The following is a 56,034-nucleotide window of genomic DNA, read 5'->3' as shown; positions in this document are numbered from 1 at the left end:
GTCGGTCGCGCCCGCCTGAGCCAGCAGGCGGAATTCGAGATTGCCGGTTTCGCCCAGCAGAGCCTTCAGCTGCTGCGGATCCTGCAGGCCGGGAACCTGGACCAGGACGCGGTCGGCGCCCTGGCGCTGGATGCTCGGCTCCGTGGTACCCGTGGCGTCGATACGGCGACGGACGACTTCGATGGATTGGTCGACGGCGCGGCGCACGCGCTCGTTGATGCCCGCATCCGTATAGGTGAGCGTGATCACCCCGTCCGGCGTGGTGTTGATCTGGACCGAGTTGCCGCCGGACTGGCCGAGCATGGCATTGCCGATGGGCTGCGACAGCTCGCGCAGGCGCGGCATGAGCCGCTCGCGGTCGGCCGCATCGGGCACGCGGATCTGCACGCCCCGCTGAACGGTCTGAATGCCGTTCTGCGACGACACGCGGGTGTCGCGCAGGATGCGGCGGACGTCGTCGCGCAGGAGTGTGATCTGGCCGCGCAAGAGATCCTGCTGGTCGACCTCCAAAAGGACATGGGAACCGCCCTGCAGGTCGAGGCCCAGCACGATGGCGCGGGACGGAACGAGCCAGGACGGAATCCAGCTCGGAATGGCATTCAGGTAGGCCTGACGCTGCTCGCGATTCATCGTGCTCGGAACCGCAAGAAGCAGGCCGATCACAATGATCGCCACGGTGGCGATGATCTTCGACCTCGAGAAGCGCAGCATCGTCAGCTCAACCTTTCTCACACGCATGGCCGCATCGGTTCTGCGGCGAACCGGCCCTTGTCGGAGACATCGAGGGCCGGCTTCTTTTCACATCAGGCCTTGACCGGCTCGCTCTTGGAGCGGACCTCGGAGATCATGGCGCGAGCCACCTTCACCTTCACGCCGTCGGCGATCTCGACTTCGATGTCGTTCGAATCTTCGAGAACCTTCGTCACCTTGCCGATGATTCCGCCCGAGGTGACCACCGTGTCGCCGCGACGCACATTCTTGATCATCTCCTGATGGACCTTCACCCGGCGCTGCTGGGGCCGAATGATCAGGAACCACATGATGACGAATATGAGGATGAACGGAACGAATTGAAGGATCATCTCCGTTCCGCCCCCGGCGGGGGCCCCTTGTGCGAAGGCAGGTGAAATGAACAAGCGGCTCTCCATGGATAAAGGCGCGTGGCAGGCCCGTTTCGGGCCCACCCGCGCCAGACGGGATTACAAAGCGTGGCGGACTATACCCATCGACTCGCCGAAATCAATGAAGTTCAAGGCGTTTCCCAAGGCTCCTTGCGCGGCCGGAGCCCTCTCCTCCATGGACCGGGCGGCCATTTTCGCGCTAAGCACGGCATCCTCACCGTTTCTTGAAGCCGGAATTTCATGCCCGCCGATCTGATCTCCACCGAATCCCTGGCGCTTTTGACGCGGATCGCCGACGCCCTGGAGCGCCTCGCCCCTACAGGCATGGCTCATGCCGATTTCACCGAGGCCGATGCCTTCGTCTGGCAGGCGGCCGGGCGCAGGCTTTCGCCTGTCCCCAAGGTCAACAGGGTCGAGATGAGCCTCCTGCGCGGCATCGATCGGGTCCGCGATCAGCTGGCGGAGAACACGCAACGCTTCGCCCGGGGCCTGCCGGCCAACAACGCCCTCCTCTGGGGCGCCCGGGGCATGGGCAAGTCTTCCCTGGTCAAGGCGGTCCATGCGGAAAGCAACCACGCCAAGCTGGCTGACGCGCTTCCCCTCAAGCTGATCGAGATCCACCGGGAGGATATCGAGACCCTGCCGGACCTCATGGGCCTGCTGCGTTCGGACCCGCACCGCTTCATCGTCTTCTGCGACGATCTCTCCTTCGACGCGGATGACACCTCCTACAAGTCGCTCAAGGCGGTGCTGGAAGGCGGGATCGAGGGACGACCCGACAACGTGATCTTCTACGCCACCTCGAACCGGCGCCACCTGCTGCCGCGCGACATGATGGAGAACGAGCGCTCTACCGCCATCAATCCGGGCGAGGCCGTGGAAGAGAAGGTTTCCCTCTCCGACCGCTTCGGCCTCTGGCTCGGCTTCCACAAATGCAGCCAGGACGAATATCTCGACATGGTCTTCGCCTATGTCGACCATCTCGGCCTGCAGGCGGACCGCGACACGATCCGCGCCGAGGCACTGGAATGGGCGACGACCCGCGGAGCCCGTTCCGGGCGCACGGCCTGGCAGTTCATCCAGGACCTGGCCGGGCGGCTGGGCAAGACGATCTGAAACAGATCTAAAACGACAAAGGGACGGTGGCTGAGCTCCACCGTCCCCTCATTCGACCGGCCCCGACGGACGCGACCGGCCCAAATCCTTGGTCTGATCAGCCGCCGAGATGCTTCATCGGGTCGACGGGCTGCGCGCCCTTGCGGATCTCGAAGTGGAGCTGCGGCGAGGTCACGTTGCCGGTCTGGCCGGAGGTGGCGATCACCTGGCCGCGCTTCACCTGCTCGCCGCGCTTGACGTTGAGCGAGCCGTTATGGGCATAGGCCGAGACATAGCCGTTCTCGTGCTTGATTAAGACGAGGTTGCCGTAGCCCTTCACCTCGCTGCCAGCATAGGTCACGGTGCCGGCTTCGGCGGCCTTGACCGGCGTACCTTCGGGGACCGCGATGTTGATGCCTTCATTGCCGCCATTGGCGCCGAAGCCGGCGATGACGCGGCCGCGGGCCGGCCAGCGGAAATCGCCCGACAGGCTGGCGGTCTGCTCCGGCTCCGGCACGGGAGCCTTGGCGGCCTCGGGCTGAGGCGCCGGGGCGACCGGCTGAACGGCGGGCTTCACCTGCTCGGGCTGGGTGAGAGCCGCGACCTTGGGCTGCTCCACCACCGGCTTCGGAGCGGAAACCAGGGGCTTCGGAGCGGAGACCAGCGGCTCGTCGGTGGCGGCCGCGACCTGCATCGGGGCGGACCGGGTGTGCGCCGGAGCGGGCGCCTGGGCCGTCGTGGTCATGCCGGGACGAACGCGTTTGGCCGGCTCGGCGGCGGCGACCGGCGTGGTCGCGGCCGGCACCTTCGACGTGTCGACGAGACGGAACTGGGGGCGGCTCGCAGGCTGGGCCGGCGCGGCCTGGGCGACCGGCATGGCTCGCGACTGAACCGGGGCGGGAGCGGAGGCGATGCGGGTAGGCTGCGACAGGGGCTGGGACTGCACAGGAGGCAGAGCCTGCGCCTGAACTGTCGATGTCGGCATCGGCGCAGCCGAATAGGACGGAGCGGGCTGAGGCGCCATGGAGGCCGTGTTGTCCATGCGCTCGCTAGCCGCAAAGGGATTCGAGAACGGGTTCTCGGCGAACCGCGCACTATCGGTACTGCAGGCTGCCGCCGCACTGCCGATCAGCCCTACCAGAGCGATCCGCGACACCGCACCCCAATGCCCAGAACACACACGCAACCGCATCACTCAACCCCAACCGAACGCAACTCGATGGAGCCATTAAAAGCCTGTTCAGGTTAAGCAACGGTTGACGCTAGGCGGATTGTCGTAACCCTGTCCGAAAATATTTCAATTGGGTCAGAGTGTGGCCGCAATCCCGGTGACGAGGGGCGAAAGGCGCAAGGCCGCGCCGACCGTTTGCGCCAGTTCACCCTCGGCGTTGCGCTCGATCCGCACGAGGTGCGGCACGCCCTCGATGGTGACCGCCCCGACCAGACGGCTCCCCGGTCCGAGCAGGCTCGTCACGGTCTCCGGAATTTCGGCGCAAGCCCCGTTGAGCAGGATGCGGTCGAACCGGTCGCGCACTCGCTGGGCCAGGCCATCGCCCACTTCCAGGCGGACCTTCCCCGCATCAATGATCTTGAGATGCTGCGCGGCGCTTTCCGCCAGCGTGTTGAACCGCTCGACGCTCGTGACCTCAGCGCCGAGCCTTGCCAGCAAAGCGGTCACGTAACCGCTTCCGGTGCCGACCTCCAGAACGCGCTGCCCCGGCTGGACGCCCAGCGACAGCAGCATGGCGGCCACCGTTGCGGGGCCTGTCATCGTCTGCCCGCAGGGCAGCGGGAGCGCCACATCCGTGCGGGCGAGGTCGGTGAAGCGCCGCGGCGCGAAGATCTCGCGCGGCACCAGCTCCATAGCGCGCAGAAGCGCCGTGTCGCGAATACCCTTGGCACGCAGGGACAGGATGAAGGACGCGGCGCCGATTGCCTCCTGCTCATCGCGGAGGTCCGCTTCCGGCATGAAAGGCATGTCCTGGCTCATCGCGCCCGCCCGTTCATCCGCCGAAGGCCTGCGCGTAACGCGTCAGAGTTGGCTCGTCCGTCATGTCGATGCGGAGCGGCGTGACGGCGATGCGCCGGTTCGCGATGGCCCACAGGTCCGTGCCGTTACCGGGCGTGAAGGGACGGCGCTCGAAGGCAATCCAGAAATAGGGATTGCCCCGCCCGTCCTGGCGCTCGTCGAGACGGAGCAGCTCCTGCGTGCGCTGCCCCTGGTTGACGAGAGCCGTCCCCTCGACATCCCCTGGCTCGCAATCGGGAAAATTGACGTTGACCAGGATACCCTTGTCGACGCCTGCCTCGAGGATCCTGCGCACCACCTTGGGGCCATGATGCTCGGCGCATTGCCAGCGCGGCGCGTTGCGCGTGCCCGGCCCGTAGGCCTGCGAGAGCGCGATGGACGGGATGCCGAGGATCGTGCCCTCAATGGCGCCGGCCACGGTTCCGGAATAGGTCACGTCCTCGGCCACGTTCTGGCCCCTGTTGACCCCGGAGAGCACGAGATCCGGTCGCGCATCCCGCATGAGGTGTCGCACGCCCATAATCACGCAATCGGTCGGCGTGCCTTTCACGGCGAAGTGCCGGCTCGACACCTCGCGCAGGCGCAAGGGATCATTGAGCGAGAGCGAATGGGCCACGCCGCTCTGATCGGTCTCGGGCGCGACGACCCAGACATCATCCGACAGGTTGCGGGCGATGGCCTCCAGGGCCTTCAGGCCCGGGGCATGGATGCCGTCGTCGTTGGTGCAGAGAATGCGCATGTCAGGCCTGACGTTCGATGCGGGTGATCCCGCCCATATAGGGCTGGAGCGCCGACGGGACCGTGACGCTGCCGTCCTCGTTCTGGTAGTTCTCCAGAACAGCCACGAGCGTCCGCCCGACCGCGAGGCCGGAGCCGTTGAGCGTATGCACGAAACGAGGCTGCTTCTCGCCGGTCGCGCGGTAGCGGGCATTCATACGCCGCGCCTGGAAATCGGAGCAGACCGAGCAGCTCGAAATCTCGCGGTACATCCCCTGCCCCGGCAACCAGACCTCGATGTCGTAGGTCTTGGTCGAGGAGAAGCCCATGTCGCCCGTGCAGAGCGTCATGGTGCGGAACGGCAGCTCGAGTTTCCTCAGCACGTTCTCGGCGCTGGTGAGCATGCGCTCGTGCTCATCTGCGGAGGTCTCGGGCGTCGTGATCGAGACGAGCTCGCATTTCACGAACTGGTGCTGGCGGATCATGCCGCGCGTGTCGCGTCCGGCGGACCCCGCCTCGGCGCGGAAGCTCGGGGTGAGCGCGGTGAAGCGCAGGGGCAGTTCGTCCTCGGAGAGGATCTGCTCGCGCACGAGATTGGTGAGCGTGACCTCGGCCGTCGGGATCATGCCGTAGCGCGTATCCTTGACCAGCTTCGCGATCGCATCGCTCGGCTGACCTTCGAGCGCGGCGGCCATGATCTGCTCGAGCGAGTTGCCGGGAAAGGCCCAGAACTGGTCGTCCTCGAACTTCGGGAGCTGCGCCGTTCCGAACATGGCGTCGTCCCGCACCAGCAGCGGCGGGTTCACTTCCGTGTAGCCGTGCTCGTTGGTGTGGAGATCGATCATGAACTGGCCGAGGGCGCGCTCCAGGCGCGCCAGGCCGCCCTTCAGGACGACGAAGCGCGAGCCGGAGAGCTTGGCGGCCGTTTCGAAATCCATCAGGCCGAGAGCCTCGCCGATCTCGAAATGCTGCTTGGCGCTGTTCAGGGTCGGGGGCGTGCCGAAGCGGTGGCGTTCCACGTTGCCGTGCTCGTCGGCCCCGACCGGCACATCCTCCTTCGGGATGTTGGGAATGGCGGCAAGAGACGCGAACAGCGCCTTCTCGGCGGCGCGCTCGCCCTCCTCCAGTTCCGGCATCGTCTCCTTGATGCGGGCGACCTCGGCCATCAGTTCCTGGGCCCGGGCCTCGTCCTTCTTGGCCTTGGCCTGGCCGATTTCCTTGGACAGGGCATTGCGGCGCTCAGTGGCCGCTTGCAGGGCGGAAACCGCGGCCTTCCGGGAATCGTCGAGGGCGATCAGCTGCGCGGACAGGGGCTCCATGCCCCGGTTCCGGAGGCCTTGGTCGAAAGCCGCGGGATTCTCGCGGATGGAACGGATGTCGTGCATGGGATGAGGACCTGCTTCGTCGAGCGGCCCTGTCATTTTCGACGTGGCCGCCCCTTCAACTTATGCCGAGGATGGCGGCCGATGTGGAGTCCTTTCGGCCTCTACTCCTCCGCCGCGCGCGCGGCCTCGGCTTCCGCACGCTTCTTCTCGACCATGGTCACAGAGAAGATGGATGCCTCGTAAAGAAGCAAGGTGGGGATCGCAAGGGCGAACTGGCTGATCACGTCCGGCGGTGTAAGAACCGCGGCGAGGACGAAGACGAAAACGATCGCATAGCGACGCTTGTCCTTCAGGAACTGTGCGTCGATGATCCCGGCGCGGGCCAGCAGGGTCAGGATGACCGGCAGCTGGAAGCAGATGCCGAAGGCGAAGATCAGCGTCATGATCAGCGACAGGTACTCGCTAACCTTCGGCAGGAACTCGATGGCCGGCGCATTGTCCGTCGCCAGTTGCTGCATGCCCACAGAGAAGCGCATGAGGAGCGGCATGGCGATGAAGTAGACGCACGCCGCGCCTATGATGAAAAGGACCGGCGTCGCGATGAGATAGGGCACGAAGGCCCGGCGCTCGTTCTTGTAGAGGCCCGGCGCGACGAACTTGTAGATCTGCATGGCGATGACCGGAAAAGCCAGGAAGCCCGCGCCGAAGGCCGCGACCTGGATCTGCGTGAACAGATATTCCAGGCCATGCGTATAGACGAGGTGTGCCTTCTCCGGCGAGCCGACCGCGAGGACGTAGGGCCAGACAAGCGCGTTGTAGATGTACTTCGCGGCGGCGAAGCAGAGGAAAAACATGATTACGAACGCAGCCAGCGCCTTGATCAGGCGTGAGCGCAGTTCGGTCAGGTGTTCGATCAGAGGCGCGCGCGAAGCTTCGACCTCATCGTCTTCAGCGGCGGTGGTCATCCAGCTTTTGCGTCCGATTTTTCTGGTTTTTCTGAAAGTTGCTCGGCGAGGGCAGCCTGCTGGGCCTCGTACTCCGCCTCCCGCCGCAGGGATTCGGCGATTTCCGTGGCCGGATCGACGCTCGGCGGAGGCGGCAGATCGATCAGGGGATCATTGGGAGCGGGCTCGCGCCCTTCCACCACAGCCTGGACCGAGGCATCGGAGGCGTCCTTTGCAGGCGCCGCCGGCTCAGAACTGGCCTGTTCGGAGGTCACGGCCGGGACATCCAGCCCAGTCTCGGTCTCGGGAACCTTCGCTGCACCCGTCACGGGCGTTTCGATCGAGGTCTTGAGCTCGTCCCTGATCGTCTGGATCGGGTTGAAGCTCGCATTGCCCAAGGAGGAGACGGAATCGTTCATCCCCTGGAGCTGCTTCTTGACGTCGTCGAGCTCGGCCTCGCGCATGGCCTCGTTGAACTGCCCCTGGAACTCCGCCGCCATGCGGCGAAGCTTCCCCGTCACCTGCCCGACCGTCCGCAGCGCCTTCGGCAGATCCTTCGGGCCGATCACGATCAGCGCGACGGCGCCGATCACCATGACCTCACCCCAGCTCATGTCTAACATGACGTGGCCTCGAACCTGCCTCTTAGGTACTCACGCGTACTGACACGCCGCTCCGGAGCGGCGGCGCACGAAGCTTAGCCGACCTTGTGGTCCGTCGTCGCGGTGCTCGTGGGAGCGCCCGCCTGATGGTCGAGGGTGCGAACCGGCTCGGACGGCTGCACCGGCTTTGCCGGCGCATCGTCCTCGGACATGCCCTTCTTGAAGGCTTTGATGCCCTTCGCGACGTCACCCATCATGTCGGAGATCTTGCCGCGTCCGAACAGAAGGACGACGATCAGACCGACGACGATCCAGTGCCAAATACTCGTGCCACCCATGGCAATTCCTCCTGCGCCCCGCGAGGCGCGGCTTCTCGATATGAACTCGCCGCCAACCTATGCGTCGGAGGCGGCGAAAACAAGGACATCCTTAGTAGCGATCTCGATGCCCACGTCCTGTCCCTCGGTCACGCCAACGGGATCGTGAACGCGGGCCTGCAAGGGGCGGTCAACCCCCTGCACATCAATGTGCACCAGATCGACCTCGCCGAGAAAGCGACGAGACACCACACGTCCCGGCAAGCAGAAGCCCGCCGGCTTGAGCTTCAGGCCTTGCGGCCGTACGCAGACGATGGCCGGGCCATCCGCCAGATGCGGCGCCGGGAAGATTCCGACCGGACAGGAAACCTGGCCGTTGCGGACCACGCCTTCGAGCTCGTTGAAGTCGCAGAAGAAGCGGGCGGCGAACAGGTTCGCCGGGCGGCGATAGATCTCCTCCGCCTCGCCTTGCTGGATGATTTTGCCGGACCGCATGAGCACGATCCTGTCGGCGATCCGCATCGCCTCCTCCGGATCGTGCGTGACGACGATGGTCGTAGCGCCGGTTTCTCTCAGGATTGCGACAGTCTCGTCGCGGATCGCGTCGCGCATACGCCGGTCGAGGTTCGAGAACGGCTCGTCCATGAGCAGGACGCCGGGCCTTGGCGCAATCGAACGGGCCAGCGCCACGCGCTGCTGCTCGCCGCCCGACAGGGTATGGGGATACTCGTTGGCGTAATGCTCGAGACCGACGCGTGACAAGGCGCGCCGCGCTGCGATGCCGGCTTCGGAGGCCGACAGATCCTTGAGGCCGAACATGATGTTCTGGAGGATCGTCATGTGCGGGAACAGGGCGTAGTCCTGGAACATCAGCCCGATGCCCCGCCGCTCCGGCTCCAGGAAGGTCTTCAGTCCGCTCGCTTCCCGCCCATCCATCAGCACCCGGCCGGAGGTCGGCATTTCGACCCCCGCGGCGATGCGCAGCAGGGTGGTCTTTCCGCAGCCGGAATGGCCAAGCAGGCAGACGATCTCGCCCGGCTCGATAGTCAGCGACACCCCGTCGAGCGCGCGCTGGCTGTCATAGGCCTGGACGATGTTCTCGAAGGTCAGCTGGGCCGGGATCGAAGCCCCAGCCGTTCCGCGCTGGCCCCAGCGGGGCAGACGAAACAGGTCGCGAGCGGACCCGACGGGTCTTGCGGTCATTCCTCGCCCACCTCGGTCTGGTGCATGTCGAGCGGCTGGAGCAGATCGTCGTCCAGCGGATCCTCGTCCTCGCGCAGGGCATCCGCATCGGAGGGTGTCGGCACCGAGAGGTCCGAAGGCACGCGGCCTTCGATGAACCCTGCCCCCTTGAGTTCCTCGAGGCCCGGTAGATCCTCGATGGCGTCGAGGCCGAAATGCTCCAGGAAGCCCGGCGTCGTGCCGTAGGTCACGGGGCGGCCGGGTGCCTTCCGGCGTCCCCTCAGGCGGATCCAGCCCGTTTCCAAGAGAGTATCGACAGTGCCCTTGGAGGTGGCGACGCCCCGGATCTCCTCAATCTCGGCGCGGGTCACCGGCTGGTGATAGGCAATGATCGCCAGGGTCTCCATGGCGGCGCGGGACAGCTTGCGCTGCTCGACCACGTCGCGGGCGAGCACAAAGGACAGATCGCCGGCCGTGCGGAAGGTCCATTTTCCAGCTACCCGAACGAGATTCACCCCCCGAGGGGCGTAGAGTTCGGTCAGGTCCTGGAGGATCTTCTCCACATCCGCGCCTTCCGGCAGGCGCCCGCTCAGCTCCTCGGCGCTCAGGGGCGCGGGCGCGGCGAACAGAAGCGCTTCGGCGATCCGCATGGCCTCGCGGTGATCGGGCACATAGCTGACGTCCGGACCCTCGGATTCCCTAATCTCAGTCGCATCGTCCTGTTTGTCGGGCTGCATCTTGCTCAAACTCCTGCCTCGGCCGGGTCGGCGACGGGCTTGACCCAAACCGGGGCGAAGGCCTCGTCCTGCCGGACGGTCAGCTTGCCCTCTCGCACCATTTCCAGGGTCGCGGACAGAGCCGAAGCCAGGATCGTCGGTCGCATGGCAGGCTCGACCATGTATTCCATCAGATAGGTGTCGAGTGTCACCCAATCGTTCAAGTGGCCAACCAGACGCTCCAGGGCTTCCCTGGCATCGACGAGCGACCAGACGTTCCGCTTGTGCAGGGACACCCGAGCATTGAATTGGATCTGCCGCTGCTGGGCATAGGCCTTGAGAAGGTCGTACAGGCTCGCCTCGTAGCGGGAATCCCGGAGGACGATCACGGGTTCGGGCGCGCCGCGGGCAAAGACGTCGCGGCCCAGCCAGGAGCGCTCGCCCATCTTCTTGGCGGCCTCGCGGATGGCCTCCAGGCGCCGCAGGCGCAGGGCAAGCGCCGTCGCGAGCTCCTCGGCGCTCGGCTCCTCGCCCTTCGGCGGCTCGGGCAGCAGGAGGCGGGACTTGAGATAGGCGAGCCAGGCCGCCATCACCAGGTAATCCGCCGCCAGCTCGAGACGCATCCGGCGCGCGGCCTCGATGAAGGCGATGTATTGCTCGGCAAGGGCCAGAATCGAGATTCGGTGGAGGTCCACCTTCTGACGCCGGGCGAGTTCCAGCAGGAGGTCGAGGGGCCCTTCGAACCCGTCCACGTCGACGAACAGGGCAGGCTCGCTCTCGGCCCGCTCCGTGCGCTCGACATCCTCGAAGGGTAAAGGGTTTGCCATCGACCGTACTCAACTCATGGGGTTTTAGCATTGGACCCAAAAGTGGAACGCACTTTTGGGATCAATCCAATGCTCATCTTAACTTGCGCATCGTTGAGTGCGGAAAACCGGATCCACTTTTCCGCACGATGCGCTAGGAGCTTCATGGGCTTTAGGCGATCATCGCAAGCGCAGAATCGAGCCTGGACCGGGCATCCACAGGATCCAGAGGCTCCGGATCATGGGTGATGCGAGCTAACGCAGCGTTAGCACGACGCAGGGCGACGCCTTCCAGGATGGGGGTCGCCTCGGCGACGGCGGTCATCTCCTCCATGCTGCCATTGCAGTGAAGCGCCATGTCGCATCCTGCCGAGAAGGCGGCCTCGGTCCGGTCGCGGAACGAGCCGGACAGGGCGCGCATCGACAGGTCGTCGGTCATCACCAGGCCGTCATAGCCGATATGGCCGCGGATGATCTCCCGCATGACCACTGGGGACGTCGTCGCGGGCCGGTCCGGGTCCAGGGCCGTGTAGACCACGTGCGCCGTCATGGCGAGGGGCATGTCCGTGAGCATGCGGAAAGGCGCGAAATCGTGCCGCTCCAGCTCCTCGCGGGAGGCATCGACCACGGGCAGGGCCAGGTGACTGTCGGCCCCGGCCCGGCCATGGCCCGGCATATGCTTGACCACGGGCAGCACACCGCCTGCCAGAAGGCCCTCGGCGGCGGCGCGGCCCAGGATCGCGACCTGGTTCGGCGTCTGGCCGTAGGCCCGGTCCCCGATCACGTCGTGGGCTCCCGGCGAGGGAACGTCCAGGACCGGCAGGCAATCGACCGTGATGCCGACCGAGCGGAGATCGTGGGCGATCAGCCGGGCTCCGAGCCGGGCGATCTCCCGCCGGACGAGCGGATCGTTCGCATGGAGACGGCCATAGGCGCGGCCGGATGGATATTTGGGCCAATGCGGCGGCCCCAGGCGCTGGACTCGGCCGCCCTCCTGGTCGATCAGAATCGGGGCATCGGTCCGGCCGACCGCATCCCTTAGGGCGGCGCAGAGCGCCCTCACCTGCTCGGGACTGTCCACGTTGCGGCGGAACAGGATGAATCCCCAGGGATCCGCCTCCTTGAAGAAAGCGGCCTCGTCGGGGGTGAGCTCAGTGCCGGAGCAACCAGCAATAAAGGCGCGGGTTTTCATACCCGCGCCTTAAGTCTCCTGGTCGACAGGGTCAAGAAATCTCGACCGCCAAGCTGTCTCAGTTCTTGGCGACGAAGCACTGGCCGCCCTGGCCCTGCAGCTTGGAGCAGAGGGAGGAGGCTTCGTCCTTGGACAGGGGGCCGACCCGGACGCGATAGATGGTGTTGCCGTTCACTTCCGCCTTGCGGATGAGGGACGGCATCCCTTCGAGATCGGGGTACTTGCGCTGGAACGATGCGAAGGCCGTCTGGGCGCCGGCTTCGGAATTGGCGAGGCCGAGCTGCACGGCGAAGCCGCCGCTGGGCGTCGTGTCCGCCGCGGCCGCCGCCGGAGCGACCGGCTGAACCGACGCAACCTGCGTCGGTGCGGGCGTGGCTGCCGCAGGCGCTGGTTTCGGGGTCGGCGCGGGCGTGGCGGGAGCCGCGACGGGAGTGCTCGCAACCGCGCGGGGTTGAGCCGATGCCGTCTGGACGGGGGCGGCCTGAGCCTGGGGCGGCAGCGTCATGGCCTGGGGGGCCGCCGGCGGGGTGGCCTGATGCTCCGAACCCGCGACGGTGCCGTCAGGACGGATCGTGACCGTGCGAACCTTCTTCGGCTCCCCGAGGTTCAGGCTGGCTGTCTGGTGGGGCTTGACCGTGCTGGTGGGAACCGTACCGCCCGTGGCGTCGGCCACGGCGCCGCCGTTCATGCGCACGGCTTGCTGAAGATCGACCGGCTGCTCCTCGCGGTTGACGATCTTGGTCGCCGCGTTCTGGTTGGCGCGCTCGTAGATTTGCTTGTTCTGGTTCGGGATCTCGACTCCGCCCGGGTTCTGCGGCTGGACCTTCGTGGGTTCGTTGTTCGCTTTCACGAGGGGCGGCTCGCCCCCGGTGACCGCCGACGATCCAGAAGCGAGATAAGCTCCGCCGCCGCCGAGGACGACCGCGCCCACAACCGCCGCCATGGCCATCATGCCCTTGCGGGACCGGCCCTTCTGAACCGGGACGTAATCCTGCTGCTGATCGTAATCCTGATCGACGTAGGGTCCGGCCTGATCGGCGTAGTAGTCCTGCGCATAGGCCTCGTTGCCGTAGGCATCCTGCTCCTGGTGGGCAGGCTGACGTGCATAGGCGGGCTCAGGGGCGCGGACGTGGCTTTGCGGGTACCCACCGAGATCGTACGCCGGCGCGGCGTGACCTCCCTGTGGGGCACGGACCGGTACCTCGCGGGCTGCTTGCGGCACGGTGTCGCGGACAGCGAAAAGATCGTCGATGGAGGAGCCTTGCTGGCGCGGACGATTGGTGCCGTCATTGGCCAAGAGGGCTTGGAAAGGGTCGTCTTGCCCCACAATCCGGGCCAATTCCGCCAGCGGATCGTTCCGCCCGGCGCTGGCCGACTGGGATTGCGGGGTGCCCGCCTGCGCGAGTTGCCGTTCGATCTCGTTGAGGTCGACGGCAAAACGGGGCTTCACTGATTCGCTCATGCGCCGGATCTCCAGTTACGCGACAGGAGCACCGTTGCTCCGCCTGCATGACGTAACGAGACCCGACGCGAACGCTTCGTAAGCGGTTGATCCGCCTCAAGAAACACTATCGCATTTCATCGGGTGCCGTGACGCCCAGGATTGCGAGACCAGATGCGAGCACGCCCTTGAGGGCATGCACGAGAGCGAGTCTCGCTTGTGTTGAATCTTTATCAGTTAGATTAACAAAGCGTAATTGCGGCAAGTCTTTGCCCTTATTCCATAAGCTGTGGAACGCACTTGCCAGATCGTAAAGGTAAAATGCGATCCTGTGAGGCTCATGAGCTTCGGCCGCGGCCTCGATCGTCCGGGGGAACTGGGCGATGCGATGGATGATGTCCATCTCCGCTTCGTCACTCAAAATCGACAGATTCGCCTTCGCAAGCTGCGCCGCCGAGAAATCGGCGCCCGGGAAAGCCTCCGCCGCCTGACGGAACACCGAGGCGCAGCGGGCATGGGCGTACTGGACGTAGAAGACCGGGTTGTCCTTCGACTGTTCGACCACCTTGGCGAGGTCGAAATCCAGGGTCGCGTCGTTCTTGCGGAAGATCATCATGAAGCGGGCGGCGTCCCGGCCCACCTCGTCGACAACCTCGCGCAAGGTCACGAAGTCGCCCGAGCGCTTCGACATCTTCACCGGCTCGCCGCCGCGCAGCAGCTTCACGAGCTGGCAGAGCTTCACATCCAGGTCGGCCTTATTGTCCGACACGGCCTTCACGGCCGCCTGCATGCGCTTTACGTAGCCGCCGTGGTCCGCGCCCCAAACGTCGATCATGGAGGCGAAGCCCCGCTCGAACTTGGAGCGGTGATAGGCGATGTCGGAGGCGAAATAGGTGTAGGAGCCGTCCGATTTCAGCAGCGGGCGATCCACCTCGTCGCCGAAGGACGTGGCGCGGAACAGAAGCTGCTCCCGGTCCTCCCAATCCTCGTCCTTCTGGCCCTTGGGCGGCGGCAGGCGGCCCATATAGACGAGGTCACGGCCGCGCAGTTCCGTGATGAGCTCCCTGACCTGGTCCACCGGGCCCGACTGGAGGGACTTTTCGGAGAAAAACACGTCGTGATGGATGTTGAGGGCCGCGAGATCGTCGCGGATCATGTCCATCATGGCGTTGATGGAGGTCTCGCGCACGAGCGGCAGCCACTCGGATTCCGGCTTGTCGAGCAGGCTCGAGCCGTATTCACTGGCCATGCGCTCGCCAACCGGCTTCAGGTAATCGCCGGGATAGAGCCCCTCCGGAATCTCGCCGATATCCTGGCCCAAGGCTTCCTTGTAGCGGAGATAGGCCGAGCGGGCGAGGACATCGACCTGAGCGCCGGCATCGTTGATGTAGTATTCGCGGGTCACCTTGTAGCCGGCGAAGTCCAGCAGCCCGGCCAGGGCGTCGCCGAAGACCGCGCCACGGCAATGGCCCACATGCATCGGACCGGTCGGGTTGGCCGAGACATACTCGACATTGACCGGCGCGCCCGCCCCTTGCCCGCTGCGGCCGAAGCTCTGGCTGTCGACGACAGCGGCGCGTAGAACCTCGTGCAGCACCGAGGGCTCAAGCCGGATATTGATGAAGCCGGGACCGGCGATTTCCACGTGGGTGACGCGCGGATCGTCCTTGAGGTCGGCAACGAGAAGCTCGGCCATGGCATGCGGGTTCATGCGCGCCTCCTTGGCCAGCACCATGGCGGCGTTCGTGGCGAGATCGCCATGGGAGGGATCGCGCGGCGGCTCGACCACGACGCGGCTGACATTCAGCCCCGATGGAATCTTGCCCTCTTCGGCCAACCGGCCGAGCGCATCCGCAACCCGTTTCTCAAACAGCCCGAAAATGTTCATGGTACTTTATCTCAATGGGCAACTGGCCCTGGTCACAGCAGATAATACGCTTCGCAAGCCCTCATCCTGAGGAGGCCTTTAGGCCGTCTCGAAGGACGAGGGCGTCTCCCGTGCTCTCTGGATCCTCCTTCGAGACGCCGCTCCGCGGCTCCTCAGGACGAGGGCAGAGTTGTTGGACGCCAGAAGAACGTAGCCGCGCCTAACGCAAGTCCGGCGTCACGTCAAACAGGCGCCGGTGTTCGAGGATCGCATATCGGTCCGTCATGCCGGCGATGTAATCGGCCACACGGCGGGCGAGCCGGGGCTCGTCGTCCTTCGGCAGGTCGGCCTGCCATTCCTCCGGCATCAGCTCCGGCTCGGCCTTGAAGCGCCTGAAAAGGTCCCGCAGGACGGCGTCCGCCTGGGCTCGGACGCGCATCACGTCCGGGTGCCGGTACATGTGGGCGTAGAGGAAACGCTTGATGGAGGCATCGGCCTCCTGCATGCCTCTCGAGAAGCAGACCATGGTGTCGCCTGCCTGCCGGATGTCCTCCGCACTGCGAGGCGACAGCGCGGCGATCCGGCGTTCGCCCTCAACGACCACGTCCTCGACGAAGCGCGTGATGACGCGCCGGGTCAGCTCGTGAATGCGCCGGGAGAGATCGAGGGTTGGATAGCGCGCGTCGATCTCGGTCAGGAGGCCATCGAGAAACGGAACCTCGCGCAATTCCTCGATCCGGAACAGCCCGGCCCGCAACCCGTCGTCGATGTCGTGCGCGTCATAGGCGATGTCGTCCGCGATGGCGGCCGCCTGCGCCTCTCCGCCCGCATGGGTGGCGAGTTCCAGGTCCTGCAGGGTGTTGTATTCGAGAATCGCCAGCGGGACGCCCCGCGCGGCATAGCGCAGGGTCGGCTGCCCGTCGGAATCGAGGAGCGGACCGTTGTGTTTGACCAGTCCCTCCAGGGTTTCCCAGGTGAGGTTGAGCCCGTCATATTCCGCGTAGCGGCGCTCCAGCCGGGTCACCACTCGCAGGGCCTGGGCGTTGTGGTCGAAGCCGCCGAACCCGGCCATGCACTCGTCGAGGGTGTCCTCGCCGGTATGGCCGAAGGGCGTATGGCCCAGGTCGTGGGACAGCGCCAGCGCCTCGGCCAGGTCCTCGTCGAGACCGAGGGAACGGGCGAGCGCCCGGGCGATCTGGCTCACCTCGATGGTGTGGGTCAGCCGGGTCCGGAAATGGTCGCCCTCGTGATAGACGAAGACCTGCGTCTTGTGCTTCAGGCGCCGGAAGGCCGAGGAATGAATGATCCGGTCCCGGTCGCGCTGGAATTCGCTTCGGGTCGGCGAGACTGCCTCCGGGAACAGCCGGCCTCTGCTTCCCCAGGGGTCGCAGGCATAAGGGGCTCGCCATCTCTCGCCAAAGGGCCGCACAATCATCCCCGGGTTGAAGCCTTGTCAGGGCGCACTTACCTTGCTCTTAACATCTTATGCAAGAATTGCGTCCTCGCGAGGACTGGAAGTGCCCATGACCGGTATCACCCTGACTGACCGCGCCGCCCGCCGCATCAACGAGATCATGTCGTCCGAGCCCGCCGGGTCTCACCTGAGAATCAGCGTCAACGGAGGCGGCTGCTCCGGGTTCCAGTATGCCTTCGACGTGGATCGGACCCGGCAGGACGATGACCTCGTGATCGAACGGGACGGGGCGACGGTGGTCGTGGACGAGGTGTCGATCCAGTACATGGACGGCTCGGTCATCGACTTCGTGGACGACCTGATCGGCCAGTCCTTCAAGATCGAGAACCCCCATGCCACAGCCTCCTGCGGCTGCGGCACCTCGTTCTCATTGTAAAATCGTTACATAACGCCTTATCCTGTCTGCGCATTTCAATCTGAGATGGCCAGTGCCGGATTCGCTTGGCCAGGGGGACAGTATGGGACTTCGTTATCGTGCAGGCGTTTGCGCACTCGCTTTGATGGCCGGCTCTGCGGCTTTGCAGTTAGAACCTACGGTGATCCGGGATCTGGTGGTCGGCAATGACGGACATCGAATCGCGGTAGGGGCCGTCAAGGTCCCGCTCTGGAGCGCGGCTTTCGCACAGGGCACGGAGAGCTTTGCGCTCGAGAACGTGAGCTTCTCCTTCGGCGGAGCCCGGTATGAAGCCAAGCGCATCGAAGTTTCCGGCGCCGCCTCCACAAAGGCGGACATCGAGGCGCTGTTTTCAGGCAGCTCATCCGAACCGTTGGCGGACCGTCTGGCACGGGTCCGCGCCAAGCAGATCCTGATCCCTGAGGTCAAGCTGACTCAACAGGCCCATGGGGGCACCGTGACGGTCACGTATTCGAACGTGACCTTAGGCGACATCGTGAACGGCAAGATTGCCTCGACCACGGTCGAGGCCATGGCCATGGACGAGAAAGGGCCCGAGGTTGATCTCGTCGGCAGTTTCGGACGCGCCTCGATCAGCGATTTCGATCTGCCCGCGTTCGCCCGCCTCTACGAAACCAGGGCCGCCTCCACGTCCGACCCCATGGCGTTGATCCACGGCCCATTCTCCATCGAGAAAACCGAATTGCGCGCCGCCAAGGAACAGATCGGTTTCAAGATCGCACGGATCAGCGGCCGTGACTTCATGGCACGGCCAACCCTCGATTCCTGGACCGGCACCTCGGCTCTGCTGGAGAGGCTCGGAGATAAAACCGATCTTTCCGACGCAGAGCAAAAGCAGCTGATGACGTCGATTGCCGACTTGCTCGGCGCTTTCAACATCGCATCCGCGGAAGCGACCGGAATCGAGTTCACGGTTCCCAAGAAGGACAAGAGCAAACAACCTTCCGTGGCCGGCCGCATAGAGCGGATCGCCTATACGGGGGCGAACGGCTCGGATGCCGCCAATGTCCGCATGGATGGGTTCGCGGTCAGCGACCAGGACATGCACATCAAATTCGGCGGCATAAGCCTGACGGACTTCTCCTTCGAACAGACGCTGAATGGCCTGAGGGCCCTTCAAGATAAGTCTCTCGACAATCTCGACCAGGCCGATATGCGGACCTTGATTCCGACCTTGGGGACACTGCGTATTTCCGATGTCGATATCGATGGTCCGAGCGAGGATGAAGAAGGCGGCAAGCCTGGACGCATCGTCGTAACCGCGAAGGGTCTCGAGCTGACGGCCGATAAACCTGTGAATGGCATTCCGACGAATATCAGGTACGAAACGCGCGATATCGCGATGACTCTCCCCTCGGGCGGCTCGGACAAGCTTATCGCCGATCTCCTGGGACCCGGCTTCCAAAAGCTGACTTCATCCTTCCTTCTTGAAGCAACCTGGAGCGAGAGCACGAATGAGATCCTTCTCAAGCAGGTTTCTGGCGAGACGAAAGGACTGGGCCGTTTTTCCCTGACGGGCGTGATCGGCGGTGCCAACAAGGATCTCTTTAGCACGGACGAAGCCACGGCCGCCGCTGCACTGATCGGCCTGAAGGCCAAATCTGCAAATCTCGTGGTCGAGGACAACGGAGTGTTCGATCGCTACCTCGCCGAAACCGCCAGGAAGCAGAAGACCAAGACGGAATCCCTGCGCAAGCTCTACGCGGATGCCGTGCCGCTGGTGCTCTCCGCCATGATCGGCAATTCAGAGCAAACCTCGACCTTGGCGAGGGCGATCGCAAGCTTCATCGCAAAGCCTGGGAAGCTCACGATCGAGGCGACGCCGAAAAATCCTTCCGGGTTCGGCTTCATGGATGTGGCACTGGCTCCGAAACCTGCCGATGCGATTCAGAAGCTGAATATTAAGGCAACAGTAGAGTAAGAGCCGCTGTCACGCTCTGGTCGGGCCAAGCCTGACCAGAGCGATGAGAAAGGTGCTTCGCCACTCCTGACAACATCACCGGCACAAAGCCGGTGATGAGACGGGGCTGCACTGACAGGCGGATCAATTCAGCGTCGGCTGATCCTCTTCCGCCGCCTGGGCCTCCACGACCGCGATGGCCGTCAGGTTGACGATGCCGCGCGCCGTCACGGACGGGGTCAGGATGTGGGCGGGCTTGGCCGGGCCGATCAGGATCGGGCCGACGGGGAGCGAATCCGCCAGCACCTTCGTGAACTGGAACGCGATGTTGGCGGCGTCGAGGTTGGGCATGATCAGCACGTTGGCCTCGCCCTTCAGGCGCGAGTTGGGGTTGATCCGATCGCGGATCATCTGGGACAGGGCCGCGTCCGCCTGCATCTCGCCGTCGACTTCGAGATCCGGCGCGCGCTCGTTGATGCAGGCCAGGGCCTGGCGCATTTTCAGCGCCGAGCGGCTGTCCGCCGCACCGAAATCCGAGTGGGACAGCAGCGCGATCTTGGGCTCCATGCCGAAGCGGCGCACATGGCTGGCGCAGGCGATCGTCATGTCGGCGATCTCTTCCGCCGTCGGGTCGAATTGCACATGAGTGTCGGCCAGGAAGTACGCGCCCTTAGATGTGATTACGAGCGACAGGGCCGCCATTTCGTGCACGCCGGGCGCAAGCCCGATGATGTCCTTGATGTGCTTGAGGCGGGACTGGAACCGGCCCTCGAGCCCGCAGATGAGCGCGTCCGCATCCCCGCGCCGAACAGCCAGCGCGCCGATCACGGTGTTGTTGGTGCGCACCAGCGTGCGCGCCGCATCGGGCGTGATGCCCTTGCGGCCCGCCGCCTCGACATATGTGGCGACGTAGTCGCGGTAGCGCGGGTCGTCCTCCGGGTTCACCAGCTCGAAATGCCGCCCGATCTCCATGGACAGGCCGAAGCGCTTCATGCGCGCCTCGACGACGTTCGGGCGCCCGATCAGGATCGGTTTGGCGATGCCCTCCTCCACGATCACCTGCACGGCGCGCAGCACGCGCTCGTCCTCGCCTTCGGCATAGATCACCCGCTTCGGATTGGCCTTCGCCTGCGAGAACAGCGGCTTCATGATGAAGCCCGAGCGGAACACGAAACGGCCTAGCGACTCCGCATAAGCCTCCAGATCCTCCAGGGGCTTCTTCGCAACGCCGGAATCCATCGCGGCCTTCGCGACCGCAGGAGCGATGCGCAGGATGAGGCGCGGATCGAAGGGGCTTGGGATCAGGGACTTGCGCCCGAAGGGATGCGCCTCGCCGCCATAGGCGCGCGCCACCACTTCGGACGGAGCCTCACGGGCGAGGCCCGCGATGGCCTTCACGGCGGCGGCCTTCATCTCCTCGTTGATCGTGGTCGCCTGCACGTCGAGGGCGCCGCGGAAGATGTAGGGAAAGCACAGGACGTTGTTGACCTGGTTCGGGTAATCCGAGCGGCCGGTGCAGATCATCGCGTCGGGACGGGCGGCCTCGGCCTCCTCCGGCATGATCTCGGGGTAGGGATTGGCGAGTGCCATGATCAGAGGCCGCGGCGCCATCTGGGCGAGCAGCTCCTTCTTGAGCACGCCGCCGGCCGAAAGGCCGAGGAACACGTCCGCATTGGGGATCACGTCGGCAAGGGTGCGCGCGTCGGTCTTCTGCGCATAGGCCGACTTCCAGCGGTCCATGAGCTCGTTGCGGCCCTCATGGACCACGCCTTCGATGTCCGTGACCCAGATGTTCTCGCGCCGGGCGCCGAGGGACACGAGCAGGTTGAGGCAGGCGAGCGCCGCGGCGCCTGCCCCTGAGGTGACGATCTTCACGTCCTCGATGCGCTTGCCCGCGAGTTCGAGCGCGTTCGTCACCGCCGCGCCCACGATGATGGCCGTGCCGTGCTGGTCGTCGTGGAAGACCGGGATGCCCATGCGGGCCTTCAGCCGCTCCTCGACCTCGAAGCATTCCGGCGCCTTGATGTCCTCGAGGTTGATGCCCCCGAAGGTCGGCTCGAGCGCGGCGATCACCTCGACCATCTTGTCTACGTTCTTCTCGGCCAGCTCAATGTCGAACACGTCAATGCCGGAGAACTTCTTGAACAGGACCGCCTTGCCCTCCATCACGGGCTTGGAGGCGAGCGGGCCAATGTCGCCGAGGCCGAGAACGGCCGTTCCGTTGGAGATCACCGCCACGAGGTTCTGGCGCGACGTCAGGTTGGCAGCCTCTGCCGGATCGGCCGCGATGGCCTCGCAGGGGGCGGCCACGCCGGGAGAATAGGCCAGAGCCAGGTCACGCTGGTTGCCGAGCGGCTTGGTCGGCTGGATCTCGAGCTTTCCGGGGCGCGGATGCTGGTGGTAGAACATAGCTCCCGATTTCAGATCCTGCGAGATGTTGTCTCCCATCCCCGACGCTCCTTGCACTGACCAAACCACTTTGGAGGCTCTTGTGCGCGCCCTTCACCCTGCCGTCAATGTCCTTGTCTCAACCCGCGGGGTCGCACGATGAAGCTGAGGCAGCGCCTGAAAAATTGGCGCAACCCGCACAATCAGACCCGCATCCACCTGGCCCGCATGGCCGGACGTTACGGCTACGAGATTGGCGAGTTCACCTACGGCAAGCCCAAGGTCCGCTTCCCGGAGTCGGGGCGTAAGCTCACCATCGGTCGCTATGGCTCCATTGCCGACAAGGTTGAGATCCTGCTCGGCGGCAACCACCGCACGGACTGGGGCACCACCTATCCCTTCTCGGCCTTCCGGGACCTATGGCCCGGCGCGCCCGAGAGTGACGAGTATCACACCTCCCGGGGTGACGTGGTCATTGGCCACGACGTCTGGCTCGGCTCCGGCGCCATCATCATGTCTGGTGTGACTGTAGGGCATGGCGCCGTGGTCGCGGCCCATGCCATTGTGACCCGGGACGTCCCGCCCTACGCCATCGTCGGCGGCAATCCGGCCAGGGTGATCCGCTACCGTTTCGACGAGGACACGATCACGGCCCTGCTCGACGCCCAATGGTGGGAGCTGCCGCAGGAAAAGATCGCCACCCTCATCCCGCTTCTGCAGAGCGACCGGATCCGCGAGCTGGTCGCGGCCGTCAAGGTGCTGCGGGCTCAATCGTCCTGAGCGTACGGCGCCCGAGCGCCCTCGCCTTCAGGCCCAAAGCCGGCTTCTCGATCAGGTACCATGACGCGGCGGCGACCATGAGGGTGATCGCGAGCGACGGCGCGAGAAGCGCGATGGCCGAAACGCCCGGCCAGAGCGCGTGCAGGCTCTGCTGGATCGGCCAGCCATAGAGATACGTGCCGTAGGACAGATCCGCTTTGGGCTCGACTGCGAAGCGCGTGAGCATCGGCGCGAAGGCCAGCCACAGGATGCCGTAGGTGGTGCTCATGAACAGCAGCATCTTGTACAGACAAGTCCCGGCGCTCAGCCCCGTGGCGAGTGCGAGCGCCAGCACGATCAGGCCCGAAAACCGCGCCCGGCCGCGCCAGACGTAGAGCGCGCCGCCGAAGGCGAAGATCAGTGGCAGGCGAAGGGCCGTCTCCATGCCTTTGGGGGCATTGGGCTGCAAAAGATTCAGCCCCACCGAACCCAGCGCCAGCCCGGCCACGAGCACGAGCGCGATGGTCCGGGATTGCAGCAGCCCGAGCAGGCCCACGGCGAAAACACCCGCGTAGCACATGACCTCGTATTTAAGGGTCCAGACCGTTCCCATGGGCAGCACCAGGGGATTGCCGCTGAAAACGCCGGGCAGCTCCGTGTTGCTCTTGAAGCTCGTGAGCGTTGACGTGATGAAGCGGCGTAAGGCTGGGCTTCCGAAATACTCGCCCAGGGGCAGCGTGGTCATGGCGGCACCGAGGACGAGCGACACCGCGAGCACCGCCACGATCAGCCCGGGCGCGATGCGTAAGGCCCGGGCCATGGCATAGTCGCGCCAGCCGCGCCGGTCGAAGCTCATGGTGACGAGGAAGCCCGAGATCGCGAAGAAACCGTTCACCGCATGCTCGCCCAGGGTGAAGCCGGTGGAGGCGAACAGGGGCTCGTCGGACAATTCGCCCGTGGTGACGCTGAAGGCGTGGGACACCACGACGGCCAGCGCCAGAGCCAGGCGGATCAGGGTGAGGTTGTTGTGCGGCCCGGCGATCGCGCTCTCGACCTTTACACCGTGCCAGGGACGCGCAGGAGCCATCGTGACGAGTTACCTTCTCTCCTGCGCTCCTCCTGTCGGAGCCTGTCAGAAATGGGATTAAATCAACCGCGACGGTACGGCAATATGCCGGAGCTTTCGTCCTTTGGCCCTGTCAGAACGCTTTGCGACCCCGCATGGCCGCCCAGGCCCCGGCCGCTGAGCCACCATAGCGCTCGACCAGCTTGCGCCGGAGCGTCAGACTCGCGCCTACGGTCTTGAGGGCATTGACGGCGAACATGCCCGGGGCCGGGTTCGGCAGACCGTATTTGCGGCTCACATAGGCCCGCGACCAAGCCTGATGCCAGCGGGAGGTGAAGACCCGACCGGGCTTGTCGCCGCTCGACCGTCCGCGTCCATGCCTCACGACGGCCTGAGGGACATAGATCAAAGCGGAGCCGGAATCCGCCACGCGGCGGCAGAGGTCGTCATCCTCGTAGAACAGAAAGATGTTCTCGTCGAAGCCGCCGAGCCGCAGGAAGGCCTCGCGGCGGATGAGGAAGCAGGCGCCGGAGAAGAACGGCGCGCAGGCCTCGCCCTCGGGCAGGACGAGCTTGCCGCCGGGATTGGTCAGCGAGGCGGCGAGCAGGGAGCGCGGCTGGTAGAACACCCGTCCGCTCGGCTCCACGATCTGCGGCGCGAAGAACGCCGCATCGGGATAGCGCCGGGCCGCATCGACGAGGGACGCGACCGCGCCCCTGTCGACGATGCAATCCGGATTGACGATCAGCACGAATTCGGTGTCGGCCGCCCGCACGCCGATGTTGTTGGCTCGGCCATAGCCCTCGTTGCGGGCGTTGCGGATGACGCGGCCGCCCTGCCCTTCGGCCATGGCGGCGGTGTCGTCCGTCGAGGCGTTGTCGACCACGATCACCGGCACGGAATCCGCCCGCAGCACGCCGAGACACTCCGGCAGCGCATGGGCGCTGTCGAAGGTCACGACGATGGCGGTAACGTCCTGGCGGCTCATTTCTCCGGCAGGTTCGTCCGGATGTGGAGCTCGCGCAGCTGCTTCGGGGTCGCCTCGGAGGGGGCGCCGAGCAGCAGATCTTCCGCCTTCTGGTTCATGGGGAAGAGCGTGATCTCGCGGAGGTTATGCGCGCCGCAGAGCAGCATCACGATGCGGTCCACGCCAGCCGCCATGCCGCCGTGGGGCGGCGCACCGTACTGGAACGCGCGATACATGCCGCCGAACCGCTCCATGACCTCCTTCTCGCCGTAGCCGGCGATCTCGAAGGCCTTCACCATCCGGTCGGGACGATGGTTGCGGATCGAGCCCGAGGCCATCTCGTAACCGTTGCAGACCATGTCGTACTGGAAGGCCGTGATCTTGAGGATTGTGTCCTTGTCCTTCGGATCGAGGGCCATGAAGGCATCATGGTCGAAATCCGCCATGGAGAACGGGTTGTGGGAGAAGTCGATCTTCTTCTCGTCCTCGTTCCACTCGTATTGCGGGAAGTCAACGATCCAGCAGAATTCGTACCGGTCCTTGTCGATGAGGTTCAGCTCCTCGCCGATGCGGGTGCGCGCCTTGCCGGCCAGCGACGCCGCCTTGTCCTCGACGCCGGCCGAGAAGAACACCGCGTCGCCCGCCTTGATGCCGGCCTTCTCGCGGATGGCGGCCTGCGCAGCTTCCGGGATGAACTTGGCGATCGGCCCCTTGCCGGTGATCTGGCCGTTCTCTTCCTCGAACACGATGTAGCCGAGGCCGGGCGCGCCTTCCGAGCGGGCCCAGTCGTTGAGCTTGTCGAAGAAGGAGCGCGGCTGCGAGGCCGCGCCGGTCGCCGGGATGGCGCGCACGACGCCGCCGGACTTGATGACGTTCTTGAACGCGTTGAAGGTCACATCCTCACGGGTGAACACCTCCGACACGTCGGCGATGATCAGCGGGTTGCGCAGATCCGGCTTGTCGCTGCCGTATTTCAGCATCGACTCGAAATACGGGATGCGCGGGAACACGTCGGTGACCGGCTTGCCGTCCGCGAACTCCTTGAAGGTGTCGCGGATCACCGGCTCCATGGTCTGGAAGACGTCTTCCTGGGTGACGAAGCTCATCTCCACGTCGAGCTGGTAGAACTCGCCCGGCAGGCGGTCGGCGCGCGGGTCCTCGTCGCGGAAGCAGGGCGCCATCTGGAAGTACCGGTCGAAGCCGGAGATCATGATGAGCTGCTTGAACTGCTGCGGGGCCTGCGGCAGGGCGTAGAACTTGCCGGGATGGATGCGCGACGGCACGAGGAAGTCGCGCGCGCCTTCCGGCGAGGAGGCGGTCAGGATCGGCGTCGTGAACTCGAAGAAGCCGCTCTGCTGCATGCGGCTGCGCAGGCTGTTGATGATCGCGCCGCGCTTCATGATGTTGTTGTGGAGCTTCTCGCGGCGCAGGTCGAGATACCGGTAGGTAAGACGGGTCTCCTCCGGGTATTCCTGGTCGCCGAAGACCGGCATCGGCAGCTCGGCCGCCGGGCCCAGCACCTCGATGTCGGTGATGTAGACCTCGACCATGCCGGTCGGCAGCTCCGGGTTCTCGGTACCGGCCGGGCGCTTGCGGACCTTGCCGTCGACCCGGATCACCCATTCCGACCGGGCCGCCTCGGCCTGCCTGAAGGCCGGGGAATCCGGATCGATTACACATTGCGTCATGCCGTAATGGTCGCGCAGGTCGATGAAGAGCACGCCGCCATGGTCGCGGATGCGGTGGCACCAGCCGGAGAGCCGGGCCACCTGGCCGACATCGGATTCGCGGAGCGCGCCGCAGGTATGAGAGCGGTAACGGTGCATGGAGGCGGACATGGGAAAGCCTGCTGGTTCGAATTCAAGCGCAACATCCATGGGAGTCGGGGGAAGTCAAGGCGGAACCGAATGATTGTGCTCCGCACCCTTCTGTAACAAAGTTAAAAAACTGAACTATACCTCCGGAACCGCCGATGCCAATGCCGAGCCTGACGCCAAAGGTGATCATCTTCCCTGGGATTGATGGGTGCCGGGAGCTGCGGGAGAGTGCAGCGGCCAAGCTGGGCAAGCGCTTCGAGGTGAGGATCATGGCACTGCCTGAGGACCCGTGCCTAGACTTCCCAGCCATGGCTCAGCATTTCATGGAACGGCTGCCCGAAGGACCGCTCATCCTGGCAGGAGAATCCTTCAGCGGCCCCTTGGTGGCTTTGATTGCGGAAAGATGCCCGGACAGGGTCAAGGGTATCGCCTTTGTCGCCTCGTTCCCGAAACTCGCCATCCCACGAATGGCCGGCACCCTGCTTGACCTCATTCCGCTTCGAGCCATTCCTTTTGGGCTGGTGACTTGGTTGATGATGGGAGGGAGCAAAGACGGTGACGTGGCCCGCCAAATGCGGCAGTGCTTGAACCTTCTGCCGGATCGTCTTGTCAAACATCGCGCCAAGCTTGCTCTCCAAATCGATGTCCGGGAAACGATTAAGCGACTACGCCAACCCGTTTTGGTTATTCATGGCAAGAGAGATCGACTCCTGCCGCATTGGTATGCTGGGCGCTTTCGCGATCTGCGGCCCGATGCCAACGTCGTGTTGATCGACGGGTATCACATGATCCTTGAGACAAACCCTGATCAGGTTGCGGAGGCTCTCGGGATTTTTGCGGATAATTTGCCCTCCCATCATGGGCATTCCCGGTTTCCATAGTTGCGACTCCGCATTCCCACCCCTGACGGGGCGGGAGGCTGTCGGCTGGTCCTGGCTCGTCTCGACGGTCGAGGGAAGCGCGGGACTTGGATGCCGTCTCCTGCTCCAGCGGAGCGCGCGAAGATCGGGTCGGGACGGGAGATCCGCCCGGAAGGGAAGACAACCGGCCTCCCGCGCACGGCTTTTCGATCCTGAGCCTCGCTCTCCAGCCCATCAGGGATGAACCCTCAGAGGGCGCTATATGTTCTGAAGTGACTCGCGGGTAACTGGCCTTATGCCGCTTATCCCAATGCTGGGGAGTACCTGCGCCAGCGGATCAAGGTTGCCTCGAGCCAAGGTAAGGTTATGAGATATCGCAATGTTTCAACATTGACGATCCGCCCGTCCCAAAAGCCCTACCCCTCCCCGTACTCTCCTTATTTTCCAACGATTTTTCCACTTCCCAGCGGCCTGAAATCCTTGCGGAACAAAGGGTGAATTCCCATATTCTTCCTATGGTTAGTACCCTTGCGACATCTCTGTTGAGACCGGCCCGGAACACTCCCATCGAGGAGCGGATCGAGGGCAATTGGCATGTCTACCCGCTGGAGGGCGCGCTGGAGCTCGACTATGTGGACCAAGCCGGCAATCCGAGCCGGCGCTGGGTGCTGGCGCGTGAACTCAAAGTCGGGCCGGGCAAGATGCTGCTGGGCGGAATCGATATCCTGTCCGATGACGGCTATCGTGGTTTCCGGGTCGACCGGATCCATCGCCTCGAGGATGCGGAGACAGGGCTCGTGGTCGAGCACAACATCCTCGACTGGCTCATGAAGCGCGCCGAGCGCCAGGCGAAGGCCCGCCGCAAGTACCTTGCGCGAAGCCAAACCAGCGCCTGAGGCCCCTCTCCTGCGCTGGCCCCTTCCGTCGGTTCGGAGCTTTACCTTATCCTCCGACAATCCGCGGGTCCGGCGACGACAGACTCGCGGGCCCGTTTCCGATAGGCTATGAACGCTCCATGGACCTGATTACCTCCACCGACGCCCTGGCGGCCGTCTGCAACCGTCTCAGCCAGCATCCGTTCGTGACCGTCGACACGGAGTTCCTGCGCGAGACCACCTATTATCCGAAGCTCTGCCTGATCCAGATGGCAGGCCCCGATCCTGCGGACGCCTGTCTCATCGATCCCCTGGCCGAGGGCATCAGCCTCGACCCGTTCATGGCCCTGATGGCCGACCCGAACGTGGTGAAGGTCTTCCACTCGGCCCGGCAGGACCTGGAGATCGTCTGGAACCTCGGCGGCATCGTGCCCGCGCCCCTGTTCGACACCCAGGTCGCCGCGATGGTGTGCGGCTACGGGGACTCTGTCTCATACGAGCAGCTCACCAACGATCTGGCCAAGGCCAAGATCGACAAGTCCTCCCGCTTCACGGACTGGTCGCGCCGCCCGCTGACGGACGCGCAGCTCACCTATGCCCTCTCGGACGTCACCCATTTGGTGAAGGTCTACGAGGCGCTGATGGCGCAGCTGCAGCAGAACGGCCGACTCGAATGGCTCGCCGAGGAAATGGCAATCCTCACCTCGCCCGAGACCTACCAAGCCGATCCCGGCAATGCGTGGCGTCGCCTCGCCGGCCGCCTGCGCAAGCCGCGTGAGATCGCCGTTCTCATGGAGGTCTCCGCTTGGCGCGAGCGCGAGGCTCAAGGACGGGACGTGCCGCGCGGGCGCATCCTCAAGGACGACGCGGTGATCGACATCGCCACCTCGGCCCCGCGCAGCGTGGAGGCTCTGGGCCGCCTGCGCACCATCCCCAACGGTTTCGAGCGCTCCCGCACCGGGGGCGAGATCCTGGATGCGGTGGAACGGGCGCTGGCCCGCGACATGGCAACGATTCCCGTGCCGGAGCGGAGCCGCGGCCGCGCAAACACCGGCTCCGTCGTGGACCTGCTGAAGGTGCTGCTCAAGGCGGTGTCCGAGCAGGAGGGCGTCGCGCCCAAGATCATCGCGACCGTCGAGGAGCTGGAAGCCATCGCCGACAGCGACGAGGCGGACGTGCCATCCCTACACGGCTGGCGCCGCAAGCTGTTCGGCGAGAAGGCCATCGCGTTGAAGAACGGCGAGCTCGGCTTGGTGCTGGAGCGCGGGCGGGTGAAGCTCAGGGAGATTGCTTAGGGCTGATCTGTCAAATCAGCCCTTTCAAGCGCAGAAGTCCGAGCGTCGCCACCGTCGCCGCGTCTTTGATGCCCCCCTCCGTGATCATCGCCAAGACCTCGTCGACCGGAAAGGCACGGCTGATCATGTCCAGCTCGGTGTGCTCACGATGGGCCTCCCCCTGCCGAAGCCCCTGCGCGAGGTAGATGTGGAAACCCTGGTTCGAGTGTCCATAGCACTCGAAGAGATGCCCCACATGCAGCATGGTCTGCGCCGTCAGTCCCGTCTCCTCGCGAAGTTCGGCGCGGGCGAGCTCCAGCGGATCGGTGCCGGGGGCATCTTCCCAGGAGCCCTGGGGCAATTCCCAATAGCGGGCCCGCACCGGATAACGATACTGCTCCACCAGATGGATCTTGCCGTGGTCCACTGGGGCGATGATCGCGAAGTCGGCCTTCTCCACGACGCCATAGATGCCGGCCGATCCGTCCTGACGGACGATCGCATCCTCCCGCACGCGCATCCAGCGGTTTTCATAGACGATCCGCGTCCCGGTGGTTTGGATATCCGACATTATCACTCCCCAAAACGCCGATGGCCGGGGCAAGCCCGGCCATGACGCGATCAATCGGTTCGGAAACGGACCTTACCGCCCGAAGATGCCCTTGAAGACTTGGGCGAGTTTGTTGTGCTTCTTCTTGCGGTCCACATCGGCCTGGCTCTTGACCCAGGCGATCTGGACCACACGGCGCTCGCCCGAGAAGGGCAGATGGCCGTGCCAGGAATTGTCGGAGCGCAGGAAGGCGAACATGGTGCCCATGGTGGGCGGCACTTCCAGCTTGAACTTGTCGTAGTTCTTGTCGTCGTAGAGGACGCGCAGGCGACCGCCCTCGTCCTGCTGCCACTCGTCGTTCATATAGACCAGCATGGTCATGACCTTGGACGGGCCGTCCGTGTGGATGGACCCATATTTCGGCTGAGACTTCTTCATGATGGTCGTCAGGCGCGGATACTGGTGCAGGTCCAGGCCGAATTTCTTGGAGAGCTCCTCGGTCAGCTCGGGGCCTTCCAACTCCTCGATGAGCTTCTTGAAGCGGCCGTGAAGCTTGACCTCGTCGACGGTCAGGTAGCCGGGCTTGTTGATGTCGGGAAAGTCCCGCCGCAGGTCGTCGATCTTGTCCTGCCTCAGAAGGTTCGAAGCGAGAACGTAGTTGTAGGGCTCGCTGGACCGCTCGGCGTTGCGAACGGCTGTGAGGTCGATCAATTCCATGGTTGTCCCCAAAGGCTAGGCTTCCTTCCCATCGGGAAGAGAAAGTATTGAAGTCCCTTGCTCTGTAAAGCCTTAATCATCCACGCCGCCGGAGTCGATCAGCTTCGTCTGCGGCCGATGGCGGCGTCTTACCGGATTTCGATCACGGGATCCATGTTGAGGAGCTTGCCGAGGGCGCGCAGGCGGCCCTTGAGGCGCTCGTTGGCGAGCGGCCCCAGGCCGGCGGGCAGGTTCAGCACGATCTGGTTGCCGCGGGCCGTCAGGGGAGCCCGGGGAAGGATTCCCTCCATGGCGACCGAGACCGGATAGGCGATGCGCATCAGAGCCGCGAGCAACCGCGCCCGCTCCAGGAGCCGGGGACCGGCCAGGGACCTGATCCGCGAAGAGACCTTGTCGGGCGAGAGCCCCTCGTGCCGGAAGAAGATCGACAGGGCCAGATAGGCCCGGCCTGGATGGTCGAGCCCGGCGAAGGCCCCGTAGGCGATCAGGTTGAGGCTCTGCTCGCCCCGATAGTCGGGATGCGCCCGCCAGCCGATATCGGCCAGGAGGCAGGCCGCCTGGCGCAGGCGGGTGTCGTTGTCCGTCTCCGGCAGGCCCAGGCTCTTGATGAAGGCTTCCGTCCACTGGCACAGCTCCACCCCGTGGCGCGGCGAGCGGGAGCGCAGGAGGTTGAGGTCGCTCGCGGCCGCGAGCAGCGGATCGCGCTCGCGCGTTTCGGGATCGAGCCGGTCGAACAGAATACCCTCGCGCACGCCGAAGGCCGAGATGGCGACCTCCTTCGGCTCGCCGAGACGGATGATCTCCTCCAGCACGATGGCTCCATAGGCGAGGAGCGGCCGCCGGGCCTCGGAGATGCTCTCGATGTCCTTGAGGGTCTTGGAATCGGCCTCCTCCACGAGGTGCAGGAAGTCGAGGCCGTCGTCAGGGTCGATGATGTAGCCGTGCATCACGTGGAGCGGGTAATCCCGCGCCGCCTGGTGCAGCCGCGCCAAAGCGCGCCAGGTGCCGCCGACCGCGTAGAAGGTGCGGCCGTGCAGATCCTCCAGGTACTCCGGAGCCCGCTCCAGAGCTTCCCGCACGATCCGCTGGGCCCGCTTGAGCGAGCCGCCGCTGACGTCCTGCAGGGCGAGGCCGCCGAGCGGCATGGTGATCCCCTGCCCGACCCGGGAGCCCAGCACGTCGACCAGTTCCAGGCTGCCGCCGCCCATGTCGCCGACCATGCCGTCGGGCTCGTGGAAGCCCGCTATGACGCCGAGCGCCGACGCCCGCGCCTCCTCGGCCCCGGAGAGCAGGCTGATCGGCTGGCCGCAGGCTTCGGCGGCCGCCTCCAGGAAGGCGGGGCCGTTGGAGGCGTCACGCGCGGCGGCGGTCGCCAGGACGAAGACCTCCGACACATGCATCGTATCGCACAGGACGCGGAAACGGGCGAGCGCGCGCAGGGCCCGGTCCACGGCCTCGTCGTCCAGGCGGCCGGTGGTCGCCACATGGCGTCCGAGGCCGCAGAGGACCTTTTCGTTGTAAATCGGCGTGACGGCGCGGGAGAGCCCCTCATAGGCCACGAGGCGCACGGAGTTCGACCCGATATCGATGATGGCGACAGGGCGGCCGATCTTGAGCCGTCCCTGAGCCTCCTGGCTTACGGCCTGCATGTCAGCGCTGCCCGCGCTTGGCGAGCGCCTTGGGACTGGAGGTTTTGAGGGATTTGCCACGGCCCGACAGACTCGGATTTGTCATGAAATACTTGTGAGCGTTGAATGGTTCCTCGCCCTTGCCCGGCACCACCCGCTGGCTCGAGCCGTCGGGGAGCACGGTCCAGCTCTGCTCGTTGTCGAGGAGATTGGCGAGCATGATCTGGTCGAGCACCTGCTGGTGCACGGTCGGGTTGAGGATCGGCATCAGGGCCTCGACGCGCCGGTCGAGGTTGCGCGACATGAGGTCCGCCGACGAGATGTAGACATGCGCCTTGTTGTTCGGCAGCGCCTGCCCGTTGCCGAAGGCGTAGATGCGGGTGTGCTCCAGGAAGCGCCCGACGATGGACTTGACCCGGATGTTCTCCGACAGGCCCTTGATGCCTGGACGAAGACAGCAGATGCCGCGCACGATGAGATCGACCTGCACGCCGGCAGCGCTCGCATCGTAGAGCGCATCGATGATGTCGGCGTCCACGAGCGAGTTGCACTTGCCCCAGATCGACCCCGGCCGCCCCGCTTTCGCGTGGGCCACCTCTTCCTCGATGTGCTGGAGCAGCCGCTTCTTCAGGGTGAGCGGCGACACCGCCATGCGCTCCAGCTCGGCGGGCTCCGCATAGCCGGTCACGAAGTTGAAGATGCGCGACACGTCCCGCCCGATCACCGGATCGGCGGTGAAATAGGACAGGTCGGTGTAGATGCGCGCGGTGATCGGGTGGTAGTTGCCCGTGCCCACATGGCAATAGGTGATGAGCTGGCTGCCTTCGCGGCGCACGACCATGGACAGCTTCGCATGCGTCTTCAGTTCGATGAAGCCGAAGACCACCTGGGCGCCGGCGCGCTCCAGGTCGCGTGCCCAGCGGATATTGGCCTCCTCGTCGAAGCGGGCCTTCAGCTCCACGAGGGCGGTGACGGACTTGCCCGCCTCGGCGGCTTCCGCGAGCGCCGCCACGATGGGGGAATCCGACGAGGTGCGGTAGAGCGTCTGCTTGATCGCCACCACGTTCGGATCGCGCGCGGCCTGGCGCAGGAACTGCACCACGGCGTCGAAGGATTCGTAGGGGTGATGGACGATGATGTCCTTCTCGCGGATTGCCGCGAAGCAATCGCCGCTATGTTCGCGGATGCGCTCGGGGAACCGCGGATTGTAGGGCTTGAACTTGAGGTCGGGCCGCTCCAGGGCGACGAGCTGCGACAGGTCCCGCAGGCCCATCATGCCCTCGACGACGAAGACCTCGTCGTTGGAGACTTCCATCTCCTCGGCCACGAAGAGGCGCAGGTCCTCGGGCATGGCCGCCTCGACCTCCAGCCGGATCACGCTGCCCCGGCGGCGTTGCTTGAGCGCCGTCTCGAACAGGCGCACGAGGTCCTCGGCCTCCTCCTCCACCTCGATGTCGGAATCGCGGATCACCCGGAAGGCGCCCTGCCCCTGCACCGCGTAGCCGGGGAACAGGCGGCTCGTGTAGAGCACGATCATCTGCTCCAGGGCGATGAAGCGGGTGGCGCCCGTCTCGGCGAAATCCGGCAGGCGGATGAAGCGCTCCGCCCGCGACGGCAGGCGGATCAGCGCGTTCAGCACCTTGCCGTCGCTCTGGCGCACGAGCTTCAGGGCGATCGACGAGCCGAGATTGGGGATGAACGGGAACGGGTGCGCCGGATCGATGGCGAGCGGCGTCAGCACCGGGAAGACGTGGTTGAGGAAGTAATCCTCGAGCCAAGAGGCTTCCGCCTTCGTCAGTCCCGTCCCCTCGGTGAGGACGATGCCCTCCTCCAAGAGCGCGTCGCGCAATTCGCGCCAGCGCCGCTGCTGGTCCGAGGCGAGATGGGAGACAGCCACGGAGATCTTCGCCAGCTGCTCCTGCGGCGTGAGCCCGTCCTGCGAGGCCGTGGCGACGCCAGAGCGCACCTGCCCGATCAGACCCGCGACGCGGACCATGAAGAACTCGTCCAGGTTATCGGCCGAAATCGACAGGAAGCGCAGCTGCTCCAGGAGCGGGTGGTTGCGGTTCGACGCCTCCTCGAAGACCCGGCGGTTGAACTCCAGCCAGGACAGCTCGCGATTGATGAAGCGCTGGGGGAACTTCCGCAGCACCGCCCCATCGAGCTCGATGTCCGGCGGCGCCTTCGGCAACGGGGCCTCGTCGACGGTCTCCACCTCTTTCAGGGCAATCGCGCTGCGCACGTCGGTCTCCGCATTCTCGTTCTTCGGAGATCGTTTTGCTCTCGGCTTCGTGACGGTTTCACGACGGTTCGTCAGGGCGGCGTTGGTGTCAGACTTCACTCGCTCTCATCCGTTTCCTGTGCGGCACCCAGAATCTCCGCCGCGATCGCCCGGGACACGCGGCGCCCCCGGCTCAGGGCCTCCCGGTCGAGAAGCGCCACGAGTTCGGAGGCTTTCGCCAATGAGCGTTCGATCCGCAGGGCAATATAGTCGACAACGGAGGTGTCGACCACGAGTTGCCTGTCCACGAAAAGCTTCACCAGCACGGCTTTCAGCAGCGCATCGTCCGGCGCCTCCAGCGAGACGCTCGGCGCGAGGCGCAGGCGCGAGAGCAGGTCCGGCGTGCGCAGGGACCAGCGGTCGGGCGGCGTCTCGCAGGTAATCAGAAGCGAAGCCTTCCGCTCCCGCGCGAGGTTCAGGAGATGGAACAGGGCCGCCTCGTCCCGCTCGCCCCGGTCCATGTCCTCGATGGCGAGTGCGCCGTTCGAGACGAGGTGCGGAACCTTGTCCTGGGTAATCCCGGAGGCGTCCATGGTCCATGCGCGGGCGTTCGTGGCCCAGATGGAGGCCAGATGACTCTTGCCGCTACCGCGGGGACCGACGAGGAGCAGGATCGTGTCCGGCCAGTCGGGCCAGCTCTCGATGAGCCCGTAAGCCTGCTCGTTCGACGGGCTGACGAGGAAATCCTCGGCGCCGAAGCGGGGATCGAGCGGCAGGTCGAAGGCGAGCTGCTTGGGCATCTCACGCATCGAGATCGACCTTCTCAGGTTCGGCCCTGGATTTGAGCATCATCGGCTCCGTGCCGCGATAGAGGGGGCTCGCCAGGTATTGCCGCAGGGCGAAGCGCGCGATGACGCCCATGGCGGCAGCGAGCGGCACGGCCAACAGCAGCCCGACGAAGCCGAACAGGGCGCCGAAGGCCACCAGGGCGAACATCAGCCAGACCGGGTGCAGGCCGACGGATTCGCCCACCAGCTTCGGCGATAGGATGTTGCCTTCCACGAACTGGCCGAAGATGAAGATGCCCAGCGTGGCGGCGATCATGGTCCAGTCCGGCCAGAACTGCACGATGGCGACGCCGACCGACAGGATGAGCCCCGTCAGCGAGCCCACATAGGGAATGAAGCTCAAGAGTCCGGCTGTCATGCCGATCAGGGCGCCGAAGTTCAGCCCAACCAATGCGAGGCTCGCGGCATAGAAGCTGCCGAGGATGATGCAGACCAAGGCTTGGCCCCGGACGAAGCCGGCGATGGCCCGATCGATATCGCGGGCGATGGCCCGGATCGTGTCCCGATGCCGCATGGGCATCCAGGAATCCACGGTTCTGACCATGCGGTCCCAGTCGACCAGCATGTAGAAGGCCACGACCGGCGTCACCACCAGCAGGGAGAAGATGCCGATGAGAGCCTGCCCGCCGGACCAGAGTCCCTGCATGAAGGCGGTGACCCAGGCGATGCCCTGGCTGATCAGGTTGCCCACGGATGGAGGCGAGGCAGGCAACGCGTCCTCGATGCCCAGTTTGTGGATCAGCGGACCGAGCTGCTGGGCCCCCAGTTCCTGGAGCCGCGTCACGTAGCCGGGCAGCCGCTCCACGAAGGCCCCCACCTGCTGTGCCGCGAAGGGCACCAGGATCATGAGGGCGATGATGAAGATGAGGACGAAGAGGACCAGGATGAGCAGGCTCGCACCCAGGCGTCCGATGCCGACCTTCTGCAGCCGGTCAGCCAGGGGATCGAGCAGGTAGGCGAGCGCGAAGCCGGCGACGAACGGCAGGAGGATGCCGCGCAGCACGAACAGCAGCAGGACTGCGACGACCAGCGCCGCAATCCAAAACCCAATCTGCCGTTGGACCGTCATCGGTTCCCCATACTGTATCTTTTTGGCCATCAGGTGGACATGTGGCGCAGCCAACCGACGAGATAGGCACCGGCGGAGGCTATGGTCAAGGTCGCCACCACCGCCATGGCGATTTCCTCGAGCCCCCCGAGCCCCACGCCGAAGGCGTTGGCCGCGAGCGCATAGGCGGCAAAGCCAAGCTGCGCCCCGGTGTTGAGCTTGCTGACGATGAGCGGCTTGATCTCGACCGGGCGGCTCATGACCCAGGACAGGAGCACCGCCGCCACGATCATGGCATCCCGCGAGACCACCACGATGGCGAGCCAGCCCGGGATCGCACCCACGATGGCCAGGGTCACGTAGATCGACACCAGGAGCGACTTGTCGGCCAGGGGATCGATGTAGGAACCGAACTCGCTTCTCATGTCGAACTTGCGGGCGATGAACCCGTCGACCGCGTCGGAGACCCCGGCAACGACGAAAAGTGCGAAGGCCATGGCCCACCGCTGCTGCATGATCATGACGATCACGATGGGCACGAGGATGAGACGGCCGATGGTGATGATGTTCGGAATGGTCATCAGGCCGATGATGGCGGGTCGCGCGGCAGAGTTCAATCGCCGGGCCGGGGACAAGGGGATAAGATGGCACTTTCCCAGCCGTGATGGCCGGGAATGACACCCACCGCGTCATGGCCGGGCTTGGCCCGGCCGTCCCGATCCGGAAAAGCCCGGCGCTTCAATCGATCGGGGCTACCGGCACAAGGCCGGTGATGACGTGGAACAGGGTTCGCAAAATGCTAACTCTGCCCTTGCCTCCCGCCGCCTCTCGCCTTACTGCCCGAGCCAACACGGGGTGAGCCATGACGACCGAGAAGCAGACGAACGGCCTGACCTATGCCCAAGCGGGCGTCGACATCGACGCAGGCAACGCCATGGTCGACCAGATCAAGCCCCTGGTGCGATCCACGCGCCGGCCGGGCGCCGATGCGGAGATCGGCGGGTTCGGCGGGCTCTTCGACCTCAAGGCGGCGGGATTCAAGGACCCGATCCTGGTGGCGGCCAATGACGGCGTCGGCACCAAGGTCAAGATCGCCATCGACACGGGCATCCACGACACCATCGGCATCGACCTCGTGGCCATGTGTGTGAACGACATCATCGTCCAGGGGGCCGAGCCCCTGTTCTTCCTCGACTACTTCGCCACCGGAAAGCTCTCCCCCGAGGTTGGCGTCCACATCGTCAAGGGCATCGCCGAGGGCTGCCTCCAGGCCGGCTGCGCGCTGATCGGCGGCGAGACCGCCGAGATGCCGGGGCTCTACGCCAAGGGCGATTACGACCTTGCGGGCTTCGCGGTCGGTGCGGCCGAGCGCGGCACGCTGCTGCCAAAGGACGTGACGATCGGGGATGTGCTCATCGGCCTGCCCTCCTCGGGCGTCCATTCCAACGGCTTCTCGCTCGTGCGACGGATCGTCGAGCATTCCGGCCTCGCCTGGGACGCACCCGCCCCCTTCGCGGCGGGCAAGACCCTCGCCCAGGCCCTGCTGGAGCCGACCCGCATCTACGTGAAGGCGCTCCTGGAAGTTCTCAAAGGCGGCGACGGCGTCAACGCGCTCTGCCACATCACCGGCGGCGGCTTCCCGGATAACATCCCACGCGTCCTGCCCGACGGGGTTGGCGTGCGCCTCGACCTCGACGCCATCGCCGCCCCGCCCGTCTTCGGGTGGCTTGCCAAGGTCGGCGGCGTGGCCGAGGCCGAGATGCTGCGCACCTTCAACTGCGGCATCGGCATGATCGTGGTGGCGGGCGCCGACAAAGCTGACGCTGTGATGGGGCGCCTTTGTCAGGCCGGCGAGAACCCGGTCCGCATCGGCGAGACCGTAGCCCATTCGGGCGGCGAACGCGTCCTGACCTCGGGGTCCCTGAAACTCTGATGTCCCGCCGCCGCGTCGCCATCCTGATCTCGGGCCGCGGCTCGAACATGGTCTCGCTGATCGAGGCCGCGCGCGCCGGAGATTATCCGGCCGAGATCGCCCTCGTCCTGTCGAATCGTCCCGACGCGGCCGGCCTCGACTGGGCGAGGGAGGCCGGAATCTCCACCTGCGTGATCGACCACAAGGCCCATCCCACCCGGGAGGATTTCGAGCACGCGATGGACGCGGCGCTCGCCTCGCACGCCATCGATTTCATCTGCCTCGCCGGTTTCATGCGGGTGCTGACCGAGGGGTTCGTGGAGCGCTGGTCGGGCCAGATGGTCAATATCCACCCCTCCCTCCTGCCCCTGTTCCGGGGCACGCAGACCCACCGCCGGGCCCTCGAAGAAGGCGTGCTGGTCCACGGCTGCACCGTGCATTTCGTGGTGCCGGAGCTGGACGCCGGCCCCATCATCGCCCAGGCCGTGGTGCCCGTAGTGCCGGGCGACACGCAGGACAGCCTCGCGGCCCGCGTGATCGTCCAGGAGCACAAGCTCTATCCGGCCGCCTTAAGGATGATCTGCGACGGGACGGCCCGGCTGGAGAACGGCAAGGTCGTGTTCTCGCACGGGTGGAATGCCGACGGGGCGCTGCATTCGCCAAGCTGAATGCAACGCACTCCCCTCATTCCCGGACTCGTCCCGGCCATGACGCAGACATGTAAGGACCTAAAGCGGCCGCGGCAGCTTGCAGGCGTCGAGGGCGGAAAGCGCCTTCTCGCGGGCGGTTTCGTTGAACACCCCCGTGTCGCGGTAGGCCTGAAGCTCGGTAGCGCTGAGCGAGCGCATGGTGCGGCCGGCATAGCAATCGCAGGACCGGTTGAGAGACGCCTCGCTGACGCTGCTCTGGAGTTTGGCCTGCGTGATCGAGCAGGACTGGCTGACGCGGGCGCGCAGCTGGGGCACGCTTTCCGTCTTCAGGGCCGGGTCGGGCTCGTATTGGGTCGGCGTGCTGGAGGCGGCGGCATAGGCCGCGGTCGCGCCAAGGGACACGGCCGCCGAGACGAGCAGCGCGCGGATAAACGAATTCATGGATAACTCTCCAGAGATGAAATCACGTTCGGTGCTTAAGAATAGGCTTGGCCGTGCGGGATCAAGGGGGACCTGCGAATAGGCTTAAGAAGGTCTGACCGAGCGCTTCTCGAACGTCCTCGCCGTCCCTGAACTTGATTCGGGGATCGGTGCCGGTGATCCCGATTGTCTGAAGCGCCGAGCTTCAACGGATCGGCATGACCGGGACAAGCCCGGCCATGACGTGGCGGGTTCGTCCGGGCCCGGACTGGCCGTTCTCCGTCGAGCACTAGCCGACAGCAGCCTCGGTGCGGCGGTGCTTCCGTGCGATCGGGAGTTCCAGCGATGGATCGAGATCGGCCTTTTCCAGCGCCACCCGGTTGTCGTGGAAGGCCGCGCCGCCGTAGGGCGCCACTTGGTCGCCGCCAGTGAGCGTGTTGATGCCCCGTCCGAACGGATGGGCCGCGTTGGGCCAGATGCCTTCGGCGATGAGTACGCCACGCCGCACGCCATCGAAGAGCTTGGCGCGGAGATAAACTTCCCCGCGATGATTCCTCAGCTTCACCCAATCGCCGTCGGCAATGCCCTGCCGCCCGGCGTCGAGCGGGTGGATCATCACCTCGGGCCGGCGCTCCTTGTCGAGGGAGGTCGGGGTTTCGGTGAAGCTCGAATTGAGGAAGTTGCGGGCCGGGCTCGTGGCGAGCCGGAACGGATGCTCCTCGGTGGCCGTCTCGATCACACCCCATTGGTCCGGGAAGGAGGGCATTGTGGCCCATGGGCCCATGGCGCCGTTGTTGTAGGACGGGATCGCGGTCCAGTCGGGCCTGAAGCGGAACTTGCCGTCCGGGTAGCCGAAACCCTTCAGGAAATGGGCCTCCTCGAAGGGCGGCTGCGCGTCGAAATGGACGTGGGCCTCCAGGTTCTCAAGGGAGCCCCAGCCGGAATTCTTGAGTGTCCAGTCGATGATCTCGCGCGGCTCCATGGCGAAGCCGCGATGCTCGGCGCCCAGGCGCCCGGCGAGACCGCGGAAGACCTCATGGTTGGAGCGGCATTCGCCGGGCGGGTCGATGAGCTTGGGGCCGACCTGGAAATGCTGGTGTCCGCCACCGGAATAGAGATCGTCATGCTCCATGAACATGGTCGCGGGCAGGACGACATCGGCCATGAGGGCCGTCTCGGTCATGAACTGCTCGTGGACGCATACGAACAGGTCCTCGCGGGCAAAGCCCTGCTTGACCAGCTCCTGTTCGGGGGCGACCGAGACCGGGTTGGTGTTCTGGATCAGCATCGCCTTGACGGGCGGACCGTTGTAGAGCGCCTCAGCGTCGCCCGTGAGAACGCGGCCGATCTGCGACTGGTCGAGAATGCGGATCGCGGGATCGATGGCGTCGTGGCCCTCGATCAGGGCCTTGTTCCAGTGGAAGATGCCGCTGTTCGAATGGAACGCGCCACCGCCCTCGTATTGCCAGGCGCCGGTCACGGTCGGGATGGACACGGCGGCATGCATGTTGACCACGCCATTGCGCTGGCGGGCGAAGCCGAAGCCGAGGCGGAAGAAGCTGCGCTTCGTCGTTCCCACGAGTTTGGCGAACGCTTCGATCTCCTCGACCGACAGGCCCGTGATGGCAGAGGCCCAAGCCGGGTCGCGGGTGCGCAGATGCTCTTCGAGCTCCCGCGGATGATCGGTGTAGCGCTCCAGGTAATCCCGGTCCGCCAAACCGTCGCGGAACAGCACGTGCATGACCGCGCAGGCGAGCGCCCCGTCGGTGCCGGGCTTCACCAGGAGCGCCATGTCGGCCTGCTTCATGGTGGCGTTCTGGTAGATGTCGATTACCACGAGCTTGGCGCCACGCTCCTTGCGGGCCTTCATCGCGTGGGTCATCACGTTGACCTGGGTGTGCACCGGGTTCGTGCCCCAGATCACGATGCAGTCGGAGACAGCCATCTCGCGCGGGTCGGAGCCCCGCAGGTGACCGGTGCCGGCCACGTAGCCGGTCCAGCTCATGGCCGTGCATATGGTGGAGTACTGGCCCGAATACTTCTTCACATGGCGCAGGCGGTTGATGCCGTCTCGCATCACGTAGCCCATGGTGCCGGCATAATAATACGGCCAGACGGATTCCGACCCGAACGCCCGCTCTGCCTCCAGGAACTTTTCGGCCACGATGTCGAGAGCCTCGTCCCAGGAGATGCGCTCGAATTGCCCCGACCCCTTCGGCCCGGTGCGCTTCAAGGGATGGAGCAGCCGGTCCGGGTTGTGGATGCGCTCCGCGTAGCGGGCCACCTTGGCGCAGATGACGCCCGCCGTGTAGCTGTTGCTCTTCGCCCCGTGCACGCGCCCGATGGAGCGCCCGTCGATCACCTCGACCTCGAGGGAGCACACGGAGGGGCAATCATGCGGACAGACGGACGCGCGGCGTTCGATGCGGGGAGCTTGGTTCATGGCGGGCGCATCATGACGGAGCGGGAGGCTAAAGAAAAGGCCGCCCAAGGGGCGGCCTGAACATGAAGGCTATGCTTGAAAGGCTTAGCCGACGATCTCGTTGCCCGAGAAGAACTGGGCGATTTCGATCTTGGCGTTGTCGAGGCTGTCGGAGCCGTGGACCGAGTTCTCGCCGATGGACTTGGCGTAGAGCTTGCGGATCGTGCCCTCGGCGGCGCTCTCCGGGTTGGTGGCGCCCATGATCTCGCGGTAGCGGAGCACGGCGCCCTCGCCCTCGAGAACCTGAACGACGACCGGAGCGGAGATCATGAAGTCCACGAGCTCGCCGAAGAAGGGGCGCTCCTTGTGGACCGCGTAGAAGGTCTCGGCCTCGCGGCGGCTCATGAGGATGCGCTTCTGCGCCACGATGCGCAGACCGGCGTTCTCGATGACGGCATTGATGGCGCCGGTGAGGTTACGCTCCGTCGCGTCGGGCTTGATGATGGAGAAGGTGCGCTCGATGGCCATGGGAACTCGCTTCTGAGAAGAAATAGGAAAGTGCGGCGCTTATAGCGATGCGATCCCCTCCCCTCAAGCGCCTTTTGCAAGTGCGAAGGTGACGAGCACTCCGATACCCAGAAACTCGGCGACGGGGTTGCCGGCCCTAAAAGTACAGCGAGTTCCAGAACCGGCTTTGAAGGGCGTAGATAGCTGATCATCCATTGCCACGATTTTGTTTTATATTATAACGTTTAAAAACCTTCTAGGAACTCGACAATGGCAGACATTGAGATAAACGGCCCAGATCCCATCACGACAACCGTCAAAATGGAATCTCAGCTCCCAATTCCGTCGATGTCGCTACTGGTCACAGCGTCAGGCCGGATCGATGTCTCTGGTGGCGATGGGATCATATCGCGTTATCCGGTCAATTTCGCCGATGTGACGGTCAACGGCACTGTCTCGTCATCTATGAATGGCGTCTATCTACTCGTGGGTAAACTAACGGTTGGGTCAGGCGCCAGCGTGTCGGGATCGACCGGCTTCCTTTGCGTAAATGAGAGCGAGGTCGTGAACAACGGCACGCTTTCGGGAACCCGGAGCGGGATCGAATCCGGCAGGAGCCTGAAACTCGACAATACCGGCATCATCAATTCGTCGGAAGGCTCAGGTGTTTACTGCCCCTCGTATTTCCCATCTGCCGAAGGATACCAGATCGTCAATTCCGGCACGATCAGAGGAAAGTATGAAGCGATCCTGGTCTCCGCAGACAGAACGTACGGCACCATCAACCGTGCCTTTATCACCAACAATGGTGTTCTGGAGAGCCAAAGCGCAACCACCGTCAAGACCGGCGATGCAGACGATACCTATAATGCCCGCGGCGGAGGACGTGCGACCGGGTTCATCGATCTCGGGAACGGCAACAATACCGGATATGGCGGCTCCTTCGACGACAAGTTCATCATCGGAAGCGGCAACGACGAGATCGACGGCGGCGGCGGGTTCGACACGGTTACCTTCTCGACCAATGCCAATCTCACGGTCAATCTCAACATCGCCGAGCGACAGACCACAGGAGCCGGCAACGATCTCCTGATCAATGTCGAAGGCTTGATCGGCGGCTCGGGCGCGGACAAGTTCATCGGCAACGACAGCGCGAACCGCCTCGTTGGCGGCGGCGGCAACGACACGCTGATCGGCGGCAAGGGCAATGATACCCTTGAGGGCGGCGCCGGCACCAACGTTGCGGAGTTCAGCGGCGCGTTCTCGGAATACGAGATCCGGCAGCAAGCGGACGGGAGCATCCTGGTCCACGACCGCGTCGACGGCCGCGACGGGGACGACATCCTCATAGGCATACGTCAGGTCTTTTTCAACGGGCAGGCGCAGAACCTGAACGCCAATCCGGTCGGGCTCGCTCTTTCCGCTACGGCGTTCGATGAGACATTCGTGGTTGGAAGAACTCTTGCCACGATCTCAGCCCTGGATTCCGATGGCGATGCGCTGACCTATTCCCTCGTGTCGGATGCGGGCGGCATGTTCCGGATCGCGAACGACAAGCTCGTGCTGAACAGGGCGTTCGACTACGAGACGGCCAAGCAGCACAGCGTTACCGTCAAGGTCACGGACACCTACGGGGGCGAGACGACGCAGACCTTCACCATCGAAGTACGCAACGTGGTGGAGGGGAATCCTCTTACGCTCATTGGAACCGGGGGTGCGGACCAACTCGCGGGCGAGGCTGGCAACGACAAGATCTACGGCAAGCTCGGCAATGACACACTCACAGGTGGATCCGGGCAGGATATCTTCGTGTTCGACACCAAGCCGCATAAGACGAAGAACGTGGACAAGCTCGCCGACTTCAGCGTGGCGGATGACACGATTTACCTTGAGAACAAGTACTTCAAGGTCGGTTCGGGTACAATTTCCAAGCCCCAGAAGATGGCATCGAAGCACTTCTATAAGGGCACGAAGGCGCATGACGGCGATGACCGCATCATCTACGACAGCAAGAAGGGTGTGATCTACTATGATGCGGACGGCACCGGCGCGTCGGCCCAGGTGAAGATCGCCACAATCGAGAAAAAACTAAAGCTGGCCGCTGGCGACTTCTACGTTATCTGAAGGTCTCTTCGCAGAACTGTCGTGGGAATGGACGGAGCAAGACTCCCCCCTCGCCTCTCAGGGGTAGCAGCGCAACTGTGCCTGGGCGGCGCAGCCATGCCTATCTTGTAGAAAGCTGACCGGCTCCACTAGATTCTTCTAGGATCGACCCAATGAAGACCGTCATAGAGGGAGTTTTCCATGAAACGAGCGATCCTGGCCGCCTTCGGCCTTGCCTTTCTCTCGCTCCCCGTGAACGCCCAATCGGCCAATCCGAGCGGGACCTGGCTCACGCAGAGCGGCGATACACGGGTGAGGATTGCCCAATGCGGGGCCGTCTATTGCGGCACCATCGTATCCTCGACCTACGAGAAGGACACGAACAACGCGGACCCGAAGCTGAGAGACCGCAACATCGTGGGCGTCCGGATGATCTGGGACGCCAAGCCGGAAGGGGACGGCTATAGCGGCCAGCTCTACAACCCGCAGGACGGCAAGACCTATACGGGCAAGTTCAAGGTCATGAGCCCGACGACCCTGCAGCTCTCCGGCTGCGTTCTCGGCGGGCTCATCTGCCGGTCGCAGACCTGGACGAAGACGAATTGAGCGAGTTCGATGCTATGGGTGCTCGTGAACGATCGTGAGCGGGCGCCCCAACTCCCGCTCGAACGCTTGTACGAAAGAAGACGAAAGAAACCAGTTGTTGAAGCGGAATCCAAGGTTGCCGAATCCGAAAACGGGATCGAAGCGCCAGCCGGAAAGTTGAGCCACGTGGCCGCACCGGACGCATGTCAGCGGCTCGGGATGCCCATCGAACCATGTCTGAAAAGCGTCATTCCATTCGTCACCAAGCCTGGTTTGCTCCGTATCACACCGAGTACAATAGATCCCGATACCGTTATCACCTGCGGTGAAAATGGTCCTTTGCGTCGTGACCTCTAAGTAGTTATGGCTCAAACGGAGAGTCTCATCGTACTCGGATGCTTCCTTGAAGCTTGGTCCAGGCCTGTAAACGTTGACAGCGACCTTGGCGTAAGAGCCGTCTGGGCCACGGCAATCCCCCTGCTCGACTTCAGCGGGACCAATGATGCCCCTTCCATGAAGCCAGGAGATCATACGTGCCGCCTCATGAGGGGCATCGTCGAGGCTCACTTCTGAATCGACAAGAATGGTATTGAAGTCGCCCATGGAGCCTCGCACTGCGGCTTCCACCGGAAGCGCCATGCAGCCTATCTTGCCCTTTGGCCGAACAGTACTGCCTGAACCGAGGGGTCTGTTAGGTCGGTCTTCTCACGGTCCTCGGAGCTGACCTTGATTCCGCGCAGGACCGCCGGGCGGGCGAGAACGGTTTCCAGCCAGCGCTTGGCATGCGGGAAATCGTCGATGTTCTGGCCCTGGCGCTCCCACAGCTTCGCCCAGGGGGCGATAGCCATGTCGGCGATCGAGTACTCACCCGCTACGAATTCCCGGTCGGCGAGGCGCTTGTTCAGCACGCCGTAAAGGCGGTTGGTCTCATTGGTATAGCGGTCGATGGCATACGGCACCTTCTCGGGCGCATAGATGCGGAAATGGTGCGTCTGGCCGAGCATGGGACCGAAGCCGCCCATCTGCCAGAACAGCCATTGGTCGACCTCGACCCGCCCGCGCTCGTCCTGCGGATAGAATTTCCCTGTCTTGCGGCCCAGATATTGCAGGATTGCCCCCGACTCGAACACGGAGATCGGCTGCCCATCGGGACCGTTAGGATCCACGATGGCGGGCATCTTGTTGTTGGGCGAGATCGCCAGGAATTCCGGCTCGAACTGTTCGCCCTTGCCGATATTGACCGGACGGATCGCGTAAGGCAGCCCGCATTCCTCCAGCATGATGGTGATCTTCCATCCGTTCGGGGTCGGCCAGTAATAGAGATCGATCGGTTGCTGCGCGGAAGCCGCCATGGATTTCCCTCTCCTTACGTAACACACGGGTCCGTGCGGGACGTTAGGACATTAGATCGGGATGCGCACCCTCATGCGCAATGAAATTCCGTGGAAAGGCCGCACGGCTGCTCTCCAGCCCTTGCATGTTCCGATATTTCATCATGAGATGTCCCAGACATGATAATGTTCCCAGGGGACCGATGATGAACCGTTTCGTGAGTTCCGCCCTCGCCGCCGCGCTGGCCGTGTCCATGGCAGGTGCCGCCCAGGCCGCCGCCGAGATGAAGCCGAAGAAGGAGCCGACGGCCGCCCAGCTTGCGGCTCGCGAGCGCATGAGCAAATGCAGCGCGGAATGGAAAGAGGCCAAGGCTGGCGGCAAACTCGCCAAGGACGCCAAGTGGCCGAAATTCTGGAGCGAGTGCAACACGCGCCTCAAGGGCGGCACAAAGGCTTAAAATCGCTCTTATGCACGACCGGAAACCGGTCACGCATAATATCTGGGTGCTCAGAAATGTGGCCTTGGCTGAGGAGGGCTCTTACGCCTAAAGCGTCCTCTCCCAAGCATTTGGCGCTAGAACTTGGGGGCGAGATCATTGCCCTTATGCAAGTCGACGGCATCGATTATCCGTGGACATACGCAACCTTGCTGGATGCAACGAAATTCGAGCGCTTCCGGCCTTACTTCATAGACACAGAATCATCTCTGGACGAAGACGTTGAACTTGAGTCGCTTTGCTCCGAAGTGCAGACCAAGGGCGGATTTCGTCTACGATGCTTGGCAACGAATGAAGTGTTCATCGATCTTGTCATGAATCAGGAAGGCAACATCGTATGGTTCCGCTGTCACCCTGACGACGGAGCTTGACCAAATTCGAGCTTGTCACAACCTCTTAAACCCTAATGACTATGGCAAACTCCAGCCACTCGTAGAACCGATGTGCGACACTGTATGTCTCGTTGGAGGTCAACTTTAGCGCTATAGCCGCAAGGGCGCCTTATCAATCATCGTATGAGAAATTCAATTTGAAGCCTCCGCCGTTGCTCAGCTCAAATAAAGCTGAAGTCCAGTGACCACGACTTGCCTCGCAGGTCAAAGCTCTGATCTCATTGAAGGCATTATAGATCAAATGCATTTTTGGAGCGACTTCCTTGGCGAAGCTTCTCGCAGGATCCTCAGCACTAGCCTGATACTTGAAGTCGAACTCGCCATGGTCGTCCTCTAATTTCGCAATAATCCATGCTTTGGACCAGTTCGTTCCCAACGTATCTGCAATAGCATTACCTATAGTGAGGTAAAGCTCCTCAAGCCTGTTTGTATTCATGGAGGACCCTCGAAACAAAATTACTTTTCTCTTAGACCTCTTGTCGTTGTGCGTAAATGCTAGCCGTTCGCAGAACCGTTGCGAGCCCTTGCGGGTCTTGTTAGAGGTCAACTCCATGGCCGCAGCCTATGAGTGCGGGCGAACTCCTCGGCGAGGGCGATGATTTGGGCACCGTTGCCGCCCAATAGCTGAACTGCCTTCACCTCCGCGCCCTTCACTTTCAAGCGTACAGCGCCGCAGGCGGTGAAATTGAAGTACGAGGTACGTTGGAACGCGCCGACGACCTTGTTATCGTCGAATGCTACGAAAAGCTTATTGTGGGGCTCTGAACGGCAGCGAAAGCAGCCTCATAGTCACGCCGTCTCTTGGCTGACCAGACGCAAAAGATCCGTTCGTACTTTGAAGCCAAGCAAAGCTTCGATGCGCTGGCCGAAGCCTAACGCCTGATCAGCCGTCGGGCCGCATAGGCGCCGCCGGCCCAGAGCAATGCGGCGACGAAGCGAACCGGAAACAGGGTTAGGCCGTCGGAGCGCACCGGGGCGATCCAGGGCAGGCCCAGGCTGCTGATCCCCCAGGAGACGAGGACCGATACAGCCAAGGCGATCATGCCGATGATCAGCACCTTGCCGAACTGGTCGGCCTTCCAGCCGAGCCAGACTGCGATGACGATCAGGACAGGATCGAAGGCCGCCGGTAGCCAGTCCCAGAGATGAACGACGGGAACGGTGGGATGCACGCGACCTAAGCCCACCAAGCCGTGGGCAGTTCAATGCGGCCGGCGGCATCCTCGATCACCTGACCGGCCGCGAAGAGGGTCTCTTCGTCGAAGGCGCGGCCGATGAGCTGGAGGCCGAGCGGCAGCCCTTGAGCGTCGAGCCCGGCCGGAACTGCGATGCCCGGCAGGCCGGCCATGTTCACCGTCACGGTGAAGATGTCGTTGAGATACATCTCGACCGGATCGCCTGAGCCCTTCTCGCCGATGCCAAAGGCGGCGGACGGCGTGGCCGGGGTCAGGATGGCGTGAACGCCCTGGGCATAGACCTCCTCGAAGTCGCGCTTGATCAGGGTGCGCAGCTTCTGGGCCCGAACGTAATAGGCATCGTAATAGCCGGCGGACAGCACGTAGGTGCCGATCATGATGCGGCGCTTGACCTCACGGCCGAAGCCGGCGGCGCGGGTTTTTTCGTAGAGTTCGACGATGTCGCGGCCGTTCTCGCGCAGGCCGTAGCGCACGCCGTCATAGCGGGCGAGGTTCGAGGACGCCTCGGCCGGAGCCACGATGTAATAGGCCGGCAGGGCGTATTTGGTGTGCGGCAGGGAGACCTCGACGATCTCGGCGCCAGCGGCGCGCAGCCATTCCGTGCCCTGCTGCCAGAGCTTCTCGATCTCGGGCGACATGCCGTCGATCCGGTATTCCTTCGGAATGCCGATCTTGAGGCCCTTCACGCCCCGGGAGACGGCCGCCTCGAAATCCGGCACCGGAAGGTCGACGCAGGTGGTGTCCTTGTCGTCCGGGCCCGCCATGGAACGCAGCATGATGGCCGTGTCGCGCACGGTGCGGGCAATGGGGCCGGCCTGGTCCAGGGACGAGGCGAAGGCCACCGTGCCCCAGCGGGAGACGCGCCCATAGGTCGGCTTGATGCCGACCGTGCCGGTGAAGGCCGCCGGCTGGCGGATCGAACCGCCCGTATCGGTCGCGGTGGCGCCTAGGCAGAGATGGGCGGCAACCGCCGCCGCCGAGCCGCCCGAGGAGCCGCCGGGCACCAGATGCGTCCCCTCGATGGCGCCCGCCGCGCCCGCGCTCACGTTCGAGCCCTCGCGCCGCCAGGGCGACACCACCGGCCCGAAGGCGCTGGTCTCGTTGGAGGAGCCCATGGCGAACTCGTCCAGGTTCAGCTTGCCGAGCATCACGGCGCCGTCGTTCCAGAGGTTCCGGGTGACGGTGGATTCGTAAGGCGGGTTGAAGTTGCCCAGGATCTTCGATCCTGCCGTCGTGGTCACGCCGTCGGTGCAGAACAGGTCCTTGATGCCGAGCGGAATGCCCTCAAGCGCCCCGCCTTGCCCCTTGGACAGCTTCTCGTCAGAGGCCTTGGCCATGGCGAGCGCCTTTTCGGGCGTCTCCAGCACATAGGCGTTGAGCGCCCTCGCCTTCTCTATGGCGGCGAGATGGGCCTGGGCCAGCTCGGTGGCGGAGAAGGACTTGGCCTTCAAACCGTCGCGGGCCTCGGCAATCGTGAGATGGGTCAGTTCGGTCACGGGACTGGATCTCTTGTCTCGACGTCCTGGCCGGGCTCGTCCCGGCCATCCACGCCTTATTCTGCGGGAGATCCCCGGGTCGCGCTGCGCTTGCCCGGGGATGGTCGAATAGGCCTGCGCCTTATTCGACCACCTTGGGCACGAGGAAGAAGTTGTCTTCCGTGGTGGGGGCGTTGCGGACGATCTTGTCCGCGTAGCCGCCATCGGTCACGCCGTCCTGGCGCTTCTTCATGACCATGGGGGTCACGGAGGTCATCGGCTCGATGCCCTCCACGTCCACCTCGTTGAGCTGCTCGACGAAGGAGAGAATCGCGTTGAGCTCGCCCTGGAGATGAGGCACCTCCGCATCCGTCACGGCAATGCGCGCCAGATGGGCGATGCGGCGGACCGTTTTCTCATCGACCGACATGAATGGTCTAACCTCTTGGAAATCTGCTTGGCGGCCTATAGCACCCGCCCGCCTCGGGGGGCAACGCCGGATGTGGGAAAGCGGGCACTCCCCCTGTCCTTCGGTCGAGCAACCCTCTCCGACAATATGGAACGGCCTATGCGCCGACCCGCCCCATCTTAAAACGTGTTCCTGACCAAAAATCTATCAAGGGTAGACATGACACCTAATATTGTTACAAATACGTGACAAGAAGTCTGATGCCGAGTTGGCTTGAGGTTAGGTTCAATGTGTACCTATTGGGCAAAAGCGGGCGTTGTATTTGCTGCCTTCACCACCCTTCTTGCAGGCTCGTCGTTGCCGACGTTGGCCCAGGCAGCAGGGCGGAAAGGAGGACCGCATCAGGGGCAAGCCAGTGAACCTGCCATTATTTTCGTGCGTGTGCTGAAGGATGGAGAAGGTTGCAGAGGCGTCGCACGCCTGCGTCCATTCAAGGGTGGACAACTGGACAGGAGCCGCTTCGTCGATATCGGATATGTCGTCGAAACCGACTCGAAACCTCAACTCCAAGCGATGGGAGAGCTTCTCGGAAAGGGCGCCACCCTCGACTTCAAAGGGATGTTCGCGAGTACGAACAAGAGCCGCAAGGACCAGTTTGTCACGATTGCACCTGGCACCTACGTCATGACCAACATTCTCTGTGACCAGGGTCAAAGGAAGACATGGATCGGCGGTGACCACTCCAACCTGTTCGCCGCAGAAACAGGTCAAACCACTCCCATCAAAGGGGCGAACATCATCGACGTAAAGCCGGGTGAAATCCTGGATGCAGGAATCCTGGAGATCAAAAGCGATCAGGTCGGCTTCTTCGAGACCAAAACGGCATCGGTCATCGCGGCCCCTACTCCCGAAAGCGAGCAGGAACAGATCCGTGAGATATTTCAGGGAACTGGAAAAAAGATGCGCTTCACGACCTTCCGCGTAGGTATCAGATAGACGTCTAGGATCTAACGGTCGCGTTGTTGTTTTGAGCCCCTGACTTGCGGCAGGGGCTCAAAGAGCTTCGTTGGCGCCTCACACTGTCACGCCGACCGTCTTATGCGGCACGACCACCTGAACGCCCTTCCCGTCCAGGGCCGCGACGAAGCGGTCGGCGTTGGGGATGAGCGGTGGGAAGGAGGCGTAGTGGCACGGGATGACCGCCTTGGCGCGGCTGAAATACCGCTCGACCGCCAGGGCGGCGACTTCGGGCCCCATCGTGAAGCGGTCGCCGATGGGCACGATCACCACGTCGGGCTGGTGGATCTCGGCGATCAGGGCCATGTCGCCGAAGATGTCTGTGTCGCCCATGTGATACACGGTCGGCTCGCCCGACGCCTTCACGATGACGCCGTTGGCGTTCCCGAGCGGGAAGTTCACGTCCATCTCCACGAGGCCCGCCGAATGGTCGGCCCGTACCAGGGTGACCGTGAACCCGTCCTGCTCCGTCGTGCCGCCCGTGTTCATGGGATCGATGTTCTGGACGCCCTGCTTGGCGAGATACATGCAGAGCTCGAAATTGGTCACCACCTTGGCGCCTGTCGCCTTGGCGATCTCGACCGTATCGCCCACGTGGTCGCCATGACCATGGGTGACCAGGATGTGGGAGATCCCCTGGGCGATCTTGTCCTTGTCGCCACCGAAGGCCGGATTGCCGGTGAAGAACGGATCGATGAGCACGGCCTTGCCGGCGAAATCGAGCCGGAAGGCAGAATGACCGAACCACGTAATTTTCATGGGAATACCCTCGCTTTCGGCAACAGGAGATGGGGCGGCCGCGCCGTTCCGACCACGGCCAACAGGAACAAATCCGCAGGTCGGGCTTTAGAAAGCTAAGCAATAAACATCAAGCCTCCAGGAGGATTGCCATGTCCCGCCTCATCGCCAGCCTCGCCGCAGCCGCCGGGCTCCTGGCCGCCACCAGTGCCTGGGCGGTGGAAATTTCGATCTCCTGCAGCGCGCTCGGCAAGGAATACGAGATCTGCAAGCAGGGCACCGACGCCTGGGCGAAGAAGACCGGCAATACGGTCAAGATCGTCTCCACCCCGAATTCCGCCACGGAGCGCCTGGCCCTCTTCCAGCAGCTTCTCGCAGCCGGCGCCGGGGACGTCGACGTGTTCCAAATCGACGTGGTCTGGACCGGCACGCTCGGCAATCACCTCCTCGACCTGACCTCCAAGGCGCAGGCGACGATCGGCGACCACCTCCCAGCCATGGTCGAGACCAGCCGCGTCGAGGGGAGGCTGATGGCGGTGCCGTGGTTCGCCGATGCGGGGCTGCTCTATTACCGCAAAGATCTTCTCGACAAGTACAAGCGGCCCGTGCCGCAGACCTGGGCCGACCTCACCGAGACCGCCCGGATGATCCAGGAGGGCGAGCGCAAGGAAGGCCGCAACGATTTCTGGGGCTATACCTGGCAGGGCCGCGCCTATGAGGGCCTGACCACCAACGCCCTCGAATGGATCGCCTCCTACAACGGCGGCACCATCGTGGACGAGAAGGGCGAGGTCACCATCGAGAACCCCAAGGCCGCCGAGGCCCTGAAGACGGCCGCCGGCTGGGTCGGCACGATCACGCCCGAAGGCGTGCTCAACTACACGGAGGAGGAGGCGCGCGGCGTCTTCCAGGCCGGCAATGCCGCCTTCATGCGCAACTGGCCCTATGCCTGGGCCCTGGCGCAGGGGGGCGACAGCACCATCAAGGACAAGGTCGGCATCGCGCCCCTGCCGAGGGGCGGGGCGGACGGCCGCCACGCGGGCACCCTCGGCGGCCAGCTTCTCGCCGTGTCCAAATATTCGAAGAACGCCGATGCCGCGACCGATCTCGTCCTGTACCTGACGAGCGAGGCCGAGCAGAAGCGCCGCGCGGTCGAAGGCGCCTTCAACCCGACCATCGTGTCGCTCTACAGCGACGCGGACATCGCCAAGGCCAATCCGTTCATCGGCGACCTCGTCGACGTGTTCAGCAACGCGGTCGCGCGGCCCGCCACCGTGACGGGCCAGAACTACAACAAGGTGTCGACCGAGTTCTTCAACGCGGTGCATCAGGTTCTCTCGAAGCGTTCCAAGCCTGATCAGGCGCTGAACCGCCTCGACCGCGACCTGAAGCGGATCAAGCGCAACGGCTGGCAATGATCATGAGCAGCGCCGTCGCTCAGGCCGGCGTATCCGCTCAGCACCAGGCGCGGGGGCGCAGCTCGTCCCTGACGCGCTCGCGGGTCAGAGCGGCATGGCTCTTCATCGCGCCGAGCCTGATCGTCGTCACGCTCATCGCGGGCTGGCCCCTGGCGCGGACGATCTGGTTCAGCTTCACGGATGCCAGCCTGAACGATCTGAGCGACTACAAATTCATCGGCCTGGAGAACTACCTCGCTAATTACGATGGCGAATGGTTCGGGATCCTGATCGAGCCAGATTGGTGGCACTCGGTCTGGAATACCCTCTGGTTCACCGTCGTATCGGTTTCGCTCGAAACGGTGCTAGGCATCGTCGTGGCGCTGATCCTGAATGCGGCCTTTCCGGGACGCGGCCTCATGCGGGCCGTCATCCTCATCCCCTGGGCGATCCCGACCATCGTATCGGCCAAGATGTGGAGCTGGATGCTGCACGACCAGTTCGGGGTGATCAACGATCTCCTCTTGCGCCTCGGCCTGATCGCCGCGCCCGTCACTTGGACGGCCAATGCGGACACGGCTCTGTGGGCCGCCGTCATGGTGGATGTCTGGAAGCACACGTCCTTCATGGCGCTGCTGATCCTCGCCGCTCTTCAGATGCTGCCGCAGGACATTTACGAGGCAGCGAAAGTGGACGGCGTCTCGCCTGTCCGCGTGTTCTTCCGCGTGACTCTGCCGCTCATCAAGCCGGCGCTGCTGGTCGCCGTGATCTTCCGCTCTCTCGACGCCCTGCGGGTCTTCGATCTCATCTACGTCCTGACGTCGAACTCGAAGGACACGGCCTCCATGTCCGTCTATGCGCGCCAACAGCTCGTCGATTTCCAGGAAGTGGGCCTCGGCTCGGCCGCGTCGACGCTGATCTTCCTGATCATTGCCCTCGTGGTCGTGATCACGCTCGCGGCCGGACGCGTGCGGCTCGGGGAGGATCCGCGATGAAGCTCCTTGCCCGGACCGGCTTCTGGCTGCTCGTCATCGTGATCGCGTTCTTCGCGCTGTTTCCGTTCTATTACGCGATCATCTCGTCCTTCCGGACGGGGAGCGCCCTTTTCTCGGTGGCGTATTGGCCGGAGACCTTCGATCTATCGAACTACTTCGCCGTGTTCGAACGCCAGCCCTTCGGCCGCAACATCCTGAACTCAATCATCGTGTCGGGCTCCGTGGTGGTCCTGTCGCTGGCACTCGGGATCACGGCGGCCTACGCCTTCGGGCGCATCGCCTTTCGCGGCCGCTCGCTCATGCTCATGACGATCCTGGCCGTCTCCATGTTCCCGCAGGTGGCCGTACTCGCCGGCATGTTCGAGCTGATCCGCTCCTTCGGGCTCTACAACACCCTGCCGGGCCTGATCCTTGCCAACCTCATGCTCACCCTGCCCTTCACGATCTGGGTGCTCACCACTTTCATGCGCGAGCTGCCGAAGGAGATCGAGGAAGCGGCCTTCGTCGACGGCGCGACGCCGTGGATCGTGGTGCGGCGTGTGTTTCTGCCGCTCATGGCGCCCGCCGCCGTGACCACGGGATTGCTCGCCTTCATCGTCTCGTGGAACGAGTTTCTCTTCGCTCTGACCTTCACGCTCACCAACGAGCGGCGCACCGTGCCGCCCGCCATCGCCCTCATGAGCGGCTCGACCGCCTATGAGCTGCCCTGGGGCACGATCATGGCCGGGTCCGTCATCGTGACCATCCCGATCATCGTCCTGGTGCTCGTGTTCCAACGCAAGATCGTTGCGGGCCTCACGGCCGGCGCGGTGAAGGGCTAGTTCAGGAAGTTCCCCAATGGCTGATGTCGTCCTCAAGAACGTGCAGAAATCCTTCGGCCGGGTGAAGATCATCCACGGGGTCGATCTCGACATCCGCGACGGCGAGTTCGTGGTCTTCGTCGGTCCGTCGGGCTGCGGGAAATCCACGCTGCTGCGCCTCATCGCCGGGCTCGAGGACATCACAGCGGGCGAGCTTTTCATCGACGGCGAGCGCGTGAACGATCTCGTGCCGGCCAAGCGCGGCATCGCCATGGTGTTCCAATCCTACGCGCTCTACCCGCACATGAACGTCTACGACAACATGGCCTTCGGATTGGAGCTGGCGAAATCCTCGAAGGCCCAGATCGACGCGAAGGTGCGCGAGGCCGCGCGCATGCTGCAGATCGACAATCTCCTCGACCGCAAGCCCCGGCAACTCTCCGGCGGCCAGCGCCAGCGCGTCGCCATCGGGCGCGCCATCGTGCGCGACCCGAAGGTCTTCCTCTTCGACGAGCCGCTCTCCAACCTCGACGCGGCGCTGCGCGTGCAGACCCGCATCGAGATCGCCAAGCTCCACAGCGACACGCGTGCGACCATGATCTACGTGACACACGATCAGGTGGAGGCGATGACCCTCGCCGACCGGATCGTGGTGCTCAATGGGGGCAGGATCGAGCAGGTCGGCACACCGCTGGACCTCTATCATCGCCCGGCCAATCTCTTCGTCGCAGGCTTCATCGGATCGCCGCAGATGAACCTCATCGCATGCGAAGTTGCCGGCGTCGGGCCGGACGAGGTGCTGGTGAGCCTTCCCAGCGGCGGCACCCTGTCGGTCCCGGTGGCCCCGGAGACCCTCCAGCCGGGCGAGGCCGTGACCCTCGGCGTCAGGCCAGACCATGTGCGGGTCAGTCCTCAGGGCTCCCTTACGGGGCGGGTCGAGCTGGTGGAGGAGCTGGGAGAGAACCACCTTCTCTACGTGGACATGGGCCAGGGCCGCCGTCTCACGATCCGCGAGCCGGGCGACGCG

At 64.2% G+C, this 56,034-nt stretch carries 55 protein-coding genes (2 of these 55 only partly in view); 18 read left to right on the top strand and 37 right to left on the bottom strand.

Features of this window, described 5'->3' with window-relative positions; genetic code table 11:
• Both secD and yajC read right to left on the bottom strand, forming a co-directional pair.
• Window positions 1-711, bottom strand: partial view of a protein translocase subunit SecD gene (gene secD / locus OC446_RS01245; protein ID WP_262027250.1) — the beginning only. The gene continues 897 nt to the left of window position 1, outside the view; the window shows 711 of its 1,608 coding nt (coding positions 1-711); the start codon lies at window positions 709-711; its stop codon lies off the left edge, out of view.
• 92 nt (window positions 712-803) lie between these two features.
• On the bottom strand, window positions 804-1,136 hold the full coding sequence (gene yajC, locus OC446_RS01240) for a preprotein translocase subunit YajC (protein WP_262027218.1): 333 nt from the start codon (window positions 1,134-1,136) through the stop codon (window positions 804-806).
• 225 nt (window positions 1,137-1,361) lie between these two features.
• Between yajC and OC446_RS01235 the strand changes: the two genes are divergently transcribed.
• On the top strand, window positions 1,362-2,237 hold the full coding sequence (locus OC446_RS01235; protein WP_262027217.1) for an ATP-binding protein: 876 nt from the start codon (window positions 1,362-1,364) through the stop codon (window positions 2,235-2,237).
• A gap of 97 nt (window positions 2,238-2,334) precedes the next feature.
• On the opposite strand, the gene OC446_RS01230 is transcribed toward OC446_RS01235, so the two are convergent.
• The 14 genes from OC446_RS01230 to OC446_RS01165 form a co-directional block, all read right to left on the bottom strand.
• Window positions 2,335-3,408, bottom strand: coding sequence for a peptidoglycan DD-metalloendopeptidase family protein (locus tag OC446_RS01230; RefSeq protein ID WP_410054983.1), 1,074 nt, complete (start codon window positions 3,406-3,408; stop codon window positions 2,335-2,337).
• 114 nt (window positions 3,409-3,522) lie between these two features.
• Window positions 3,523-4,194 (bottom strand): protein-L-isoaspartate O-methyltransferase family protein, encoded by a 672-nt coding sequence (locus OC446_RS01225; protein WP_262027215.1) that lies wholly within the window; start codon window positions 4,192-4,194, stop codon window positions 3,523-3,525.
• Between the two features lie 25 nt (window positions 4,195-4,219).
• Window positions 4,220-4,984, bottom strand: a complete 765-nt coding sequence (surE, locus tag OC446_RS01220; protein ID WP_262027214.1) for a 5'/3'-nucleotidase SurE — start codon at window positions 4,982-4,984, stop codon at window positions 4,220-4,222.
• A gap of 1 nt (window position 4,985) precedes the next feature.
• A complete protein-coding gene (gene serS / locus OC446_RS01215; protein ID WP_262027213.1) occupies window positions 4,986-6,347 on the bottom strand; it encodes a serine--tRNA ligase in 1,362 nt (453 codons plus the stop codon).
• 101 nt (window positions 6,348-6,448) lie between these two features.
• Window positions 6,449-7,252: a twin-arginine translocase subunit TatC gene (gene tatC, locus OC446_RS01210; protein WP_262027212.1), complete on the bottom strand. Its 804-nt coding sequence runs from the start codon at window positions 7,250-7,252 to the stop codon at window positions 6,449-6,451.
• The gene (gene tatB, locus OC446_RS01205; RefSeq protein WP_262027211.1) at window positions 7,249-7,854 is read right to left on the bottom strand and encodes a Sec-independent protein translocase protein TatB; all 606 of its coding nucleotides are present in this window, start codon (window positions 7,852-7,854) and stop codon (window positions 7,249-7,251) included. Before tatB ends, tatC begins: the two co-directional genes overlap by 4 nt.
• A gap of 74 nt (window positions 7,855-7,928) precedes the next feature.
• Window positions 7,929-8,171, bottom strand: coding sequence for a twin-arginine translocase TatA/TatE family subunit (locus tag OC446_RS01200; protein ID WP_262027210.1), 243 nt, complete (start codon window positions 8,169-8,171; stop codon window positions 7,929-7,931).
• Between the two features lie 57 nt (window positions 8,172-8,228).
• The gene (locus OC446_RS01195; protein WP_262027209.1) at window positions 8,229-9,353 is read right to left on the bottom strand and encodes an ABC transporter ATP-binding protein; all 1,125 of its coding nucleotides are present in this window, start codon (window positions 9,351-9,353) and stop codon (window positions 8,229-8,231) included.
• Window positions 9,350-10,069, bottom strand: a complete 720-nt coding sequence (scpB, locus tag OC446_RS01190) for an SMC-Scp complex subunit ScpB (protein ID WP_410054982.1) — start codon at window positions 10,067-10,069, stop codon at window positions 9,350-9,352. The genes OC446_RS01195 and scpB overlap by 4 nt, the downstream gene beginning before the upstream one ends.
• A 5-nt stretch (window positions 10,070-10,074) precedes the next feature.
• A complete protein-coding gene (locus OC446_RS01185) occupies window positions 10,075-10,875 on the bottom strand; it encodes a segregation and condensation protein A (protein ID WP_262027208.1) in 801 nt (266 codons plus the stop codon).
• 151 nt (window positions 10,876-11,026) lie between these two features.
• A complete protein-coding gene (nagZ, locus tag OC446_RS01180; RefSeq protein ID WP_262027207.1) occupies window positions 11,027-12,046 on the bottom strand; it encodes a beta-N-acetylhexosaminidase in 1,020 nt (339 codons plus the stop codon).
• 58 nt (window positions 12,047-12,104) lie between these two features.
• Window positions 12,105-13,508 carry an SPOR domain-containing protein gene (locus tag OC446_RS01175; RefSeq protein ID WP_262027206.1) on the bottom strand — a complete coding sequence of 468 codons (1,404 nt, stop codon included), beginning with the start codon at window positions 13,506-13,508 and terminating at the stop codon, window positions 12,105-12,107.
• 106 nt (window positions 13,509-13,614) lie between these two features.
• Window positions 13,615-15,375 carry an arginine--tRNA ligase gene (gene argS / locus OC446_RS01170; protein WP_262027205.1) on the bottom strand — a complete coding sequence of 587 codons (1,761 nt, stop codon included), beginning with the start codon at window positions 15,373-15,375 and terminating at the stop codon, window positions 13,615-13,617.
• Window positions 15,376-15,574: 199 nt separating this feature from the next.
• Window positions 15,575-16,789, bottom strand: coding sequence for a deoxyguanosinetriphosphate triphosphohydrolase (locus OC446_RS01165; protein WP_262027204.1), 1,215 nt, complete (start codon window positions 16,787-16,789; stop codon window positions 15,575-15,577).
• Between the two features lie 88 nt (window positions 16,790-16,877).
• Here OC446_RS01165 and erpA point away from each other — a divergent pair, with 88 nt between their 5' ends.
• Together erpA and OC446_RS01155 are read left to right on the top strand one after the other, a co-directional pair.
• Window positions 16,878-17,204, top strand: a complete 327-nt coding sequence (gene erpA / locus OC446_RS01160) for an iron-sulfur cluster insertion protein ErpA (protein WP_009764549.1) — start codon at window positions 16,878-16,880, stop codon at window positions 17,202-17,204.
• Window positions 17,205-17,364: 160 nt separating this feature from the next.
• Window positions 17,365-19,164, top strand: coding sequence for a hypothetical protein (locus tag OC446_RS01155; protein WP_262027203.1), 1,800 nt, complete (start codon window positions 17,365-17,367; stop codon window positions 19,162-19,164).
• A 123-nt stretch (window positions 19,165-19,287) separates the two neighbouring features.
• Here OC446_RS01155 and OC446_RS01150 read toward each other — a convergent pair whose 3' ends face one another.
• Entirely contained in the window at window positions 19,288-21,591 is a 2,304-nt protein-coding gene (locus OC446_RS01150; protein WP_262027202.1) for an NADP-dependent malic enzyme, read from the bottom strand.
• A 99-nt stretch (window positions 21,592-21,690) separates the two neighbouring features.
• Here OC446_RS01150 and OC446_RS01145 point away from each other — a divergent pair, with 99 nt between their 5' ends.
• Window positions 21,691-22,311: a CatB-related O-acetyltransferase gene (locus OC446_RS01145; RefSeq protein WP_262027201.1), complete on the top strand. Its 621-nt coding sequence runs from the start codon at window positions 21,691-21,693 to the stop codon at window positions 22,309-22,311.
• Here OC446_RS01145 and OC446_RS01140 read toward each other — a convergent pair.
• The 3 genes from OC446_RS01140 to aspS all read right to left on the bottom strand — a co-directional run bounded on the left by OC446_RS01140 (window position 22,283) and on the right by aspS (window position 26,149).
• Entirely contained in the window at window positions 22,283-23,377 is a 1,095-nt protein-coding gene (locus tag OC446_RS01140; RefSeq protein WP_262027200.1) for an acyltransferase family protein, read from the bottom strand. The two genes, OC446_RS01145 and OC446_RS01140, sit on opposite strands and share 29 nt — an antisense overlap.
• 112 nt (window positions 23,378-23,489) lie before the next feature.
• Complete coding sequence (locus OC446_RS01135; protein WP_262027199.1) at window positions 23,490-24,344, bottom strand: glycosyltransferase family 2 protein; 855 nt, start codon at window positions 24,342-24,344, stop codon at window positions 23,490-23,492.
• Window positions 24,341-26,149 carry an aspartate--tRNA ligase gene (aspS, locus tag OC446_RS01130; protein WP_262027248.1) on the bottom strand — a complete coding sequence of 603 codons (1,809 nt, stop codon included), beginning with the start codon at window positions 26,147-26,149 and terminating at the stop codon, window positions 24,341-24,343. The genes OC446_RS01135 and aspS overlap by 4 nt, the downstream gene beginning before the upstream one ends.
• Before the next feature lie 152 nt (window positions 26,150-26,301).
• Between aspS and OC446_RS01125 the strand changes: the two genes are divergently transcribed.
• The 3 genes from OC446_RS01125 (at window position 26,302) to rnd (ending at window position 29,170) form a co-directional block, all read left to right on the top strand.
• Window positions 26,302-27,021 carry an alpha/beta fold hydrolase gene (locus OC446_RS01125; RefSeq protein ID WP_262027198.1) on the top strand — a complete coding sequence of 240 codons (720 nt, stop codon included), beginning with the start codon at window positions 26,302-26,304 and terminating at the stop codon, window positions 27,019-27,021.
• A gap of 521 nt (window positions 27,022-27,542) precedes the next feature.
• A complete protein-coding gene (locus OC446_RS01120) occupies window positions 27,543-27,896 on the top strand; it encodes a hypothetical protein (RefSeq protein WP_262027197.1) in 354 nt (117 codons plus the stop codon).
• A gap of 119 nt (window positions 27,897-28,015) precedes the next feature.
• Window positions 28,016-29,170 (top strand): ribonuclease D, encoded by a 1,155-nt coding sequence (gene rnd / locus OC446_RS01115; RefSeq protein WP_262027196.1) that lies wholly within the window; start codon window positions 28,016-28,018, stop codon window positions 29,168-29,170.
• A gap of 10 nt (window positions 29,171-29,180) precedes the next feature.
• Here rnd and OC446_RS01110 read toward each other — a convergent pair whose 3' ends face one another.
• The 7 genes from OC446_RS01110 to OC446_RS01080 form a co-directional block, all read right to left on the bottom strand.
• Entirely contained in the window at window positions 29,181-29,720 is a 540-nt protein-coding gene (locus OC446_RS01110) for an NUDIX domain-containing protein (RefSeq protein ID WP_262027195.1), read from the bottom strand.
• A gap of 72 nt (window positions 29,721-29,792) precedes the next feature.
• Window positions 29,793-30,416: a 2OG-Fe(II) oxygenase gene (locus tag OC446_RS01105; RefSeq protein WP_262027194.1), complete on the bottom strand. Its 624-nt coding sequence runs from the start codon at window positions 30,414-30,416 to the stop codon at window positions 29,793-29,795.
• Window positions 30,417-30,544: 128 nt separating this feature from the next.
• Window positions 30,545-32,065 (bottom strand): exopolyphosphatase, encoded by a 1,521-nt coding sequence (gene ppx, locus OC446_RS01100; RefSeq protein ID WP_262027193.1) that lies wholly within the window; start codon window positions 32,063-32,065, stop codon window positions 30,545-30,547.
• A 1-nt stretch (window position 32,066) separates the two neighbouring features.
• On the bottom strand, window positions 32,067-34,235 hold the full coding sequence (locus OC446_RS01095) for an RNA degradosome polyphosphate kinase (protein ID WP_262027247.1): 2,169 nt from the start codon (window positions 34,233-34,235) through the stop codon (window positions 32,067-32,069).
• Between the two features lie 146 nt (window positions 34,236-34,381).
• Window positions 34,382-35,074 (bottom strand): DnaA ATPase domain-containing protein, encoded by a 693-nt coding sequence (locus tag OC446_RS01090; protein WP_262027192.1) that lies wholly within the window; start codon window positions 35,072-35,074, stop codon window positions 34,382-34,384.
• On the bottom strand, window positions 35,067-36,182 hold the full coding sequence (locus tag OC446_RS01085; protein ID WP_262027191.1) for an AI-2E family transporter: 1,116 nt from the start codon (window positions 36,180-36,182) through the stop codon (window positions 35,067-35,069). Before OC446_RS01085 ends, OC446_RS01090 begins: the two co-directional genes overlap by 8 nt.
• Before the next feature lie 29 nt (window positions 36,183-36,211).
• The gene (locus OC446_RS01080) at window positions 36,212-36,742 is read right to left on the bottom strand and encodes a CDP-alcohol phosphatidyltransferase family protein (RefSeq protein WP_262027190.1); all 531 of its coding nucleotides are present in this window, start codon (window positions 36,740-36,742) and stop codon (window positions 36,212-36,214) included.
• Window positions 36,743-37,023: 281 nt separating this feature from the next.
• Here OC446_RS01080 and purM point away from each other — a divergent pair, with 281 nt between their 5' ends.
• Both purM and purN read left to right on the top strand, forming a co-directional pair.
• A complete protein-coding gene (gene purM / locus OC446_RS01075) occupies window positions 37,024-38,094 on the top strand; it encodes a phosphoribosylformylglycinamidine cyclo-ligase (protein ID WP_262027189.1) in 1,071 nt (356 codons plus the stop codon).
• A complete protein-coding gene (purN, locus tag OC446_RS01070; protein WP_262027188.1) occupies window positions 38,094-38,741 on the top strand; it encodes a phosphoribosylglycinamide formyltransferase in 648 nt (215 codons plus the stop codon). The genes purM and purN overlap by 1 nt, the downstream gene beginning before the upstream one ends.
• A 60-nt stretch (window positions 38,742-38,801) precedes the next feature.
• On the opposite strand, the gene OC446_RS01065 is transcribed toward purN, so the two are convergent.
• From OC446_RS01065 to ndk, 3 genes are all read right to left on the bottom strand, one after another.
• Entirely contained in the window at window positions 38,802-39,164 is a 363-nt protein-coding gene (locus OC446_RS01065; RefSeq protein ID WP_262027187.1) for a hypothetical protein, read from the bottom strand.
• A 268-nt stretch (window positions 39,165-39,432) separates the two neighbouring features.
• Window positions 39,433-41,586, bottom strand: a complete 2,154-nt coding sequence (locus OC446_RS01060; RefSeq protein ID WP_262027186.1) for a molybdopterin-dependent oxidoreductase — start codon at window positions 41,584-41,586, stop codon at window positions 39,433-39,435.
• A gap of 84 nt (window positions 41,587-41,670) precedes the next feature.
• Complete coding sequence (gene ndk, locus OC446_RS01055; protein WP_114945919.1) at window positions 41,671-42,093, bottom strand: nucleoside-diphosphate kinase; 423 nt, start codon at window positions 42,091-42,093, stop codon at window positions 41,671-41,673.
• A gap of 543 nt (window positions 42,094-42,636) precedes the next feature.
• Here ndk and OC446_RS01050 point away from each other — a divergent pair.
• Together OC446_RS01050 and OC446_RS01045 are read left to right on the top strand one after the other, a co-directional pair.
• On the top strand, window positions 42,637-44,196 hold the full coding sequence (locus tag OC446_RS01050; RefSeq protein WP_262027185.1) for a cadherin domain-containing protein: 1,560 nt from the start codon (window positions 42,637-42,639) through the stop codon (window positions 44,194-44,196).
• A gap of 180 nt (window positions 44,197-44,376) precedes the next feature.
• Complete coding sequence (locus OC446_RS01045; RefSeq protein WP_262027184.1) at window positions 44,377-44,781, top strand: DUF2147 domain-containing protein; 405 nt, start codon at window positions 44,377-44,379, stop codon at window positions 44,779-44,781.
• 12 nt (window positions 44,782-44,793) lie between these two features.
• Here OC446_RS01045 and OC446_RS01040 read toward each other — a convergent pair whose 3' ends face one another.
• Together OC446_RS01040 and OC446_RS01035 are read right to left on the bottom strand one after the other, a co-directional pair.
• A complete protein-coding gene (locus OC446_RS01040) occupies window positions 44,794-45,399 on the bottom strand; it encodes a hypothetical protein (RefSeq protein WP_262027183.1) in 606 nt (201 codons plus the stop codon).
• A gap of 5 nt (window positions 45,400-45,404) precedes the next feature.
• Complete coding sequence (locus OC446_RS01035; RefSeq protein ID WP_262027182.1) at window positions 45,405-46,112, bottom strand: glutathione S-transferase N-terminal domain-containing protein; 708 nt, start codon at window positions 46,110-46,112, stop codon at window positions 45,405-45,407.
• Between the two features lie 182 nt (window positions 46,113-46,294).
• Here OC446_RS01035 and OC446_RS01030 point away from each other — a divergent pair, with 182 nt between their 5' ends.
• Both OC446_RS01030 and OC446_RS01025 read left to right on the top strand, forming a co-directional pair.
• Window positions 46,295-46,549: a hypothetical protein gene (locus OC446_RS01030; protein WP_262027181.1), complete on the top strand. Its 255-nt coding sequence runs from the start codon at window positions 46,295-46,297 to the stop codon at window positions 46,547-46,549.
• Between the two features lie 146 nt (window positions 46,550-46,695).
• A complete protein-coding gene (locus OC446_RS01025; RefSeq protein WP_262027180.1) occupies window positions 46,696-46,959 on the top strand; it encodes a hypothetical protein in 264 nt (87 codons plus the stop codon).
• Window positions 46,960-47,092: 133 nt separating this feature from the next.
• On the opposite strand, the gene OC446_RS01020 is transcribed toward OC446_RS01025, so the two are convergent.
• The 4 genes from OC446_RS01020 to gatC all read right to left on the bottom strand — a co-directional run bounded on the left by OC446_RS01020 (window position 47,093) and on the right by gatC (window position 50,081).
• The gene (locus OC446_RS01020) at window positions 47,093-47,416 is read right to left on the bottom strand and encodes an immunity protein YezG family protein (RefSeq protein ID WP_262027179.1); all 324 of its coding nucleotides are present in this window, start codon (window positions 47,414-47,416) and stop codon (window positions 47,093-47,095) included.
• Window positions 47,417-47,852: 436 nt separating this feature from the next.
• The gene (locus OC446_RS01015; protein ID WP_262027178.1) at window positions 47,853-48,152 is read right to left on the bottom strand and encodes a hypothetical protein; all 300 of its coding nucleotides are present in this window, start codon (window positions 48,150-48,152) and stop codon (window positions 47,853-47,855) included.
• A gap of 5 nt (window positions 48,153-48,157) precedes the next feature.
• Window positions 48,158-49,672 (bottom strand): Asp-tRNA(Asn)/Glu-tRNA(Gln) amidotransferase subunit GatA, encoded by a 1,515-nt coding sequence (gatA, locus tag OC446_RS01010; protein ID WP_262027177.1) that lies wholly within the window; start codon window positions 49,670-49,672, stop codon window positions 48,158-48,160.
• 121 nt (window positions 49,673-49,793) lie between these two features.
• On the bottom strand, window positions 49,794-50,081 hold the full coding sequence (gatC, locus tag OC446_RS01005; RefSeq protein WP_262027176.1) for an Asp-tRNA(Asn)/Glu-tRNA(Gln) amidotransferase subunit GatC: 288 nt from the start codon (window positions 50,079-50,081) through the stop codon (window positions 49,794-49,796).
• A gap of 267 nt (window positions 50,082-50,348) precedes the next feature.
• Here gatC and OC446_RS01000 point away from each other — a divergent pair, with 267 nt between their 5' ends.
• On the top strand, window positions 50,349-51,056 hold the full coding sequence (locus tag OC446_RS01000) for a hypothetical protein (protein ID WP_262027175.1): 708 nt from the start codon (window positions 50,349-50,351) through the stop codon (window positions 51,054-51,056).
• A gap of 78 nt (window positions 51,057-51,134) precedes the next feature.
• Here the strand turns inward: OC446_RS01000 and OC446_RS00995 are convergent, their stop codons facing one another.
• On the bottom strand, window positions 51,135-51,836 hold the full coding sequence (locus OC446_RS00995; protein ID WP_262027174.1) for a metal-dependent hydrolase: 702 nt from the start codon (window positions 51,834-51,836) through the stop codon (window positions 51,135-51,137).
• A 131-nt stretch (window positions 51,837-51,967) separates the two neighbouring features.
• On the opposite strand from OC446_RS00995, the gene OC446_RS00990 reads away from it, so the two are divergent.
• The 4 genes in view from OC446_RS00990 to OC446_RS00975 are tightly spaced (at most 16 nt apart) and all read left to right on the top strand, a layout consistent with a single transcriptional unit that may run on beyond the window.
• On the top strand, window positions 51,968-53,233 hold the full coding sequence (locus tag OC446_RS00990; RefSeq protein ID WP_262027173.1) for an ABC transporter substrate-binding protein: 1,266 nt from the start codon (window positions 51,968-51,970) through the stop codon (window positions 53,231-53,233).
• A 2-nt stretch (window positions 53,234-53,235) separates the two neighbouring features.
• Window positions 53,236-54,207 (top strand): carbohydrate ABC transporter permease, encoded by a 972-nt coding sequence (locus tag OC446_RS00985; RefSeq protein ID WP_262027172.1) that lies wholly within the window; start codon window positions 53,236-53,238, stop codon window positions 54,205-54,207.
• Window positions 54,204-55,028, top strand: a complete 825-nt coding sequence (locus tag OC446_RS00980; RefSeq protein WP_262027171.1) for a carbohydrate ABC transporter permease — start codon at window positions 54,204-54,206, stop codon at window positions 55,026-55,028. The genes OC446_RS00985 and OC446_RS00980 overlap by 4 nt, the downstream gene beginning before the upstream one ends.
• Before the next feature lie 16 nt (window positions 55,029-55,044).
• On the top strand, window positions 55,045-56,034 hold the 5' portion of the coding sequence (locus OC446_RS00975; protein ID WP_262027170.1) for an ABC transporter ATP-binding protein. It continues 144 nt past the right edge of the window; 990 of the gene's 1,134 nt are visible here — the first part of the coding sequence; it begins with the start codon at window positions 55,045-55,047; the stop codon falls past the right edge of the window.

This window comes from Microvirga sp. Mcv34 (genome assembly GCF_024519725.1).
Taxonomy (GTDB): Bacteria; Pseudomonadota; Alphaproteobacteria; order Rhizobiales; family Beijerinckiaceae; genus Microvirga.
This window is presented reverse-complemented; position numbering and strand designations above follow the sequence as displayed.

Excerpts from the sequence above, each read along its gene's own strand:
- scpB (WP_410054982.1), bottom strand. The coding sequence starts at position 10,069 with ATGCAGCCCGACAAACAGGACGATGCGACTGAGATTAGGGAATCCGAG.
- serS (WP_262027213.1), bottom strand. The coding sequence starts at position 6,347 with ATGCACGACATCCGTTCCATCCGCGAGAATCCCGCGGCTTTCGACCAA.
- OC446_RS01125 (WP_262027198.1), top strand. The coding sequence starts at position 26,302 with ATGCCGAGCCTGACGCCAAAGGTGATCATCTTCCCTGGGATTGATGGG.
- OC446_RS01135 (WP_262027199.1), bottom strand. The coding sequence starts at position 24,344 with ATGAGCCGCCAGGACGTTACCGCCATCGTCGTGACCTTCGACAGCGCC.
- OC446_RS00985 (WP_262027172.1), top strand. The coding sequence starts at position 53,236 with ATGAGCAGCGCCGTCGCTCAGGCCGGCGTATCCGCTCAGCACCAGGCG.
- ndk (WP_114945919.1), bottom strand. The coding sequence starts at position 42,093 with ATGGCCATCGAGCGCACCTTCTCCATCATCAAGCCCGACGCGACGGAG.
- OC446_RS01045 (WP_262027184.1), top strand. The coding sequence starts at position 44,377 with ATGAAACGAGCGATCCTGGCCGCCTTCGGCCTTGCCTTTCTCTCGCTC.
- OC446_RS01090 (WP_262027192.1), bottom strand. The coding sequence starts at position 35,074 with ATGCGTGAGATGCCCAAGCAGCTCGCCTTCGACCTGCCGCTCGATCCC.
- OC446_RS01195 (WP_262027209.1), bottom strand. The coding sequence starts at position 9,353 with ATGACCGCAAGACCCGTCGGGTCCGCTCGCGACCTGTTTCGTCTGCCC.
- nagZ (WP_262027207.1), bottom strand. The coding sequence starts at position 12,046 with ATGAAAACCCGCGCCTTTATTGCTGGTTGCTCCGGCACTGAGCTCACC.
- ppx (WP_262027193.1), bottom strand. The coding sequence starts at position 32,065 with ATGCAGGCCGTAAGCCAGGAGGCTCAGGGACGGCTCAAGATCGGCCGC.
- purM (WP_262027189.1), top strand. The coding sequence starts at position 37,024 with ATGACGACCGAGAAGCAGACGAACGGCCTGACCTATGCCCAAGCGGGC.
- tatC (WP_262027212.1), bottom strand. The coding sequence starts at position 7,252 with ATGACCACCGCCGCTGAAGACGATGAGGTCGAAGCTTCGCGCGCGCCT.
- rnd (WP_262027196.1), top strand. The coding sequence starts at position 28,016 with ATGGACCTGATTACCTCCACCGACGCCCTGGCGGCCGTCTGCAACCGT.
- OC446_RS01080 (WP_262027190.1), bottom strand. The coding sequence starts at position 36,742 with ATGACCATTCCGAACATCATCACCATCGGCCGTCTCATCCTCGTGCCC.
- OC446_RS01225 (WP_262027215.1), bottom strand. The coding sequence starts at position 4,194 with ATGCCTTTCATGCCGGAAGCGGACCTCCGCGATGAGCAGGAGGCAATC.
- surE (WP_262027214.1), bottom strand. The coding sequence starts at position 4,984 with ATGCGCATTCTCTGCACCAACGACGACGGCATCCATGCCCCGGGCCTG.
- purN (WP_262027188.1), top strand. The coding sequence starts at position 38,094 with ATGTCCCGCCGCCGCGTCGCCATCCTGATCTCGGGCCGCGGCTCGAAC.
- OC446_RS01085 (WP_262027191.1), bottom strand. The coding sequence starts at position 36,182 with ATGACGGTCCAACGGCAGATTGGGTTTTGGATTGCGGCGCTGGTCGTC.
- argS (WP_262027205.1), bottom strand. The coding sequence starts at position 15,375 with ATGAACATTTTCGGGCTGTTTGAGAAACGGGTTGCGGATGCGCTCGGC.
- OC446_RS01105 (WP_262027194.1), bottom strand. The coding sequence starts at position 30,416 with ATGGAATTGATCGACCTCACAGCCGTTCGCAACGCCGAGCGGTCCAGC.
- OC446_RS01110 (WP_262027195.1), bottom strand. The coding sequence starts at position 29,720 with ATGTCGGATATCCAAACCACCGGGACGCGGATCGTCTATGAAAACCGC.
- OC446_RS01060 (WP_262027186.1), bottom strand. The coding sequence starts at position 41,586 with ATGAACCAAGCTCCCCGCATCGAACGCCGCGCGTCCGTCTGTCCGCAT.
- OC446_RS01200 (WP_262027210.1), bottom strand. The coding sequence starts at position 8,171 with ATGGGTGGCACGAGTATTTGGCACTGGATCGTCGTCGGTCTGATCGTC.
- OC446_RS01025 (WP_262027180.1), top strand. The coding sequence starts at position 46,696 with ATGCAAGTCGACGGCATCGATTATCCGTGGACATACGCAACCTTGCTG.
- OC446_RS01065 (WP_262027187.1), bottom strand. The coding sequence starts at position 39,164 with ATGAATTCGTTTATCCGCGCGCTGCTCGTCTCGGCGGCCGTGTCCCTT.
- OC446_RS01150 (WP_262027202.1), bottom strand. The coding sequence starts at position 21,591 with ATGGGAGACAACATCTCGCAGGATCTGAAATCGGGAGCTATGTTCTAC.
- OC446_RS01145 (WP_262027201.1), top strand. The coding sequence starts at position 21,691 with ATGAAGCTGAGGCAGCGCCTGAAAAATTGGCGCAACCCGCACAATCAG.
- OC446_RS01035 (WP_262027182.1), bottom strand. The coding sequence starts at position 46,112 with ATGGCGGCTTCCGCGCAGCAACCGATCGATCTCTATTACTGGCCGACC.
- OC446_RS00995 (WP_262027174.1), bottom strand. The coding sequence starts at position 51,836 with ATGAAAATTACGTGGTTCGGTCATTCTGCCTTCCGGCTCGATTTCGCC.
- OC446_RS01030 (WP_262027181.1), top strand. The coding sequence starts at position 46,295 with ATGATGAACCGTTTCGTGAGTTCCGCCCTCGCCGCCGCGCTGGCCGTG.
- OC446_RS01000 (WP_262027175.1), top strand. The coding sequence starts at position 50,349 with ATGTGTACCTATTGGGCAAAAGCGGGCGTTGTATTTGCTGCCTTCACC.
- OC446_RS01230 (WP_410054983.1), bottom strand. The coding sequence starts at position 3,408 with ATGCGGTTGCGTGTGTGTTCTGGGCATTGGGGTGCGGTGTCGCGGATC.
- OC446_RS01140 (WP_262027200.1), bottom strand. The coding sequence starts at position 23,377 with ATGGCTCCTGCGCGTCCCTGGCACGGTGTAAAGGTCGAGAGCGCGATC.
- OC446_RS01020 (WP_262027179.1), bottom strand. The coding sequence starts at position 47,416 with ATGAATACAAACAGGCTTGAGGAGCTTTACCTCACTATAGGTAATGCT.
- aspS (WP_262027248.1), bottom strand. The coding sequence starts at position 26,149 with ATGCACCGTTACCGCTCTCATACCTGCGGCGCGCTCCGCGAATCCGAT.
- OC446_RS01235 (WP_262027217.1), top strand. The coding sequence starts at position 1,362 with ATGCCCGCCGATCTGATCTCCACCGAATCCCTGGCGCTTTTGACGCGG.
- OC446_RS00980 (WP_262027171.1), top strand. The coding sequence starts at position 54,204 with ATGAAGCTCCTTGCCCGGACCGGCTTCTGGCTGCTCGTCATCGTGATC.
- erpA (WP_009764549.1), top strand. The coding sequence starts at position 16,878 with ATGACCGGTATCACCCTGACTGACCGCGCCGCCCGCCGCATCAACGAG.
- gatC (WP_262027176.1), bottom strand. The coding sequence starts at position 50,081 with ATGTCGGTCGATGAGAAAACGGTCCGCCGCATCGCCCATCTGGCGCGC.
- OC446_RS01040 (WP_262027183.1), bottom strand. The coding sequence starts at position 45,399 with ATGGCGCTTCCGGTGGAAGCCGCAGTGCGAGGCTCCATGGGCGACTTC.
- OC446_RS01185 (WP_262027208.1), bottom strand. The coding sequence starts at position 10,875 with ATGGCAAACCCTTTACCCTTCGAGGATGTCGAGCGCACGGAGCGGGCC.
- tatB (WP_262027211.1), bottom strand. The coding sequence starts at position 7,854 with ATGTTAGACATGAGCTGGGGTGAGGTCATGGTGATCGGCGCCGTCGCG.
- OC446_RS01175 (WP_262027206.1), bottom strand. The coding sequence starts at position 13,508 with ATGAGCGAATCAGTGAAGCCCCGTTTTGCCGTCGACCTCAACGAGATC.
- OC446_RS01165 (WP_262027204.1), bottom strand. The coding sequence starts at position 16,789 with ATGATTGTGCGGCCCTTTGGCGAGAGATGGCGAGCCCCTTATGCCTGC.
- OC446_RS00990 (WP_262027173.1), top strand. The coding sequence starts at position 51,968 with ATGTCCCGCCTCATCGCCAGCCTCGCCGCAGCCGCCGGGCTCCTGGCC.